We start from the raw sequence: 56,578 nt of genomic DNA, 5'->3' as shown, positions 1-56,578 counted from the left end.
TCTGCATGGTGGGCAGCGGTTGCCCATCCTGCGACACCGAATCCTCAGTCCAAGTTGGCTGTGCCTTAAAGGTAGACGATGCCACGGTAGTCAAAAAAGTAGAGTTCTCCATCAACGGCCAGTCTGCAGGGGTGGATACAACCCCACCTTTTGTCTCCGAAAGTGTGGGGGTAAGCCTCAGCGATACTGTCACTGCCGTTGCTGCAGTTTACGATGTCAATGGAGGGGTATCAATAGTGACAAAGACTCAGAAGGTCAGCGAGATCTGCCAGATTCCCTCCCCATCATCTTAAGCCTCAGGGGGCTTGTAACTGGAGATACAGACTGTGCGTTGCAACATTGCTCTCCTTGGCTTCATGGGCTGTGGCAAAACCAGTGTCGGCCGGAGAGTAGCCCAAAGAATTGGCTGGGAGTTCCATGACACCGACGCTATCATCGAAAAAAGAGTGGGCCTCCCTATTCCCGAGATCTTTTCCCGTTATGGGGAAGAGTACTTCCGAGCACTCGAAACAGAGGTTCTTGCGGAGCTGGCCACAAGGCGTCACCTGGTTCTTGCCACCGGCGGAGGCCTTCCTGTGAGGGAAAAAAATAGAGAAATCCTCAGGGAACATTTCTTCACTGTGTTCCTTCGAGTTTCCTTCCCCATCCTCTTCGAGCGCCTGAGAAAGAGTACAGGTCGTCCGCTTCTCAAGAAATACCCGAGCTTCTCTGAACTCCAGGCCCTTTATGAGTCAAGGGTTCCCTACTACTCGAGAGCCCATGTTATAATTGATGCGGACTTTCTCACCGAAGAAGAAGTTGCCGAGGAGATTGTGCGCCGTGCGCGAGATTGTGGTGTCCTTGTCTGAGGGAAGGTCGTACCGGGTATTCATCGGTCCATCCCTCTTCCTTCGAGATGACTGGTTGCAAGAGATTCCTTTCCCCTCCCGGCGTGGGGTGATTCTCACTAATGACCTATTGAAGGTACTCCACGCTGAGCGGGTGCAGAGGTTTTTCGTGCAGCGAGGGTACGCCGTTGACGTTGTTGCCGTCCCTGACGGGGAAGAGCACAAAAACCTGGCCACAGTTGAAAAAGTGTACCACAGGCTCCTCGCCCTTGACCTTGACCGGAAGTCCTTTATCCTTGCGCTGGGAGGAGGGGTAATCACCGACCTTGCCGGTTTTGTGGCCTCGACCTTTCTTCGGGGCATTGCTTACTACCAGATTCCCACAAGTCTCCTTGCTCAGGTTGACAGTTCTGTTGGAGGAAAAACCGGGGTGAACCTCGAAGAAGGGAAGAACCTCGTTGGCACCTTCTACCAGCCCTCTGGGGTCTTTATCGACCTTTCTTTCCTTGAGACGCTCCCGGAACGAGAATACCGGGAGGGTCTTGCGGAGGTGGCTAAGACTGCCTTCCTCGAGGGGAAGGATTTTACCACCTTCCTCCTCGAGCATGCTGAAGACATCCTTGGGCGAAAAGGGACCGTTCTTGAGGAGGTCGTCGCAAGGTCCATCGCCTTCAAGAAGGCGGTAGTTGAAAAAGACGAAAGGGAAGGGGGTCTCAGGAGTATCCTGAACTACGGGCATACCATTGGGCATGCTCTGGAAAAGGCAATGGGCTACGGTGTGCTTCGCCACGGAGAAGCAGTGAGCGTGGGGATGAGAGGAGAAGCGTTCCTTGCATGCGCTCTGGGGATAGGTACCGAAGAGGTCTACGCCATCCAGAAGACGGTCCTGGAGAAACTCGGACTGCCTCTTCGGGTTCCCCAGAAAATCAACCTGAACGCTTTCTTCTCTGCTCTGTGGAGGGATAAAAAGAGAGAGGGTCAGAAGGTACGGTGCACACTCCTTGCGGACCTGGGGAAACCGGTCACAGGGGTCGAGGTTGAGAAAGCGGCAATCCTTAAGGTACTTCCTGAAATTTGCGAGGTGGAAGGATGAAACTGCTCTGCCTTCTTGGGCCAAATCTCAATCTCCTTGGAGAACGGGAAAAGGATGTTTACGGTCAAGTTTCCTTTGAAGAGCTGGTGCAGCTTCTCCAGAAGGAGGCAACACAGCGGGGTATAGAGCTTGAAATCTTCCAGTCCAACCACGAGGGAGCGCTTATCGACAAAATTCATGAAGCCCCGGGAAAGTGGGATGGTATTATCCTGAATCCGGGAGCGTATACGCACTATAGCATTGCTCTTCGAGACGCCATCAAGGCGGTGAATGTTCCCACCATTGAGGTTCACATGTCGAACATCTATGCCCGGGAAGAGTTCCGTCGCCATTCGGTCATTGCTCCGGTCTGCTGGGGGCAGATCACTGGTTTTGCCCATCTTGGGTACATTCTGGCTATGGAAGCCTTTCTCCTGAGGGAGAGAAGCCGTGAACTTCCAGAGTCGTCTTGAAAGGTTAGAGAAAGCTCTTGAAGGTCCGCTTCTCGTTCTTGCCCCGGGGAATGTTTTCTATCTTTCGGGGTTTCGGGGGTCCCTAGGCTTCCTCCTCCTATTCCCTGGGGAAAAAACCTTCTTTTTCTGCGATGGTCGGTATGCTACCCAGAGCAGGGAAGAGCTGGCCATTGAGGCAGAAATTGTGGAATTTGAGCAGGATGCTGTGGCCTCTATCTGTGACGTCTTCTTCTCTTCCTGTGCAAGCCGTCTTTTTGTCGAAGACGTGGCCAGTGTGGGGTTCATTCGCCGCTTTGAGGAGAAGAAATGCCCGGTCGTCCCCTGTCCTTCTCCGGTGAATGCCTTACGGGCAGTGAAGGACGAGGCAGAGATTCAAGTCATTCAGAAAGCTGTCACCATTGCTGAGGAGGCCTTCAAAGATGTTCTTCCCCTCATCCAGGAGGGAATCAGCGAACACGAGATTGCTGTAGAACTCGAATACCGGATGCGCAGGCGAGGTGGCGAGGCTGTAGCTTTTCCGACCATCGTGGCCTCAGGGGAAAGGGCTGCCCTTCCTCACGCCCGCCCAACGTCCAGGAAGGTAAAAAGGGGAGAATGGGTTCTCGTTGACTGGGGCGTGAGAGTTGACGGGTACTGTGCAGACCTCACCCGGGTTGTTCCGGTGGGTGAAGTTCGGGAGACATCCTTTCAGAAGGCGTTCTCTGCTCTCCTTGAGGCCCAAACTGCCGCGCTGGAACTTATCCGGGAGGGAGTAGAGGCGAAAGCTGTGGATCAGAAGGTGAGGGAAGTTCTCCAAAAGAGCGGCTTCGAACGGTACTTCACCCATAGTCTTGGTCATGGTGTGGGAATCGATGTTCATGAGGAACCTAAGCTCAGCGCTCAGAGTACCGCTATTCTCCGCCGTGGTATGGTGGTAACCGTTGAACCCGGGGTGTATTCCCCCGAATGGGGAGGTGTGCGCCTGGAACACATGGTGCTTGTGGAGGAAGAAGGTTGCAGGGTTTTAGACACACTTCCAGAAACCTTCGATGGGAAAGGAGGCGAAAACCGTGCCTGAGTACATCTCAAGCAACGACCTACGGGTGGGAACCTGTATTGAGGTGGACGGAACACTGTACGTCGTCACCGCCTTCCAGCACACAAAAGTTGGCAAGTGGGGAGCCATTATCAAGGCAAAGCTGAAAGACCTTAACACTGGCCTTGTGGTGGAGAAGAGCTTTCGGGCTGGGGAGAAGGTTGCCCGGGCAGTCCTTGAGGGGAAACGGGCTCAGTTCATGTATCGTTCCGGATCGGATTTCCACTTCCTGAACCTCGAAACCTATGAGGAGGTTGTGCTTCCCGAGGAAATTGTGGGAGATAACCAGGACTTCCTAGTAGAGAATCTCGAAGTCGAGCTTCTCGTCTACGAGGGGAGATACATTGCGGTGAATGTTCCGCCCTTTGTCGACCTTGAAGTTGTGGATACCCCTCCAGGGGTTCGGGGTGATACGGCCTCTGGAGGGTCAAAACCGGCCACCCTCGAGACGGGCCTGACCATTCAGGTGCCTCTTTTCGTGAACCGGGGTGACCGGGTTCGCATTGATACCCGGACGCGGGAGTATCTGGAGCGGGTATAGGGAGTGGAATATTGAAGGGTTGCGAAGTTCTCCTTGAAGAAGGAAAAGTTACGTACTCTTTCCGGGTGTTGCAGAAGCTCATAGAGTGCCTTCTCCAGAGCATCCCGGGGGTGGAATCTCTGGAGAAAAACCGAGAGGAGAGTATTCGTCTTGACGCCCGGGGAGACCTCCTCTCGGTGAATCTCTTTCTCATTCTGACCCTTGAGCGGAGAGTTCCTGAGACTGCATGGGAAATTCAGAAAAGGGTCAAGGAGAAAATCGAGAAAGAGACTGCCCTAAGGGTTGACCACATCAATATCTATGTTCAGGGGTTTGCTACCGGTCATCTCTCGTCCTTTTCCCTCCAGGGAGTCTTAAAGACATGAGGAGGAAAGCCCGGGAACTTGCCTTGCAGGTCCTTTTCCAGAGGGACTTACGCCGGAAAGGAGTTGACGATATCCTTCCCTATACTCCTTTGCCTGCTTCCTGGGACGAGGATACGAGGGACTTTTTCCTCACCCTGGTCAGAGGGGTGGAGGAAAAAGAGAGGGAAATCGACCGCCTGATTACGGAAATTGCCGAAGGGTGGCCACTGTACCGCATGGCAACCATTGACCGCAACATTCTCCGCCTTGCCACCTACGAAATTGTTTTCCTCCCGGGGATACCGGCGAGTGTCTCTATCAACGAGGCGGTAGAGCTGGGGAAGAAGTACGGTACCGAGGAATCCGGGCGGTTCATTAACGGTGTCCTGGGGCGTCTTGTGCGGTATCTTGGGAAAAGCAAGGAACTCGAGGAGGTCAAGGGGAATGGAAGTTGAGGAACTCCTGGTACGGAATGCCGAGCTTGTTGAGGAATTCACGAAGAGACATCTCTCCCGAGAGGGTGTACCGCCGCTTCTCTGGGAGTCGGTCGTATACGGCGCCACAGGGGGGAAAAAACTTCGAGCCTCTCTCCTTTTTGCCACGGCAAAAGCCTACCACGTCGGCGAGGAAAAGGTGCTTCCTCTTGCTGCCGGGATCGAGATGATTCACTCGTTCTCCCTAGTGCACGATGATCTCCCTTGCATGGACAACGATGACTTTCGCCGGGGAAAGCCGAGTCTCCACAGGGCTTTCGGAGAGGCAATGGGGGTACTTGCAGGGGATGCACTCCTTGTTGAGGGATTGCGAATGTTCACGGAGAACCGGGAGTTCCGGCGTACTTTCGGTACCCGAAAAATCCTGGCAGTACTCCAGGTGTTGCTTCGTGCCCTGGGGAACCAGGGGATGGTTGGTGGGCAGGTTTTGGATCTCCTTTACCAGGGGAAGGAGGTCAGCGAGGGGGAAATCCTTGACATGTACCGTCGCAAAACCGCCCTTTTCATCCAGGCTGCGGTGCTCTGTGGGGGCATACTTGGCGGCGCTTCCCGGAGGGAAAAAACTCTCCTTTCTCGTTTTGGTCTGCTTCTTGGAGAGTGCTTTCAGATGAAGGATGACCTTCTCGATGTGACTCAGGAGAGCGCTCGCTTGGGCAAAACGGCGGGGAAGGACCTTGTCCAGGAGAAGGCAACGCTTGTTCGCATGAAGGGTGTCCTGGAAACGGAGAGGATGATGGAAGAGCAATTCCAAAAAGCCTGCCAACTGCTTGAGGCTCTTCCCAGGGATTTCTCCGAACTCCTTACTCTGTCTCGTTTTGTTATCACTCGTGACCATTGAGGATGAAAAAGGTTCGTTTGGATATTCTCCTCGTTGAGCGTGGTCTCTGCGAAAGCAGGGAACAGGCACAGCGTCTCATCCTTGGGGGAAAGGTTCGGATCAAGGGGTTTCCTCATCCTCTCAAACCCTCAACCCTCGTTCTCCCGGATGTCCCGGTGGTGCTACTTGAACCCCCAAAGTACGTGAGCCGGGGTGGGGAAAAGCTTGAATGGGCTCTGAAGGCCTTCCAGATTACCCCCTCGGGACTCGTTTTCGCCGATATCGGAGCCTCCACCGGCGGCTTCACCGACTGTCTTCTCCAGCATGGGGCCCTGAAGGTCTACGCCATCGATGTGGGAAGTGGGCAGCTCCACGAACGGCTTCGTGCCTCGCCCCGGGTGGTAGTTATGGAAAAAACCAATGCCCGGTACCTTACACCTCTTCACCTTGGAACATACGTTGACGGAGTTACGGTAGACGTCTCTTTCATTTCCCTGCGGCTCCTCTGGGACGCTATCGCTAAAATCCTGAAGGATGAGGGTATGGTCATTGCACTCGTTAAACCTCAGTTCGAGGCGGGTCGGGAAAAGGTGAAAAAGGGTGTTGTCAGAGATCCTGAAGTTCATCGGGAAGTGCTCAGCGAAGTTCTTGAGGCTGCACAGGCGAAGGGGTTGGGTTTGCAGGATCTCACTTTTTCTCCGCTTCTCGGGCCCCGGGGAAACATTGAATTCTTCGCGTACTGCCGCAAGGGGAAATCACCCTTAACGGAGTTTGAGAAAAGGGATATAATACTGAGAGTGGTGCGGGATGCCCATGAACTTTTTCGGGTTTAAAGAAACAACCTGGACGTTTCTCCTTGTCCTTATCGTGCTTCTTCTGGGGATAGTGGTCTGGTTGACGCTCTGGGTGAAAGGACTCCTTGAGCGGAGAGCCTTTCGGCGTCTCATGCGGCGTGCGAAAAACCTGGAACGCCAGGCACTGCAGTTCCTTGAACGACAAGGCTTCCGATGCCTCCAGGAACAGGCCGAGAGGGAATCTTTTTTCCTGCTTAATGGAAGACGGATCCCATTTCGGGTTCGGGTCGACTACCTCCTGAAGCGGAAGGGGAGACGGTACATCGCAGAGGTCAAAACGGGAAAGCAGGTGGAAAGTCCTGAAAATCCCTCGATACGAAGGCAACTCCTTGAGTACGCCCTCCTTTTTGCTCCCTGTGCGGTGCTCTTCGTTGACGGAGAGCACGAAAAAGTGTACGAGGTTTCCTTTCCCTGGCTTGGGTCCCTGCCAAGAACGACAAGATGGATGTGGATAGTGTGCTTTTCGGTTGGCTTCCTTGTGGGGCGATGGAGCAGAGGCTGGTGAAAAACGTCCACGTCTTCGTGCGAAGGAAAAACGGTCTGGTTTCCGAGAAGACTCGGGAACTCATTCTCCTTCTCGAGAAGAAAGGGGTGCAGGCGACGCTCGTTGTGGAAGGAGAAGGGGGAGTTGGGGATTCTGCCCCCGATCTGGCTTTCGTGGTTGGCGGAGATGGAACATTCCTTGCCGCCTGCCACCTATATGCTCCGTTTCGTGTCCCACTCCTTGGTATCGACATGGGGGGACTGGGGTTCCTTGCCGAGGTCAGCGTGGAGGAGATGGGGCGGGCCATAGACCAGATTGTCTCCGGGGCGTTTACCCTCGAGGAACGGATGATGGCCCACTGTCGGGTTGTCCACGAGGACGGCAAGGAAGAGGAAGATTTTGCCCTAAACGATGTTGTTATCTACCGTGGCCCTTTCGCGCAGATGATTCGCCTTTCAACGTACATCGATGGGGAGTTTCTGGCCTCCTTCCCTGCTGATGGTCTCATTGTGGCCACTCCCACAGGGTCAAGCGCGTACTCGCTCTCTGCCGGCGGACCGGTGGTGTTCCCGGGGCTTGAGCTCTTCATTGTCACACCAATCTGTGCCCATACTCTCTACGCGAGATCCATCGTGCTCCCCTCTTCATCCTGTATCCAAGTTGTCTTGGAATCCTTGAAAGAGGGAACCATGGTGACGCTTGACGGGCAGAGGGGATATGCTCTGAGGAAGGGAGAGCGCATCATGGTGTACCGGTCGCCTTTCTCCGCTGTTCTTGCCCGGCTTCTGCCCGAACGTCCCTTCTATGCCCTTCTGCGGAACAAACTCTCTTGGGGAATGGATATCCGGAAGCGGGTGGAGCGGGAGTGCTAAAGACACTGGTCATCCGTGACTTTATCCTGGTAGAGTATCAGGAGATTACCTTTGCTCCAGGGATGAACGTCATTACAGGAGAAACGGGTACGGGAAAGTCTCTTCTTGTGAATGCCCTTTCGTTGCTCCTTGGAGCTCGGGGGAAAGAGGAGTGGATTCGCCCGGGAAGTTCAAGGGCAGTTGTCGAGGGGTGTTTCACTCTTCAAGGGGTTCCCGAACTCCGGCAACATCTTGCCGTCTGTGGTATTCCCCTCGAAGGGGGAGATTTTGTCGTTCTCTCTCGGGAGCTCGCCTCGGGAGGAAAAAGCAAGGCCCGAATCAACGGAAGAGTTGTACCTCTCAACGTTCTCCGGGACGTGGCCGTCCTGCTCCTTGACATCTGCGGGCAGAGGGAACACTCGCTATTTTTCACCTCCTCAAGTATCCTCCGCCTCCTTGATACCTTTCTCCCGGAGAGGGGAAAAGCCATCAAGCAGCAGTACGTGACTCGTTTTGAGGAGAAGCAGGCCCTTGAAGAACGGCTTTCTTCTCTTGAGCAGGGACAGGAAAAGGAACTCGCAGACCTCGAGGAAATCCTTGAGGAAGTGCAGCAGTCGGAGCTCACCCCCGAGCTTATCCTTGAGTGCGAGGAGGAGTTCGGAAGGATTTCCCAGGCTCAGCAATACCTTGAGGCTGTACGGGAATTCCGCGAAAGCGTCCTGGGGGACGAGGGGATGCTTCGGAGGATTTCCCGTCTCCGGGCGCTCTTTCGGGAACTGTCTGGGGCTTCGGCAACTCTCCAGGAGGCAGAAATTCAGGAAATCCTTGAGCGCGTGGAGCTTGAACTTGAGGAGGCCTTGCGCCTTGTACAAGGTCTTGAGGGGTTTTTCTCCTTCTCTCCGGAACGAATAGAGAGTGTGGAAAGGGCTGTGGCGGAAATCGAGCGACTGAAAAGGAAATACCGATTCCTTACCACTTCAGAGTTCGTGACGTTTCTGAAAGGCCTCAAAGAGCGGAAGAGCATTCTTGAGAGAGAAATTGCCCAAAAGGACGTTCTTCGGGAACGTATCGCGGAGCTATCACGGGAACTGCTCTTTCTTGGAGGGGAGCTCTCTGCCGAACGCTGGAGGGCCTTTGAAGTCCTCAGGGAGAGGGTGAAAGAGGAACTGGCCACTCTTGCCCTCCAGGGGGCAAATCTCGATCTTGCCCTGGGGAAAAGACGGGAGCCTGGTCCTGAGGGAATTGACGAAGCCCGTCTCCTTATCTCCCTGAATCCCGGAATGCCTCTCCTCCCTGTTGAGGAAACTGCCTCCGGGGGAGAAATCTCCCGGATCGTTCTTGCCTTGAAGAGCGTGGCCTCTGCCCTTTCTGGTACACCGGTTCTTGTCTTTGATGAGATCGACCAGGGGGTAGGAGGTGTGACCGCTTTTGGAGTAGGAGATAAACTCAAGAAGCTCGCCCGGCAACACCAGGTCATCTGCATTACCCACTTGCCTCAGATTGCCAGCTTTGCTGACCACCACCTGAAGGTGGAGAAATTCTCCACCGGAGAGAAGGCCTGGGTTGAGGTAGTTCCTCTTTCCTCCTGGGAAGAACGTCTTCAGGAAATTGCCCGCATGATGGGAGACGAAAAGAAGCAGGCTGTAACCTTAGAGTACGCGGAAGCCCTCATAAGGAGAGCACGAAGTGGAGGTTTTGAAATCCAGTAGTTTCCTCGAAGAAGTCATGACCAGTGGGGAAATCTTTGTTTTCTCTGGACCGGGAGGAACCGGCAAAAGCGAAGTGGCCGCCAATTTTGCCACTCTGCTTGTCATTCGGGGGTTCTCCTGCGCACTAGTGGACCTTGACTTCTCGAAGGGAGATTTTACCCTCCGGAGCGGGCGTTTCGCCCTTGAGAAACCCCTTATCCTGCAGAGAGGAAGAGAGCGATACACTGAAGCACCAACCTTTGGACAGGATGTGCTTGAACTTTTCAACCGTGCGGGAGGAGAGTTTCGCCTGGTGGTGGACCTCGGGAGGGATGAGAGGGGATTACGGGTGTTCAGGAGCCTGAAGCCTTTCTGGGAAAGGCGGAAAATCCACGTTGCACTTGTGGTGAATTTCGCTCGACCCTTTTTTGGGGAAGTGGAGAGCTACATGGACTTTGTCCACACTCTGAGGAAACACCATGGAGTCCCCTTTGCCTCCCTTGTGGCCAACACCCACCTCATGCACGAGACGGACCCTTTACTTCTTGAAAAGGGATGGAAGAAGACCCGGACCCTGGAAAAAGCCCTGAATCTCCCGATACTCTTTGCCAGCCTTTGGGAACGGAATAAAAGTTACTATCCCCTTGTTGACTGGGGAGAAAGTGCGGTTTTTGCCATTTCGCGATTTATGGTGCTTCCGTGGGGAGAGGAGGACGAGAGATGCCCAGAGCACGGGTCGTGATCAACCGGGAATTCTGTAAGGGTTGCGCACTCTGCACCTATGCCTGCCCACGGGGGATTCTTGTGATCTCCCGGGACTTCAATTCCCGAGGATACTATCCCGTCATGGTGACGGATGACGAGCAGTGTGCTGGTTGTGGTTTCTGTGCTCAGGTCTGTCCTGATGTGGCCATCGCAGTGTACCGGGAGTGATGCCTATGGAGAAAATCCTCATGCGGGGGAATGAGGCCGTAGCGGAAGCGGCGGTTCGGGCAGGGTGCCGCCTGTATTTCGGTTACCCCATTACCCCGCAGAACGAAATCAGCGAGTACCTTTCCTTCCGTCTTCCCCAGGTAGGGGGAGTATTCCTCCAGGCCGAGAGTGAAGTTGCCGCCATCCACATGGTGTATGGAGCAGCCGCAACGGGTGCCCGGGTCATGACTTCTTCTTCTGGCCCTGGGGTGAGCCTCATGCAGGAGGGGCTCTCCTGTCTTGCCGCGGCCGAGCTCCCCTGCGTTGTGGTGAACATGAGTCGAGGAGGACCAGGGGTTGGAAATATTCAGCCTGCACAAGGCGATTACTTCCAGGCAGTGAAGGGCGGAGGAAACGGGGATTACCGGCTCATTGTTCTTGCCCCTTCCACCGTCCAGGAGCTCGTTGACCTTACTTATCGGGCTTTCTACCTTGCCGACAAGTACCGGAATCCGGTGGAAATTCTGGGGGACGGGATGCTTGGACAGATGATGGAACCGGTGACTTTCAGGGAGCCAGAATTTCCTCCCCTTCCCCCTAAAGACTGGACGATCCGGGGAAAGGGCAGCGGTCCCCGAAAATGGATCGTCTGTTTTGACCTTGACCCAAAGGGGCTTGAGGAATTGAACCTGAAACTCCAGCGAAAATACCGTCTCCTCGAAGAGCAGGAAACCGACTACGACACCTTTGGGGATCCCGAACCAGAAATTCTCCTTGTGGGATTCGGAACTGTGGGACGAATTTTGAAGAGCGTTGTCCGGGAAGGAAAAAAAGAGGGATTGAAGCTTGCCCTTTTCCGACCGATAACGCTCTTTCCCTTCCCAAAGGCTGCACTTTTCGAAAAGGCTAAAGGAGTGAAAGCCATTCTCGTTGTGGAGATGAACCTTGGTCAGATGCTTGAGGATGTGGAGCTGGCAGTGCGGGGAAAGGTGCCGGTGTTCTTCCTCGGACACACGGGGGGTGTTATCCCCACCGTTTCCGAAATTCTGGAGCACGTCCACGGCCTCCTCAGGGAGGAGATACGGGTATGAAGGTAGTCTTTGAGCGGCCAAAGACGCTCCTTGAAAAACCGTTCACCTACTGTCCCGGGTGCCACCACGGCCTGGCACAGCGGCTCATTGCCGAGGTCATCGAGGAGCTGGGCATTGCCGATCGGACCATCGGGGTGGGACCCATCGGGTGCTCGGTGTACATCTACGAATTCATCGACGTTGACTTTGTTGTGGGAGCCCATGGAAGAGCCCCGGCCATCGCCACAGGAATCAAGAGGTCCCTTCCAGACCGGATTGTCTTCTCCTACCAGGGTGATGGGGATATCGCGGCTATCGGAACTGCTGAAATCATCCACGTTGCGAACCGAGGCGAACTCATCACTTCCTTTTTCGTCAACAATGCGGTGTTCGGCATGACTGGAGGACAGATGGCTCCCACTACCCTTTTAGGGCAGAAGACGAAAACCACCCCTCTGGGGCGAGATCCTCAGGTTCACGGTTTTCCTTTTCGCCTTGGGGAATGCCTGAGCGTCCTTGAGGGGAGTGCCTACATTGCCCGGGTGGCCCTCACCCGCCCTCAGTTCATTCGTCAGGCCAAGGAGTGTATCCGCAAGGCCTTCCTCACCCAGATGGAGGGAAGAGGATTCTCTCTGGTTGAAATCCTCTCTCCCTGCCCCACAAACTGGGGCATGAGCCCAAAGGAAGCGGTGGACTGGCTTGAGGAGAAAATGATTCCTTACTTCCCCCTCGGGGAGCTCAAAGTGAAGGAGTGCAACTCCCGTGAAGCACCATGAAATCCTCATTGCCGGTTTTGGGGGTCAGGGTATCCTCTTTCTGGGAAGGGTTCTCGCTGTTGCGGGGATGCTTGAAGGGCATGAGGTCAGCTGGTACCCATCATATGGACCAGAAATGCGAGGAGGAACGGCGAATTGCACGGTGATCATCTCTGACGAAGAAATCGGTGCCACCATTTCTGACCGACCCGGTGTCTGCATCGTTATGAACGAGCCCTCCTTTTTCCGCTTCGCCCCCGCCGTGCAATCCGGGGGACTTCTTCTTGTGAATGCCTCTCTTGTCCGGGCAAAATGCGAGCGAGAAGACCTTGAAGTCCTCCCTGTTCCGGCGAACGACCTGGCCAAGCTCTACCTTGATGGAGCAGAGGTCACGAACACCATCATCCTTGGAGCCCTCCTTGCCCGGTGCCCGATCGTCCAGAGGGAAAGCGCCGAAAGGGCACTCGCGGAGTGCCTGCGGGGAAAACGAGAGAAACTCTACACCCTGAATCTGAAGGCTCTCGAGGTGGGGTGGGAGTTCGTTGAGAAGGGGGCTGAACCATGCTGGTGAGAGATCGTATGAGCAGGGATGTCGTTACCATCCCGAGTTCGGTCACCATCCTTGAAGCGCAGAAAATCATGCGGGAAAGCCGGATACGGAGGCTTCCCGTGGTGGATCAGGGAGAACTCGTGGGCATCGTGACGTACAATGACCTCCTTGAGGCCTCCCCCTCAAAGGCGACCACGCTGAGTCGTTTTGAGTTGACGTACCTTCTGAGCAAAATGACCGTGGCCGAGATTATGACCCGTAATGTCATTACTGTTCCACCCGATGTCCCCATTGAAGAGGCAGCACTCATCATGCAGAAGCACCAGATTGGGGGTTTGCCGGTTGTGGAGGAGGGGAGCGTGGTGGGTATCATCACCGAGTCGGACATCTTTGAGGTCTTTGTGGAAACCCTGGGACTCAAGGAGGGAGGAGCACGGATCACCCTGGAACTCCCACAAAAGCCGGGAGTGTTGCATGAAGTCACTGGAGTAATTAAAGAACACGGTATTAACATTCTGAGTCTTGCTACCTTCTACGAGGAGGGCAAACCCGAATACCGGTATGTCGTGGTGAGGGTCAACACGCTAACTCCTCAGGAGATCGTGGCCGGGCTCAGAGAGAAGGGTATCACTGTCACCCACGTCTGGATTGCTCCTTTGGGGGAGAGAGGCCATGTTCTTCCCGTATGATGGAAAGGCTACTGAGTTGCCTGAACCCGAAACGGAGAAGGAAGAGATACTCCTGAGGACAAGGGTGTTCGAGGTTGTTCGCAAAACATACCGTGGTGGTATGGAACGAATTTTCGTCCGTCACCGCGGTGCCGTGACCGTCATCGCCACCACCCCCAGGGGACGGATACTCCTTGTCAGGCAATTCCGTGCCCCTATCGGGGAATGGCTCTGGGAGATCCCGGCAGGGACCCTCGAAGAGGGAGAAGATCCGCTGCTCTGCGCCCAGCGGGAACTCGAGGAAGAAACGGGTTTCTCCTCTCCGGAGTGGTCTTACCTTTTCTCTGTGTGCCTTGCCCCAGGATACAGCAGCGAAATCATCCATTTCTTCCGGGCTCAGAATGCCTGTCCCCTTGAGGGAGACATTCGTGAGGGAGACGCTGACGAGGTCATTTACTACCTTGAGGTCTCTAAAGAAGAGGCGCAAACCATGCTCGCCGAGGGTGTCATCAAGGACGCCAAGACCCTTATTGGTCTTCAGTACTGGCTCAGTGAGAAGCCATGAGAGTGTTCATCACGCTCCTTGACGGTGTTGGTGTTGGCGCCCTCCCCGATGCCCATCTCTATGGGGATGAAGGGAGTCATACTTTGAGGAATACCGCCCTGGCCGTGGGTGGACTGCATCTCCCAAACCTCGAACGCCTGGGGCTGGGCCTTTTCGAGGACATTCCGCACCTTGATCGTCCCGGCGATCCTCTTTCGTGGTACGGGAAGATGCTTGAGCAATCACCAGGAAAGGACACCACAAGCGGACACTGGGAAATCGCCGGGGTTATTCTGGAACGTCCTCTTCCCGTGTACCCTCAGGGATTTCCTCAGGACGTCGTGGAGAAAATCGAAGAGGCCATCGGTCGGCCGGTTCTCGGGAACAAGCCGGCCTCGGGAACAGCCATTATTGAAGAACTCGGGGAAGAACACCTCCGTACCGGATTCCCCATCGTGTACACCTCAGCAGACAGCGTGCTCCAGATTGCAGCCCATGAGGAGGTTGTTCCCCTTTCTGAACTCTACGCGATGTGTGAAAGGGTTCGAGCCATTATGACGGGAGAGCACGCTGTTGCCCGGGTCATTGCCCGGCCTTTTTCAGGGGAGCCGGGAGCATTCTACCGGACTCCTCATCGCCGTGACTTCTCCCTTCCTCCGCCCTGTGAAACCATTCTCGACGTGCTTTCTCAGGAAGGGAAAAAGGTTGTGGGGATAGGGAAAATCCGGGACATCTTTGCCGGACGAGGCATTACAGAGAGCTTCCCCACCAAGAACAACGAGGAAACCTTTGCCACCCTTCAGAAGATGGTGCCAAGAGGCGACATCGCCCTTGTATGGGCAAACTTTAACGACTTTGACACCCTGTACGGCCACCGTAACAACCCCCATGGGTTTGCCCAGGCCTTAGAGTCGTGGGATAGAGAGCTTGAAGGTTTTCTCTCTTCTTTGGGGAAAGACGATATCCTCATCATCACCAGCGACCATGGATGTGATCCAACCACCCCGAGTACAGACCATTCCCGGGAATACGCCCTTCTTCTTGCCTTCTCCCCACGAACACCCCGAGGAGGGTGTCTGGGAATCCGCAAGACTTTTGCCGACGTGGCAGCTACCGTTGCCGAGCTCTTCGAGGTGAGGTGGTATGGACCAGGAGAGAGCTTTGCTCCGTACCTTGTATCGCGATGACGTTCTTGAGCACCTCCGGAGTGTGGCAAGTGTTTCTCCCCTGCGCCCCCTGTGTGCCCTCGTGGCGGGATCGGGATGGGGCGGATGCGTTGAGGGAGAAACCGTTGAGGAATTCACCCTCGCAAGGCTCCACCCTTCGCTTTGCCCAGGAGTTCCGGGACACCAAGGAATTCTTCGCCTTGTGCGCCTTCCCCAGGGCCACCTTCTTGTGGTTGAGGGACGCCTTCACCTCTACGAAGGATACGGACTTCCTGAAGTGCTTCTCCCCGTCACTTTTGCGCATTTTCTCGGTGTGCAGATTGTTATTCTCACCAATGCCTCAGGGAGCCTCTCTCCCTTTCTTCGTCCGGGGAGCATCCTGGTTTTGTCCGACCAGATAGACTGGACCTTCGTCCCCGATTGTTTCCCCCGGGCCGTCTTCGACGAAAAGCTCCGGTATCTGGCCCTGCGGGGAGCCTGGGCCTGCGGACTTTCTGCCCTTGAGGGCGTGTATGTTGGGGTTCTTGGGCCTTCTTTTGAGACGAAGGCAGAAATCCAGATGCTTGGATTCCTGGGAGGACATGCCGTGGGGATGTCAACGGTGAAAGAATCGAAGTGGGCGAGGGGCCTTGGTATGAAGGTTTTGGCTCTTTCCCTTGTAACCAACTGGGGAACGGGACTCTCGCCGTTTCCCCTCTCCCATGAGGAAGTTCTATCTCTTGCAGAAACCCAGAAGCCTCTCCTCAGAACATTCCTCCATCACATTGTGACGGAGATTCTCCATGAAAATCGTTGTGAGTCATGAAGGAACGGATTTCGATGCCTTTGCCTCCATGTTTGCCGTGACCAAGGTTTTCCCCGGAACCCATATTGTCCTCTGGGGGACGGTTAACCCCAACGTCCGGCACTTCCTCTCCCTCCACGGCACGTTCTTCCCTTTCCTCACTGAAAGAGATGTGGACTGGAACGCCGTGGAGACCATCTACGTCGTCGATACGGTATATCTTGAACGGCTGAGCAAAGCAGGCCACCTCATTCGGGAAAACCGGGTTGACTACTTCATCTTTGACCACCACCCGGTGGAGGAAAAGGATATCCCCCCACGTACACTCCTCAGAAACTGCGGTGCCTGCACCACTATCCTGGTAGAAAAAATCAGGGAAGCATCCTTACCCCTTTCTCCCCTTGAGGCCACCTTGCTCCTTCTTGGCATCTACGAGGATACCGGATCCTTCACCTTTCCCACCACGACCGCTTTTGACCTCCAGGCTGCGTCCTTCCTGCTCTCCCAGGGGGGCATGGTGAGCTACATCCCCCGATTCACACGGGTGGTGCTCACGAAGGAACAGGAAGAGGTCCTCAGGGCCATGGTCCGTGCCCTTACTGTAGAGGACATCAATGGTGTTCCCGTGCATTTCTGCGTTCTCTCTTTTCCACAGTATCTTGAGGGCATATCGCTTCTTGTGCACCGGCTCATGGAAATGGAGGACATAGAGGTCTTCTTTGGTATCTTTGCCATGGAGAACAAAGTCCATGTCATTGCGCGAAGCCGTCTTGAGGGAGTCAACCTCCATGAGATTCTCGGGAAAATCGGTGGAGGAGGGCATCAGAGTGCGGCCTCTGCTACCTTCCGCAACCGGAGCCCTGAAGAAGTCCAGGAGGAAATCCGTCACCTCCTGTATCGGTCGGTTTCTTTTACCAGGGCCTTTGAGGTGATGTCGCATCCAGTGAAAACCGTTTCTCCAGAGACGACCATTGAGGAGGCCTTCGCCCTCCTTTTGCGCTTTGGTTTTTCTGGCCTTCCGGTCGTAGACAGGGAGGGGAAACTGGTTGGGCTCATTGCCCGAAGAGATGTGGAAAAGGCCTTGCACCATGGTCTGCGCTGGGCTCCCGTGAGGAGCTTCATGTCTTCCCAACTCGTCACGGTAGGTCCTGAGGAATCCCTGGTCCGGGTACGGAATCTGATGGTGGAAAAGGACGTGGGGAGAGTTCCGGTGGTGAAGGACGGAAGAATCCTGGGCATCATTACCCGAAGCGATGTCCTGCGGGCCATGCACCAGAAGGAGAATCTTGTGCTCCAGCACATGACCCGTGTGTCTTTAGCGGAAAAACTCTACCAGCACTTTGGACGGGATTATCTTCTACTCCTTGAGCAGGTGGCTGAAACTGCGAAGCGTGCCGGTGTTAAGGTTTACCTCGTGGGGGGAGTGGTCCGGGACATTATCCTTGGGGTGCCCAATGAAGACCTCGACCTTGTGGTTGAGGGAGATGCCATCGCCTTCGCCCGTCTTCTTGGCAACCGCTTCAGAGGGAAGGTCGTTCCGTATCCCCCCTTTGGAACCGCCATCCTCTTCCTCCCGGATGGAAAGAGAATTGACCTCGCTTCGGCACGTCACGAGTTCTACGCCTTTCCCGGGGCCTCTCCCCAGGTGGAATACGCCAACCTCCGGCGAGACCTTTTCCGGCGAGATTTCACCGTCAACGCTATGGCCATCAGTCTCCATCCCGACAACTGGGGGGAACTTTTTGATTTCTTCGGAGGCCTTAAGGACCTTGAGAAGGGCGTCCTCCGGGTTCTCCATCCCTTAAGCTTTGTGGAAGACCCTGCCCGGGCCATCCGGGCCGTTCGCTTTGAGGGGAAGTACGGTTTTTCCATCGAACCTTTCACCCTGAGTCTTTTGCAGCAGACTGTCCGGGAGAGCTTCCTCATGAAAATCAAGCCAGACCGCCTCAAAGAGGAACTCTCTCTTATCCTTGCACTTCCCGATTTTCCTCGCTACCTTTTCCGAATGTACCAGCTCGATATGTTTTCTACCCTCTTTCCTGGATGCATCTGGAAGAAGGAATTCGAGACCGTTTACAGGAAACTCCTGGACATTCTGCGCATCCATGACACCTCCTCCTGTGATCCTTTCCTTCTGAAGCTTTCGCCCCTTTTTGGTTCCATGGACCTGCAGTTCCTCGAGAACCTCAAAGCCAGGCTCTCTCTGTCAAAAAAGAGCGTTCAAAAAATCGCGACCTTTCACGAAAAGCGAGAGCAAACCTTAGTGGAGCTCTCCCAGGAATCTCTCAAAAATTCCCGGGTTTACCTCCTGTGCTCTGCCATACCCCTTGAATTCCTTTTCCTCCTTCTTGCCGAACACGAGGGGATGGTTCACAAGCGTATCGAACAATACCTCAGAGAATGGAGGAACGCAAGACCCATTCTCGATGGTCTTGCTCTCGAGGCCCTGGGCATCCCGAAAGGACCGATATATGGTAGAATTCTCCATGAACTTCTCCTTGCCCAGCTCGATGGAGAAGTCACAACTCCCAAAGAGGGGGAACATTTCGTACGGGCTTTTCTGGAGAGGATGAACAATGACCGGAAGAGAACGCATTTTTAGCGGTATGCGACCAACTGGACAGATGCACATCGGACACTACTTTGGGGTTCTGAGGAACTGGGTCCGCCTGCAACATGAGTACGAGTGCATTTTTGGGGTGGCCGACTGGCATGCCCTGACGACGTCTTTTGAGAACACAAAGGATCTTGAGACACACATGATCGACATGGTGACGGACTGGCTGAGCGTGGGAATTGACCCCCAGAAGTGCCTCCTCATGGTCCAGTCCCTTGTGCCAGAGCACGCTGAGCTCCACCTCCTGTTTTCCATGATCACCCCCGTGGGGTGGCTTGAGCGAAATCCGGTCCTCAAACAGCAGCTCCAGGATATGGGCCTTAAAGAGGCCGTGGGGTACGGCCACCTGGGGTACCCGGTACTCATGGCCTCTGATATCCTCATCTACAAGGCGAGCAAGGTCCCCGTGGGGGAAGACCAGGTTCCCCACATCGAAATTACCCGGGAAATCGCCCGCCGGTTTAACAGTTTGTATGCTCCGGTTTTCCCTGAACCCCAGGCTCTGCTCACTGACTCCCCTCGCATCCTGGGAATCGATGGGAGGAAGATGAGCAAAAGCCTCGGAAACCATATTGGGCTTTCCGAGCCTCCCGGGGAGGTTCGCCGAAAGGTCCTGGCAATGTTCACAGATCCTGAGAAAATCCGCAGGAACGACCCGGGGCATCCTGAGCGGTGTAACGTTTTCACCTTCCACAGAGCCACCGGCAACACGAGGGTGGAAGAAATTGAAAGAGACTGTCGGAGTGGGACCCTGGGATGTGTGACCTGCAAGCAAGAACTGGCAGAACACCTGATCCGGTTCCTCGAAACCATTGCTCCGCACCGGGGAGAATACGAGGGCAAACAAGAACTTGTACGAGAGATTCTCGTTGAGGGAAGCAGGAGAGCCCGCCTCCTTGCCCGGGAGACTCTGGAAGAGGCCCGAAGGGCCATGGGCATCCATTATGGAATCGCGCGATAGAGCGTACTGGGAGAATCGTCTTGCCCAGTGTTCTTCTTTTCTTGAGCGAGCAGGCGTTCTCGAAGAACTCCTGAACTTTCTCCAGGAGGAACTGGCGAAGGCCCTTGGGGACAGGGAAGGAGAACATGAAGAACCTCACAAAGCGCAGCATGAAAAGGACTTTTTCGAGCTCTTCGTGGAGGCTCTAGAAGCCCTCCAGAGGAGGGAGGAGAACATCATAGGCGCTCCGCCAGAGCGCCGGAAAGCTCTCGGTGCAGAGGTGGCTCATGATCCCTGCGCCCTCGGCCTCCAGGACCTTCTGGAACTCTACGGACTGTACCTTGGGGAAGGGGTAGAGGAACGTCTGCCACTTCCCGACACTGAATTTGCACACCTTCTTGAAGAAAGGCGCAGGGTGATTCTCTCCCAGTGTCGCGAAAACCTCCTCCTTCCCATGGGGCACTTCTTCAGCGACTGCAAAGACAAAAAAATGACGATTGCCACGTTTCTTGTGCTCCTTGACCTGGTCTTCCGAAACGTTCTGTTCATGCGGCAGGGAAGAAACGGAGAGATCCTCCTTGGATGGGCAGGACCGGAAAATGCTGCAGAATCTCCTTGAGGGATTGCTTTTCTCTTCCCCCCACCCCGTGAGTCTGGGGGAGATGGAACGGGTAACAGGGAGGAACGAAGAGGAAATCCTCCATGCCCTTCAGGAGCTCAAGCAATCCTATGAAGCCCGGGAGGGAGCATTGGCCATCCGAAGGGTGGGGAAGAAGTGGCAGATGATTGTTCGTCCTCAGTACGGGGCATTGCTTCGGGAACGCCTCCGCCGTAGCTTCTCAAGGACGCTTTCCCGCAGCGCCCTTGAGACTCTGGCCATTGTGTCCTTGTACCAGCCTGTGACAAAGGTTGACATTGACCTTAGAAGAGGAGTAGACTCTACCCAGGCTCTCCGAACCCTTCTCAGAACAGGCCTTGTCACCGTCTGCGGAAGGAGTTCCGCTCCTGGTCGACCGTTTCTTTACCGGGTAACAGAGAAGTTCTTTCAGACCTTTGGGCTTGAGGGAGAGGAAGAACTCGAGAAGCTGAAGCGTCTTCTTGGGGAGAAAGGCTATGGAACGGCTCAACAAATTCCTGGCCCGGGCCGGAGTGGCCTCGCGGAGAAAATGTGACCAGCTTATTGCAGAGGGAAGAGTGACGGTGAATGGAGTCGTGGTGACGAATCCGGCCACGCGAGTCTCAGAAAACGACCTTGTTCTCGTGGATAATGTTCCGGTGCGCCCGGTGGAGCACCATGTGTACATTGAGCTCCACAAACCCCGTGGGTATCTCACGACCCTCAAAGACCCTTACGGACGGAAGACCATTGCCGAGCTCCTCCAGAATATCCCGTACCGCGTGTTCCCGGTCGGTCGCCTGGACCGGGACAGCGAGGGGTTATTGCTCCTCACAAACGACGGGTTCCTCACGTACGTCTTCACCCATCCCAGGTTCGGCGTGGAGAAGAGGTACCTTGTCCATGTTCAGGGAGAGGTTCAAGCTGAAGACCTCGAAAGGCTTAAGGCGGGGATTCCTCGGGGGGAGGAATGCTACCGCATTGTGTCTGGCCAGGTGCTTGAGAAAAAAGGAGAAACCTCGCTCGTTGAGGTGGTGCTGACGGAGGGGAAAAAACACGAAGTCCGGATCCTCTTTGACGCCTTGGGTTTTCCCGTGATACGGCTCATCCGTGTGGGCATGGGACCTCTTACTCTGGACCCGGAGCTTCCTCCAGGGAAATGGCGGTATCTCCGGAAGGATGAGGAGGAGAAACTCAGGGCATATCTTGCAGAGCGGAGGCAGACGTGAAAGAAGAGAAAGGCCTTGTGCAGCTCTTCTTTGGAGATGGGAAGGGCAAAACCTCCGCGTCTTTGGGGGTGCTTTTGCGAGCTGTTGGACACGGAAAGAAAACCCTTTTTCTCGCTTTCTTCAAAGGGAGGTTTTCGGGAGAGATTGCGGCGGTTCAATTCCTCCCAGGAGTGGAATACTACCAGTTTGGAACCGGGGCATTTATCCGGAATGGGAATCCTGGACCTCTTGAAAGGCAGGAGTTCCTCTGTGGCTGGTACATGGCCCGTATGGCCCTCCTTGAAGGCACTCATAACCTTGTCATTCTCGACGAATTCCCTTATGCTTTCTTCTGGGGGCTCCTCACCTTTCAGGAGTTCTCCGAGGTTCTTGCTTCCCGAAAACCCTGGGTGGAGGTCGTCCTGACAGGGAGAAAGGTCCCCCAGGAACTCCTTGAAGTTGCCGACCTCGTTTCTGAGATACGGAACATTCGCCATCCTCTTGAGAGGGGGATTCAGGCGCGAAGGGGGTTCGAATACTGAGTGAAGGTCGTACGCGGAATCCGGGGGGCAATAACGGTTGACCGGGATGAGCGGGAAGAGATCAAGCAGGCAAGCCTTGAGCTCTTCACCCAGATCCTCGCAGAGAACGAACTTTCCCCCGACGACATCGCAGGGGTCTTCATCACTGCTACACCGGATCTCAGGTCGGTCTTCCCTGCGGAGGTCATCAGGGAACAGGAATGTTTCCGCTATATCCCCATCCTCTGCGCCCAGGAAATGGACGTGGAGGGAGCTTTACAGAAGTGCATTCGAATGCTTGTCCTCGCCCATACTCCAAAAGGCCCACAGGAGGTTCGTCACGTTTACCTCCGTGGGGCCCAGTCCTTACGGAAAGACCTTTGTCAGAGAGGAGGGAAGACGTGAGACGCGCTCTGGTATCACCCTTCCGGGGTACCCTCCAGGGGACAATCCTGTGTCCGCGGGATAAATCCCTGAGCCATCGAGCGGCGTTCATTGGGGCCCTGAGCGAGGGAGAAACTTCTATCAATGGGTTCTCCTTCTGTCGCGACTGCCTTGCAACGCTCTCCTGCATCCGTGCTCTGGGGGTTGAGGTTCACACGTTTCCCGAAGAGGGGAAGGTGGTCATCCGGAGCGGAGGGTTGTCTGCGCTCAGGGAACCAGAGGATGTCCTGAACGCAGAGAATTCGGGAACAACAATCCGTTTCATGGCAGGGATTGCTTCAGGAATCCGGGGGTTAACGGTCCTCACAGGGGATGAGAGCCTTCGCCGCCGACCGATGCGACGGGTTATCGAACCCCTCAGGAAAGCCGGGGTGGAGATTGGGGGGAGAGGGGGAGACCGTTTCCCTCCTCTCTTCATACGGGGGAAGGGCAGCGTCCTGCCTTTCCACCATGTCCTCGAAGTTCCCAGTGCTCAGGTGAAATCCGCACTCCTTTTTGCTGCCCTGTGGGGAGAGGGGAAGTCCACCATTGTTGAGCCTCTTCCATCACGGAACCATACCGAGAATATGCTCCGGTATGTGGGCGTACCGCTTCACGAAGACCATGGAGTCATCACCGTTGAGCCCCCCAGGAGAATCTCTGCCTCTTCCTTTGACCTTCCGGGGGACATTTCTTCGGCCGCCTTCCTTATGGCCCTTGCGCTCTGCATTCCCGGGAGTTCCCTCCTCATTCAGGATGTAGGGCTAAATCCAACACGGACAGGGTTCCTCCGGTGCCTTGAACGGATGGGTGGAAGGTACCGTGTACTTGAGCGACGAAAAACTTTCGGAGAGGACCGGGGGGATATTTTCGTTGAGTACTCCGAGCTCGTGGCCACATCTGTGGAGCCGGAGGAGATCCCCCTTTTGATTGACGAAATCCCCATCCTTGCCGTGATTGCGGCCAAAGCCAGGGGGACAACGGTCATCTCCGGCGCTCAGGAACTCCGGGTAAAGGAAAGTGACCGCCTTTTCGCCATTGCTCGGGGCCTGCAGTCCCTGGGGGTGAACGTCGAGGAAAAAGAGGACGGCCTCGTCATCCATGGCCCATGCGCCTTTCGGGGTGGAACCGTGCAGAGCTTTGGCGACCACCGGATTGCCATGAGCTTCATCGTCGCCGGCCTTCTGGGCGAAGAAGGCGTGGCGGTTGAGGACGTCGACTGTGTGGATGTGAGTTACCCTTCCTTTTTCACAGACCTTGGAAAGCTTGGCGTCCAGAGCGTCACCGTCGAGGAGGCTTGCTAAAGGCCGTGAAACAGCACATCGCCATTGATGGCCCTGCCGGAGCGGGGAAAAGCACGGTTGCCCGGCTTCTTGCCTGGCGGCTTGGTTACCTCTACCTCGATACCGGGGCTTTCTACCGGGCCGTGACGCTGCACTTCCTCGAACTCGGTCTGGGAAAGGAGGACCTGGAAAGGGGAGAAATTGCCCGTTTCCTCCAGTCCGTACGCATCGACATTTGCCCCGGGGACGAGACCAGGATTTTCCTGAACGGCCGAGATGTTTCCCGGGACATCCGGACTCCTGAAGTCGACGCACTCGTCTCCTATGTGGCAAAAGCACCCGAAGTGCGGAACTTTCTCAGGGAGGTGCAGCGGCGTATTGCGCTCTCCCGACCTTCGGTAGTTGAGGGAAGAGACATTGGAACGGTTATCCTTCCTGAAGCGGACCTCAAGGTTTTCCTCACCGCTCTCCCGGAGGTTCGAGCCAGGAGGCGATGGCGGGAACTCGCCTTGCGGGGGAAGAAAGTGGATTACAAGGTGGTTTTGAAAAACGTACTGGAAAGAGACAGCATCGATTCCCAGAGGTCCTGTGCTCCCCTGCAGCAGGCTCAAGACGCGGTGGTTGTTGATACCTCACACCTCACCGTAGAGGAAGTGGTGGAGAAACTCTACATCATGGCGACGGAGGAAAACCATGGAGGTTCGTGTGGCTGCCTCTTTCGGGTTCTGTAAGGGGGTACGGCAGGCTTTCGCGCTTGCGGAGCGCTCTTTTGAGCTTGGGGGCCCGGTGTACTTTCTGGGGGAGCTCGTGCACAATCACGACGCTATGGAAATGTTCCGTGCCAGAGGTGCCCGCATCGTCGAGAATCCCGAGGAGATTCCCTCCGGAGCTGTTGTGGTCACCCGGTCCCACGGGATACCGAAGGATGTACAGGAAGAACTCCTGAGGAAGAACGCGACCATCGTCGACACAACCTGCCCGAAGGTGAAACGGGTTCAGGTTCTGGCCCGGCGGCTTGAGGAGGAAGGATACCGCCTTGTAGTCTTTGGAAAGGCTTCGCACCCTGAGGTCCAGGCCCTTCTGAGCGTCCTCAAAAAGCAAGCGCAGGTCGTTGCAACCCCGGAAGAGTGGCAGAAGGCCTTTGCTGTGGACCACCAGGGCCCCTTTGCCGTGCTGGCCCAGACAACCTTTCCCAGCGTTCTTTTGCAGCAATTCGAGAACTGGGTTCGGGAGCAAGGCCTCTTGGGGGTTCGGATAGTCCATACCCTCTGCGATGAAACCGAAAAGCGCCAAAGGGAGCTTGAGCAAAACCTGGAACAAAATCCGGGGGATGTGGTTATTGTTGTTGGAGGAAAACACAGTGCCAATACCCGTTCGCTCTTCGTCCTCGCCGAAAGGCGAGGGGTGCCGGTGTTCTGGGTGGAGAACGCCGCTGAGCTCCGATCGCTTTCGCTCCCAAAGAGGGCATCGTTTTTCATCACGAGTGGCACGTCAACTCCGGACTGGGTTGTTCAGGAAGTCGTTACCTATCTTCAGTCACTGTAGCATTGGGGTTCTTTGGCCATGAGGGATAACCTTCCTCTCTGCGTCCTTGTCGGAAGGACGAATGTGGGCAAGTCGACCCTTTTCAACCTCCTTGTGGGTGAACGGGTCGCCATCGTGGACCCCACCCCGGGTGTCACCCGGGACTGGATTGAACGTGTGGTGTCAGTGAAAGGTCTTGCAATACGCCTGGTGGACACCGGAGGGATATCCCTGGGAGAGGAAGGGTTGCAAAAGGCGGTGGAGGAGCGTGTCTGGCGGCTCGTTGACGAAGCCCAGCTTGTCCTTTTTCTTGTCGACGGGCGGGTACCACTGACTAGGGTAGAGGCCGAGGTCATTGCCACACTTCGCAGGAAGCAGCGACCATTCTTTGTGGTGGTGAACAAACGCGAGGGCCTCACCCATGAGTCACCTCCTCCTGAGATTCTCGAGCTCGCGGGAGGAAAGGTTTTCCAGATTTCCGCAAAGCATGGAGATGGCATTGCCCGCCTCAAGGAGGCCATCTTCCAGGAACTCAAGGAATTCAGGAATCCCAAAGCCTCTGCGATATCCCCTTCAGGAGGCATTCCTGTGGCCATTGTGGGGAAACCCAATGTGGGCAAGTCAACACTTTTCAACAGCCTCCTTGGGGAGGAGCGGGCTATCGTGAGTCCGGTGCCTGGAACCACGAGGGATGCCGTTGAAGCCCCGTTGCGAGGATCTTACGGCTACTACCTTCTTGTGGATACCGCTGGCCTCCCCAGGAGGAAAAACATCCGGGATCGGGTTACGCTGTACGCAACGTTTCGGACCACGGAACGCCTTGCCGACGCCGAGCTCTGTCTTCTTGTTCTTGATCCCTTTCAGGGCGTGACCCGCCAGGACCGGAGGATTGCTCGCGAAATTGCCCAACTGCACAAATGCTGTATTGTGTTCGTAAACAAAGTTGACGCGCTCCTTGTCAGAAACCCCAACCTGTCCCTTATGGAGCTCTGTGAAAGGGCTCGCGTTGACCTTCCTGCCCTCTACTATGCAGCATTTCGCGCTGGCTCAGCCCTTGATGCCTCTTTGGTTCGAGAAACACTCCTCCCCCTCATGGCCGGTGTGGTCACCCGTTTCCACCAGACGGTTCGAGAAGATGTCCTCAGGGGGAGAGTTCGAGAGAAAATTCGCCGACAGTTTTCTATGCTTCCCAGAAGGAGGAAACCCAGCCTGGAGATGCTTCTTCAACAGGGTGTAGCTCCACCCCATTTCCTTGCAGTGGTGGAGGGTATCCGGGAAAAGGATGAAGAAGAACAGTGTCTGAATATTATCGAGAAGGTCCTGCGAGAGGAGATGGACTGGGAAGGTGTACCGCTTCGAATCACAGTGCAGCGAGAAGGAGAGAGAGTACCTCAGAGCGTACTGGAACTATCTCCAGAATGAGCGACGGTGTTCTCCCCACACCCTGGAGAACTATTTTCGTGTTCTTGGTCAATTCGTGGAATTCCTGCGGACCCGGGGGAAAGACCTTTGTTTTGTGGACACCCAGGATGTGAATGACTTCTTTGTGTATCTCCGTGTACACCGCAAGTTGAAACGGATTTCCCAGAGCCATCGTGCTTCAGTCCTTCGGAGCTTTTTCCGGTTCCTGCGTCGCCGTGGTTTCCTCTCGGAGAACCCCTGTGATGGGCTTGGGCAGCTCCGCGTGGAGAAAAAACTCCCCCAGTTTCTGACCCAGGAGGAGGTCACGAAGATCCTTGATACTCTGGAACGGGAAAGGGACGAACACCCCAGGGATTTCTCCCGGGTGCGGAATTGGGCGCTCCTTGAGCTCCTCTACGCAAGTGGTGTGCGGGTGAGCGAAGCTTCTCGGATACGGCTCGAAGACATAGACTTTACGAAGAACACAATCCGGGTGCGAGGAAAGGGGGGGAAAGAACGAATTGTTCCTTTCAACGAAGCCACAAGAAAGGCCCTGGAGAAGTATCTTGAACTGTGGCGCACCGCCTTCCCGAAGGCCGAATTCCTCTTTGTGAACCGCTCTGGAAAACCCCTCACGCCCCGGGGGATCAGGAACATTGTGGAGAATGCAGCGAGTAGAGCCGGCATTTGGGGGAAGAGGGTTTTCCCCCACATCTTCCGGCACAGTTTCGCTACCCACTTCCTCGCTGGTGGGGGAGAGCTGCGTGTCATCCAGGAGGCCCTGGGGCATTCGAGTTTATCCACGACTCAGGTGTACACTCACCTTGACTGGGATAAAATGAAAAAGGTATACGAGAATGCCCATCCTCATGCCCGGAGAGCGAGGGAGAAAGAGACGTGATACGTGCAACTACTGTTATTGCTGTCCTGAAAGATGGAAAAGGCGCCATGGCCTGTGATGGCCAGGTGACCATGAACGAGGCCGTCTTGAAGCGGGGAGCCAGGAAGATCCGGCGGCTCTACCAGGACAGAGTACTGGCGGGCTTTGCAGGGAGCGGGGCCGACTGTCTGACCTTGCTTGAACGCCTTGAGGAAAAGCTCAACATGTACGGTGGCAATCTTCCCCGTGCAGCGATAGAACTGGCAAAGATGTGGCGGACCGATAAGGTGTTACGCCAGCTGGACGCATTGCTTCTGGCTATGGACACCTCCCATATTTTCCTTATCTCTGGTCGGGGTGATGTAGTCGAACCCGATGAGCCGGTGGCCGCTATCGGCTCAGGAGGAAACTACGCCTTAGCAGCGGCAAAGGCGCTTCTGCGCCATACCAATCTCGAAGCCCGGGACATTGCCCGTATTGCCCTCCAGATTGCCTCGGAAATCTGCATTTACACCAATGACAATGTTTTTCTGGAAACCTTAGGGGAGGAAAGAACGTGATGGAGGAGAGTCTCACCCCAGAGGAAATCGTGCGGGAACTTGATAAATACATCGTGGGGCAAAGTGAAGCCAAAAAGTGTGTGGCTATCGCCCTCAGGAACCGGATGCGGCGGCGGATGCTCCCCCCAGAAATCGCTGAGGAAATCACCCCAAAGAACATCATCATGATTGGTCCGACAGGGGTTGGGAAAACAGAAATCGCCCGTCGTATTGCGAAACTCACCAATGCACCGTTTTTGAAAGTGGAGGCGACGAAGTTCACCGAGGTCGGGTATGTGGGCCGGGATGTGGAGTCCATCATCCGGGATCTCACTGAGCTCGCCATTCGCATGGTGAAAAACGAACGGATCAAAACTCAGGAAGAGAAAGTGCGGGAAATCGTGGAGGAAAGAATTCTTGACGCTCTCATGGCCCAGGACTCTGGAAGGGACGAGGAAGCAGACTTCGAAAGCTCGCCCCGGGTGGATGTGGTATGGCCGACGGTCTCTGCTTCACTCACCAGGACTCGAGAAAAACTCCGGGAGAAACTCCGCAGGGGAGAGCTTGAAGAACGCATCATTGAGATCGAAGTTGAAGAGAGCTCTTTCCCGGTGGAATTTGTTGCCGCAAGTGGCATGGAAAGCCTGGGCATTGACCTGCGGGACGTTTTCGGAAGCCTCTTTCCACCCCGGAGGAAGCGAAAGCGAATGAAGATCAAGGATGCCCGGGAGGTTCTCTTCAACCAGGAGGTTCAGAGAGCTATCGATATGGACGACGTCGTGCAGGAAGCCATCCGACGGGTGGAGGAAACGGGTATCGTCTTTATCGATGAAATCGACAAAATTGTTTCCCCTCCAGGAGGGGGATATGGACCGGACGTCTCCCGGGGTGGCGTACAGCGGGATCTCCTCCCCATCGTTGAGGGTTCAACAGTTCTGACAAAACACGGTCCTGTTCGGACAAACCACATCCTCTTCATTGCTGCAGGAGCCTTTTCCCAGTCCAAGCCTTCAGACCTTCTCCCTGAGCTCCAGGGACGTTTCCCTATCCGGGTAGAGCTCTCTCCACTCTCTGAAGAGGACCTCTACCGAATCCTTGTTGAGCCATACAACTCTCTGGTGAAACAGTATAAGGCTTTGCTATCCACCGAAGGGGTTTCTATTGATTTTACCGAAGATGCTCTCCGCGAGATTGCCCACATCGCCTACTCGCTGAACGAGAAGATGGAGAACATCGGAGCGCGGAGGCTGTACACCGTTGTGGAAAAGGTCCTCCAGGACATCTCGTTCAACGCACCGCGTCTTAAGGGGCAGCACATCGTGATCGACCGGGAGTACGTCAGAAAACAGCTCCAGGATATCCTTAAGGATGAAGACGTCACAAGGTACATTCTCTGATGAGGGGGACTTGTGGCGTTCCTGCCCTTCGTGCTATACTTACCCAGGTTTTGAGCACGCATGCGGGGAACCCTCCGGTGCCTTTTATGGTTCTCCCCGCAGAGGAAAAAACCGGAAGGAGGATCGGTCTATGGCTGTTGTTACCATGAAGCAGCTGCTCGAGGCAGGGGTTCATTTCGGCCACCAGACCCGGCGATGGAACCCCAAAATGAAGCCGTACATTTTCACCGAGCGGAACAACATCTACATCATCGACCTGCAGAAAACCGTTGAGCTCACTGAGAAAGCGTACAACTTCGTGAAGGAACTCGCCCGCCAGGGTGGTACGGTGCTCTTTGTGGGGACGAAAAAGCAGGCTCAGGAGGCCATCCAGCAGGAAGCTCAGCGCTGTGGCATGTTCTACGTCAACCAGCGCTGGCTGGGCGGCATGCTCACGAATTTTGCCACCATTCGGAAGAGTGTTGAGCGCCTGAAGAACATCGAAGCCATGGAGGCCAGAGGGCTTCTGGAGAAGCTCCCGAAAAAAGAGGTCATGCAGCTTCTCAAGAGGAAAGCCCGCCTGGTGAAGTACCTGAGTGGTATCCGGGATATGGAACGCTTACCCGATTGTCTGTTCATCGTCGATCCCCGCAGGGAACGAAACGCTGTTCTTGAGGCTCGTCGTCTGGGAATTCCCATTGTTGCCATCGTGGACACGAATTGCGACCCAGATGAAATCGACTACGTCATCCCGGGCAACGACGATGCTATTCGTGCCATCCGTCTTTTTGCCTCTCTCATTGCCGATGCTGTTATTGAAGGCCGGCGGTTGGCCACAGAGGGCGCTGACGTTGTGCCCACCACGGGAGTCGCCATCCCTGAGGAAACCCAGGAGGAGGCTTCAGCCATCCTTGAAGAACTTGAGGAGCTTGAGGAGGAAGAACAATGAGCGTCAACAGCAGGGACATTTTAGAACTCAGGAATCGAACCGGTGCAGGGGTCATGGACTGTAAGAAGGCCCTCCTTGAGGCCGGGGGAGACCTGGAAAAAGCCTGTGAAATTCTCCGCCGGAAAGGCATCGAGATTGCAGCAAAAAAGAAAGAACGTACCGCCCGGGAGGGGCTGATTGGTGCCTACGTCCACACGGATGGGAAAATCGGAGTGCTCGTTGAGGTGAACTGCGAGACAGACTTTGTTGCCCGCACTGAAGAATTTCGGAATCTCGTGAAGGAGCTTACCCTTCAGATTGCTGCACAGGCTCCTCGCTGGATTTCTCCTGAGGACGTTCCTGAAGAGGTCCGCAAACGAGAAGAAAGTTTCTACTGGGAAGAGCTCAAAGAGAGCAACAAGCCTGAAGAAGTGAAGCGGAAGATTGTGGAAGGGAAGATGAAGAAGTTCTACGAGGAGCACTGCCTTCTCGAACAAGAGTACATCCGTGACCCTGAGAAAAAGGTGAGGGACCTTCTCGTTGAGGCCATCGCCAAACTCGGGGAGAACATCGTAGTGCGGCGTTTTGTCCGCTTTAAGCTGGGTGAAGGAGATGACGAGTGATTCATTGCGCTTCAAGAGAATCCTTCTGAAACTCTCGGGGGAGGCACTCAAAGGGTCTCTCCCCTCGGGAATCGATACGCAGGTGCTTGCTTACCTTGCAGCAGAAATCGACGCTGTTCGGTCCCTGGGTGTTGAGGTTGCCGTGGTGGTGGGAGGAGGGAACATCTTTCGGGGAAGGAGTGCTGGAGAAAAGGGCATCAGTCGGGTTACAGCGGATTACATGGGCATGCTGGCTACGGTCATCAACGCCCTGGCTTTGCAGGATTTCCTTGAAGAGCGGGGAATCCCAACCAGGGTGCAGACGGCAATTGAGATGCGGGAGGTAGCAGAACCCTACATCCGGAGAAGGGCCATTCGGCATCTCGAAAAGGGAAGAGTGGTGATCTTTGCCGGTGGAACGGGGAATCCATACTTCACCACCGACACCGCTGCAGCCCTGCGGGCTGCAGAAATCAAAGCCGATGCCCTCCTGAAAGCCACAAAGGTCGATGGGGTGTACGAGGCGGATCCTGCCTTTCACAAAGACGCCGCGAAGTTCGAAACTCTTGATTACCTTGAGGTCCTCAATCGGGGACTGAAGGTTATGGATTCCACCGCTGTTTCCCTGTGTATGGAAAACCACATCCCCATCATCATCTTTAATATCAGCCAGGCAGGAAATCTCCAGAAGATTGTCACGGGGCATAAGGTTGGAACGCTTGTGGGGAGGGAAAAATATGAATGAACTCCTGAAACCCCTTCTGAAGGACGTTGAGAGACGCATGAAGCAGGCAGTGAATGTTGTGCGGGAGGAACTTTCCCATGTTCGCACCGGTAGAGCATCTCCTGCGCTTGTTGAGCATCTTGAGGTAGAGTACTACGGCACGACAGTGCAGCTCAAGCAAATCGCCTCCATCACTACACCTGACGCTCGGACCATTCTCATTCAGCCCTGGGATCGCAATGCCCTGCCGCTCATCGAGAAGGCCATCTGGAAATCCGACCTGGGCTTCAACCCCACGGTTGACGCCACCGTCATACGGGTGAATCTCCCCCCACTCACCGAAGAACGAAGGAAAGAAATCGCCAAAATGGCCAAAAAGATTGTGGAGGACGGGAAGGTAGCGGTACGGAATCTCCGCCGGGAAGCCAACGAAGAAGTGAAGAAAATGGAGAAAGAGGGCAAAATCTCCGAGGACGAGAGCAAGTGGGCCCAGGCCGAGATTCAGAAGCTGACCGATGAGCACGTCAATGAACTCGACGGCCTATGGGAGAAGAAGGAAAAAGAGATTATGAGCGTGTGAGCGCTCTCCTGCAGCACGTGGCCATCATTATGGATGGCAACGGGCGATGGGCTGAGCGCCGGGGGCTTCCCCGCCTTGAAGGGCATCGAAGGGGTCTTGAAATAGTACGGGTTATCGTTGAAGAAACAGGGCGCTTGGGGATTCCGTTCCTGACGCTGTACTCTTTCTCCACTGAGAACTGGAGGAGACCGCTCCAGGAAGTTCAGGGGTTGCTTGCGCTTTTTGAAGAGGCGATACTCCGCTATGGAGAAGAGCTTAAGAAGAACAATGTCCGCGTTCGTTTCCTGGGACGCCGGGAGGGGCTTCCAGAACACCTGAGGACTGTGATGCACGAGCTTGAGGAGCAAACAGCAATCAACCAGGGTCTTACCCTGAACCTTGCCCTGAACTATGGAGGAAGGGATGAAATCCTTCGGGCAGTGCAGCGTTTCCAAAAGACACAAGGAGATTGGTCCACTCTGAGCGAGGAGACGTTTCGCGTCTTCCTGGACACAGAGAACCAGCCTGACCCTGATCTCCTCATCCGTACCGGAGGCGAACAGCGCATCAGCAACTTCCTCCTCTGGCAAATCGCGTACACCGAACTCTGGTTCACCGATACCCTGTGGCCGGATTTTACCGTCTCCCATTTCCACCAGGCGCTCGAGGATTTCGCCCGCCGAAAAAGGAAGTTCGGAGGTCTCTGTTGAACAAAGCCATGGTTCTCCAGGCTGACCTTAGGACACGAACGGTGACCATCGCCGTCTTCCTCCCCCTTTTCCTGGTGCTGGTTCTTGTAAGCAGAATTACCCTTGTGGGGCTTTTTGTTGTACTTTCCTTCCTGGCCTTTCAGGAATACTGGAAAGTTGCTGTGGGTGAGAGGAAGCTTTTCGTCACTTTCTTCTCGGGTATTGTGCTTTTCTGGACGTATGCGTCGCCCTGGGTTACTCAGAGCCTAAAACTCCTCGGTTGGTACGGTATTGCCCTCTTCCTTGCCGGGTGGGCGGTGCAGGACACCAGAAAGTGCCTTGAGCGGATGGGCTTCTTCCTCTTTGGGAGCCTGTACTGTTTTGTCCTCCCCCTCTTCTGGGTGAAGACTGGCCTTGAGTTCTCTCCCTGGCTTCTCCTCTTTTTTGCCCTTCTTGTGTGGGTCAACGATACCTGCGCCTACCTTTTCGGAATCCGGTGGGGAAACCATAAGATTGCCCCCTCTCTGAGTCCTGGGAAAAGCTGGGAAGGATTTCTTGGAGGGATGGGGAGTACAGTCCTTGGAAGCGTCCTTATCGGTATTCTTGGGAGATTGCCCCTTTCGTGGTCCTGCCTCTGTGGAGCAATTATCCCTCCGGTAGCCCTTCTTGGGGATATGTTTGAATCTGCCCTGAAGCGAAGAAGTAGCGTCAAGGACTCTGGAGAATTGCTCCCCGGGCATGGAGGCGTTTTGGACCGTTTTGATGCCTTTTTCGCTGTTGGGCCCCTGGTGTACCTCCTTGCTTTGTTTGGGAGAGGATGAACATGCGCGTTGCACTCCTTGGATCTACAGGCTTTCTTGGGGAACAGATTCTTGAGGTTCTCAGTATGCACCATGACTTTGAGGTTGTGCTCCTTGGAGGTTTCCGCAATGTTCCAAAACTCCTCAACCAGGCAGCTTCTTTCCGTCCCCAGTACGTTTACAGTCCCCACCTTGAAGGACTCTCCATCCCCTTTCACGCCCTTACTCGCGGCAAGGAGCTTGAAACAGTCCTTCTTTCTGATGAAGTAGAAGGAGTTTTCTTCGCCGCAAGTGGTATCGCCTTTTTCGAGACCTTTCTTAAGCTTTTGCGAACAGGAAAAACCATCTGGGTGGGAAGTAAGGAGCTCCTGATTCTTGCAGGGGACTTGGAGGGCAGTGGGTTGCTTTTGCGGTATCCCCATCTCATTCCTCTGGATAGCGAGCACAATGCCCTCTGGCAGATGCTCCAGTTACTCCCCAGGGAAGAGATTGCCAAAGTGTACATTACTGCTTCCGGAGGACCCTTCTACGAATGGCAGGGGTCCTTTGCCGACATTACCCCCGAGATGGCCCTGGCCCACCCAAACTGGAAGATGGGAGCCAAAATCACCGTAGACTCTGCGAACCTGGTGAACAAGGGCCTTGAGGTGATGGAGGCCTTTTTCCTTTTCGATATTCCCCAGGAGAAAATCGACGTGCTCATCCAGCGCGAAAGCGTGGTCCACGCTTTGATAGAGATGAAGGATGGTTTTGTCTTTGGAGTTTTTGCCCCTCCTGACATGCGCCTTGTCATCCAAAATGCCATCTCTCCGAGAAGACTCGAACACCCTTTCCAGCGTCTTCGCTTCACGGAATTCCGTGCCCTGCATTTTGATTATCCAGTCCCCCAGAGATTCCAGGGTTTTTACCTGGCACTGTACGCCCTTTCCAGGGGTCGGGGCTACCCCACGCTTTTTTGCGGTGCTGATGAGGCGTGTGTACATCATTTCCTGACGCGGAATATTTCCTTTGAAGACATTCCCGTAATTCTAGAGCAGGTTCTTGACCAGGACGTGTCTCCTCCCCAGAGTGTCCATGAGATCCAGCGCCTCTTCCAGTTGGGATTCTCTAAAGCTGAAGCACTAATTCGTCGAAGGAGCGTCCTGCAGTGATCACTGTTTTTGCCTTTATTTTTGTCCTGAGCCTCCTTGTTCTTGCCCATGAGTGCGGCCACTTCCTCATGGCCCGCCGTTTCGGGATCAGGGTCCTGCACTTTGCCCTGGGATATGGGCCGAAAATCGTCTCCTGGATGTGGGAGGGTGTAGAGTTTTCCATCCGGATGCTCCCCCTTGGAGGATACGTCCGTATGGCGGGGATGGAAGGCAACCTCATCGAGGGTCCAGGAGAATTCTCTGTCCCCTCTTCGGAGCGCTTCGATGCGAAACCCCTCTGGCAGAGAAGCCTCGTCGTCCTTGCCGGTCCCCTGATGAACCTTATCCTTTCGGTGTTTCTCCTCTTCATCGTCTTCAGCATTTCGGGCATTCCCACAGGGCGAATTGCGGTTCTTGAGGTGATGCCCGGCGGCCCCGCCGAAAAGAGTGGCATCCAGAAAGGGGACGTCCTTATCGCGGTGAATGGAAGACCGGTGGAACGTATAGAAGAGGTCACCCAGACCATTTCCACAAGCCCGGGGAAGACCGTAGTCCTCACCCTGGAACGAAAAGGGAGCATCGTGGAGATTCCTGTGGTTCCTGAATGGAGTCCGGAGGAGCAACGAGCTCTTATCCGGGTGGTGTTCGGTGGAGAGAGCAGGAGATACCACCCTCTGGTGACAGTGGCAAAAAGCACCATAACAGTGCTTGAATGGTTTGTGCTGAGCCTTCTTGGGGTTCTGTACACTATTACAGGGAAATTCCCTCTCGAGGTCACCGGACCCCTGGGCATAGCGCAAATGGCAGGACAGGCAGCGGCTTTTGGTTTTGTGAACCTCCTGGCCTTTGCAGCGGTAATTAGCGTTTTCCTAGCCCTCTTCAACCTCTTTCCCATCCCGGTTCTTGATGGAGGCCACTTGCTCATTTTCCTCTATGAGAAAGTGAGGGGTCGACCCCTTGAGGAAGAAAAGAAAGGTATAATATATCTCATTGGTATCGTCTTTATCTTTCTTCTTTCCATCTTCGTCACTTACCAGGATGTTCTTAGAATCGTAACGAGAAAATGAAGCGGCGGAGAACTCAGGAAGTTCCTCTCGGTTCCCTGACAGTTGGAGGAGATTCCCCTGTATGGGTAGAAGCCATGGGAAGAAGGCCCCCGGGGGAGTGGGTGAGCTGTCTGCAGGAGATTGAGGAAGCCTTCTCCCAGGGTTGCGAGATTTTCCGGGTTGCTGTTTTCGATGAGCGTGGTGTTTCGGGTCTTCGAGAGATCAAAAAACGACGTAGAGACCTCCCTCTTGTGGCGGACATCCATTTCACACTCCAGCTTGCCTTCCAGGCCATTGAGGCTGGGGTTGACGCAATCCGCATCAATCCTGGCACCGCCCGTGACGTCGGTCTTTTGGAATCCTTGATCGACTTTGCCCGGGACCGGGGGGTTACACTTCGCATCGGGGCAAACACGGGTTCTCTTCCCCCGTCTCTGCGCGGGAAGAAAAGAAACGAAGCACTGGTTGAGAGTGTTGGTCTGTGCGTGGAGTTAGCAGAGAAGAAAAACATGCGCCGCCTGATCCTCTCGGCAAAGTCCCCCGATATCGAGGAAACCATAGAGGTGTACCGGAGGTTGAGCAAGACCTTTCCATATCCACTGCACATTGGACTGACCGAAGCGGGGGGTGGGCTTGAGGGTATTGTGAAATCTTCCGTGGCGCTGGGGGTGCTCCTTGCCGAGGGTATCGGAGATACCCTCCGGGTGTCCCTGACGTCACAAAACCCTGTTCTTGAAGTGAAAGTGGGATGGGAAATCCTTGAAGCCCTCAACATACGGTCGCGGGGTGTGACCGTTATCTCTTGCCCGACCTGTGCCCGGGTTAGGGGAAATGTGGTATTATGTGTCCAGAAGTTTCGAAGGGCCATTGCGCCCTTGGAGAAGGTCGCCAGAAAGACACCGCTTAAAGTGGCCATTATGGGGTGTGAAGTGAACGGTCCAGGAGAAGCCAGAGAAGCTGATTTTGGTCTTGCCTTGAGTTCAGGTGGGAAAGCAGCGCTCTTTGTCCGGGGTACGGTGACTGCTGTGGTACCACAGGAAGAGGCCTTGGAGAAGCTCATTGATCTTGTCGGGAAAGCAATTCAGAAAGGGGAGGAGAGAAGTCGGTGAGGATGTCCTTGCTCTTTGCTCCAACTATGAAAGAAGACCCCCAGGAAGCAGAGGTTGCGAGTCATCGCCTGATGCTCCGAGGGGGTTTCATCCGCCAGCTCTCAGCCGGAGTGTACACTTTTCTGCCCCTGGGGTGGCGAACACTGGAGAAAATCATCCGCATCGTCCGGGAAGAAATGAACCGGGCAGGGGGTCAGGAGCTCCTCATGCCTGCCATGCAGCCCGCAGAGCTCTGGAAAGAGACCGGTCGCTGGGATTTGTATGGGCCGGAGCTTGTTCGCTTCCAGGACCGGAGAGGAAGAGACTTTTGCCTTGGTCCCACCCACGAAGAGGTCATCACCGATCTTGCCCGGAGGGAAATCCGCTCGTACCGTCAGCTTCCCCTCATGCTGTACCAGATTCAAACGAAGTTCCGGGACGAAATCCGCCCGCGCTTTGGCATCATGCGGGCACGGGAGTTCATCATGAAAGACCTCTACAGCTTCGATCGAGATGTGGAAGGGCTACGGGTGAGCTATCAGAAAATGTACGAAGCGTACTGCCGCGTTTTCAGCCGCTGCGGGCTCCGGTATATTGCCGTTCCGGCGGAAAGCGGGGTGATTGGAGGAGACGTTTCTCACGAATTTCTCATCCTCGCAGAATCCGGGGAGGAGAAGGTCTTCGTTTGCCCAAGCTGCAACAGTGCCACTACGGTCGAGGAAGCCCTGTGCCCCCAGTGTGGAGGTTTTTTAGAGGAGAAGCGGGGTATTGAAGTCGGTCACATTTTCCAGCTGGGAACAAAGTACAGCGAACCCATGAAGGCCTATTTCGTTGACCGGGATGGGAAAGAAAAACCTCTGGTCATGGGTTGCTATGGAATAGGGATTGGGCGGACCATGGCAGCAGCCATTGAGGCCAACCACGACGAGAAAGGCATCTGCTGGCCGATCTCTCTTGCGCCCTATGAGGTCGTGGTCATTCCAGTCAACATGAAAAAGGAAGGGCATCGCCAGGCAGCCGAAGAACTCTATGGAAAGCTGCGCCAGTCTGGCTTTGAGGTTGTCATTGACGACCGGGAAGAAAGCGCGGGGTACAAGTTCACCGAGGCAGACCTCATTGGTTTTCCGCTTCACATTATTGTGGGGGAGAGGATGGAACGGAACGGAAGGGTTGAGGTCAAGCTTCGCAAAACTCATGAGCGCTTTGAGGTCCAGAAGGACGACGTGTGTGAGCTCCTTGAAAAGATTCGAAAGGAGCTTCTGGGGTAGCGATGGAGGAGAAAGAAACCTCGAAAAGCATGAAAACCACAGCCATTATCGCTGCGTACAATGAGGAGAAGACCATTGGCCCTATTCTTGACGTGCTCCGGGAAAGTCCCCTGATTGACCAGATTGTGGTGGTCAGCGATGGATCCACAGACCGAACTGTGGAGATTGCCCGCAGCAAAGGGGCGGAGGTTGTCGAACTTTTACATAATGTCGGAAAGGGTGGAGCTCTGTACCGCGGACTCGAGTACATCCGCTGTCACGTGGTGCTCCTCCTTGATGCCGACCTCATTGGACTGAACCCAAAGCACATTGAGTCCCTCGTTGAACCGGTGCTCCGGGGGGAGGCCGATGTGGCCATTGGAGTCTTTGAGGAGGGGAGACTGGCCACAGACCTTGCGCAGAAGATTGCTCCCTTCCTGTCCGGGCAGAGGGCCATTCGCACGGACATCCTGCAGAATATCCCGGATATGGAAGTCACCCGTTACGGGGTTGAGGTGGCCATCAACAGGTATGTTCGGAGGAATGGTGTCCGGGTGAAGCTGGTAAAGCTTCCGGGACTCACCCATGTGATGAAGGAGGAGAAGCTTGGGCTTGTTCGGGGCCTGCGGGAACGAATGAAAATGTACTGGGAAATCTTCAAGAACCTCTACCGGAGGGTTGACGGAGACAGAAGATGAAGGACAACCGTTCCGGAATCCTTGTGTTCGTAGAGCGTCCTCCTTTCTCAGAGTCTTCTGAGTCCCTTGTGGAGGAAACGATAGAGATTGCAAGGAGTGCGGGTCGAAGCATTGCTCTTGTTGTCCCATGCAGGGTACGAACCCCCTTTCCCCGGTATTACCTCAGCAAGGGCAAAGTGGAAGAGATTCGGGAACTCGTCGCGGCTCATGCTCCAGACTTTGTTCTCATCAACGTTGAGATTACCCCTTCCCAGCAGCGGAATCTCGAGGAGGTATGGGGGATTCCGGTATGCACCAAGCAGGCAGTAATCCATGAAATCTTCGCCCAGCGAGCCAGAACAGCTCAGGGGAAAATCAAGGTAGAACTCGCTCGCCTTCGTTATGAACTGAGCCGCCTCACGGGGAAAGGAACGGAGCTTTCCCGAACCGGGGGTGGCATCGGGACAAGGGGTCCAGGGGAACAGAAAATCGAGGTGGAGCGGAGGAAAATTAAGGATCGTATTGCCTTCCTGACCCGGGAATTGAGGAGAACTGAGCAGCAGACTTTCACACAGAAAAGCCTTCGAAGGAAGTTGGGAGCACTTCAGGTGGCCATTGTGGGATACACCAATGCCGGGAAATCCACGCTCATGAACGCCCTCACCGGTTCCAGGGTCTATGCCGAGGCACGGATGTTTGCCACCCTTGACCCCACATCGAGGAGGCTCTTTGTTCCCGGTATCGGAGACGTTATCCTTATCGATACGGTAGGGTTCATCCGGGAAATGCCGGAAACCCTTAAGGATGCCTTCCGAAGCACCCTGGAAGAGGTAAAGGAAGCGGATGTGATCCTCGAAGTTATTGATGTTGCAGACCCTGATTATGTCAATCACTTTCGGGTGGTCAGCGAGACCCTCCGGGAGATTGGCGCCGAAAATCTTCCAAAGATTCTCGTCTTGAACAAGGTCGACCTTCTTGAAGAGCTCCCGTTGCTTGAGTACGACATGCGAACCGCACATCCTTATGTGTTTGTCTCTGCAAAGAAAAAAATTGGTCTTGACCGTCTTCTCGAGGCAATTGCTCAAGCGCTCCAGCCAAAAGTTGCGGAGGTTCACCTGGAGGTTGCCCCAGAGCAACTTCCCCTTGTGCGGCAGCGACTGTCTTTCCGGGGGTACATCCGGCACTTCGAACCCCTGGAGAACGGGGGAATTGCCCTGGACTGTGTTGTTCAGCGCGAATTCCTCGCCAGGCTCCACACGCTTGTGGTTTCCCGGTAGCTCTTAACTTCCCATAATGTATATTATGTTAAATCATTACTCCTGAGCAAGCTGCCGCATTTTCTCCACAAAGTTCAGCTGAAGATTGGAAAGGTGGAATTCAAGTTCCCGAATCTCCTCTGCCTCAAGATCCCGCTTCATGGCCTCAAGGATAACAGAAAAAAGATCGATGGCTTTTCGCGCCTCCTCAAGGTCCACAAGGATCTGCCCGTTCTCGGGATGCACCATGAGCCCGAGATACTGCCAGGCCTTGGCTGAAAGGAGGTTCAGGAAGTAGTAACCGAGATCTTTGATTTTCCCAGGTTGTGCAGTCTTCTCTTCCATGGCCTATCCCCCCTCAAGATGGACCCTGACAAAATGATATACTTCTTCTGCAAGCTTCAGGAGATTTCCATCCTCAGGAGAAAACCAGGTGATGGGCATTTTCCGGAACCAGTTCATCTGCCTTTTCACAAACGTCAGAGTTCCCCGAACAATCTCTTCCTTTGCGGTGGCAAGGGAACATCGACCTTCGAGAAAATCAACAACAGGACGATAAGTGAAGTTCTCAAGCGCTGGAATCGGCGGGCGATATCCCCGCTCGAAAAGGCGCTGAACTTCCTCGACAATACCCTGGCGGAACATCTCCTCCACCCGTTCTCTGATTCGCTCCCTGAGCTTTTCTTTGCTCCAGGAAATCCCGACAAGGAGGTACTGAGAAGTCCAGGGCCTTTGGGAGGGTGTTCTCTTTTCCGAAGGCATCCTCAATGTGAGCAGGAAAATCTCAAGAGCGCGGATGAGCCGTTTTCGGTCCTTCTTTCCTATCTTTCTGGCTCGATGGGGATCAACGCTTACAAGGAGCGCGTAGAGTTTTTCCGTCGGTATTCGCTCAAGGACCCGGCGAAGGTTACGATCCTGCGGTGCTCCCCATCCTGGAATACCGTGAAAAAGCGTGTTCAGATAGAACGCCGTACCGCCCACAACCACCGGAAGACACCCTCGCAGGGAAATCTCGCGGAACAAACGAAGGGCTTCTCTGCGGAATTCGTAAGCGCTCCACCGTTCCCGGGGATCCAGAAAATCGATGAGATGATGGGGAATGCGTTGCCTGACCTCAAGAGGAGGCTTTGCCGTTCCGATGTCGAGGTACCTGTACACCGCCAGGGAATCGGCAGAAACGATCTCCACGTTCTGGAAACGCTCAGCAAGGCCTATTGAAAGCGCCGTCTTTCCGCTTGATGTGGGGCCAAGGATGCAGAGGACAGGTTTAGTTTTTTCCGTCATCCCGACACAATACAGGAATACCGATGCACTTCCCCTGGGAATTCCTGGCAAGACGAACCTCCAGGAAGCTCCCCGCCCGGAGGTTTTCTCCACCCTCCAAGAAAACCCTCAGGTTCTCCCGAGTCCGGGCTATGAGTTCTCCATCTTCTTCAAGGAGCAGAACCTCCGTCACCCTTCCCTCGTGGACACGGAGGCGGTGAAGATAAGCCTCCCGTAGCCTGTCATTCAGCACTCGCAGCCGTTCTTTTTTCACTTCCTGGGGAACATCGTCTTTGAGCTGTGCAGCTTTTGTGCGGGGGCGAGGAGAATACGCATAGGTATAGGCGATCTCAAATTGCACCTCCCGAACAACCCTGAGGGTTTCAGCAAAATCGTCCTCGCTTTCTGTGGGGAACCCCACGATGATGTCCGTGCCAATGGCTGCCTCGGGAATACGTTCACGAATGAAGGAGGCTATTCGCAGATACTCCTTCTGGGTGTATCCCCGGTTCATGAGGGCAAGGATTCTGTCTGAACCGGCCTGGAGAGGAAGGTGGAAGTACGGGCAGAGTATGCGGCTTCCCCGCACAATTTCCACGATTTCCCTTCGCATATCCCGGGGGTGAGAGGTGATGAAGCGAACCCAGATTTTCTCTCCTCCGAAACGACGTTCGATATCTTCAAGAAGGCTCTCGAAAGCCTGGGGATTCCCAAGGTCCTTGCCGTAGCTATTGACGTTCTGCCCCAGGAGAATGATTTCCCGAAAGCCCTCGCGAACGACTTCCTCAAGCTCCTCAAGAATCACATCGTGGGGCTTGCTCCGCTGAGGGCCAGTCGTATATGGCACGACACAGTAGCTACAGAAATTATTGCACCCGAAAGCAATCGGGAGGTAAGTGGAAACCCTTCCTTTCCGCCGGTATCCCCTCTCGGTGAAGTGCGGCGAGGGAGGTGAGAAGACAACCTTCCGTTCCCCCGTGTTGCAGGCCTCCCGAACAAGGGAAGGGAGTTCATCAATGTTGTGGGTTCCGGTGAGAACCCTCACATACGGGAGGCGAACAAGAAGTTCCTCCCGCAAGAGCTCGCTCATACACCCGCAGAGAACGACGCAAGGGGGCTTTCCTCTTCTCTGCAGCGCAGCGTGATAGAGATGGGCAATAACCCCAACAGCCCTTGTCACAGCATGTTCCCGGACAGCGCAGGTGTTGAAAACGAGCACGTCTGCCTCCTCCTCTTCCTGGGCTTCAGAGAAACCATCCTGAAGGAAGAGGTGGAGGAGGTGCTCAGAACGGCTTTTATTCATCTGGCAGCCAAAGGTTACCACCGCAACAGAAAGCCTATCCTCCATTGCTTTCCCCAGAAGAGAAAAACAAAAAGGAAACCCGCCTATTCCTCGGGAATAGGCAGAAAGAGAAAGCCTGCTCTTCTCGAGCAGGCTTTCTCTTTCTTAATCGTTTCGGGGCTTGACAATAAGCTTGATTGCCGTCCGTTCTTCCCCATCGATGGTCACGTCGGTAAAGGCAGGAATGCACACAAGATCAATACCACTTGGAGCAACGTATCCTCGGGCAATGGCAATAGCCTTAATCGCTTGATTCACTGCCCCTGCCCCTATGGCCTGTATTTCTGCCACACCCTTTTCCCGGATTGCACCTGCCAAGGCACCGGCAACCGCATTAGGATTGGACTTTGAGGATACCTTGAGAACGTCCATCGTCGATTCCCCCTTGTCCACAAGATGAAAGATTTCGTTTCTCCTTCCACATCAAGTACTCAAACGTGCTCCGCAAGGGGTACAGAAAGACGGAAAATCTTCTGCGCTTTTCCTGTAGTGTCATCCACCTCCACGACAATGCCATTGAGCTTCACGTTTTCCTTAGCCACTCGGTACTTCACTGGCATTTGTGTGAGGAACCTTCCAACGATGTCTGCTATCTCAATCCCGATGACCGAATCGTGAGCACCTGTCATACCAATGTCGGTGATGTACGCCGTTCCCTGGGGTAGGATACGTTCATCGGCCGTGGCCACATGGGTATGGGTTCCAAACACACACGAGACCTTTCCATCCAAAAACCACCCCATCGCTATTTTTTCCGACGAGGCTTCAGCGTGGAAGTCCACAAGGATAAGCCGCGTCTCCTCATGGAGATATTTGAGCTCCTCTTCCATCCTGCGAAAGGGGCAATCCAAAGGAGGCATGAACACACGACCACTGAGGTTCACAACTGCCCAAACCTTCCCCCCCTTTTCTAAGATAAGCGATCCCCTCCCTGGAACACCATCGGGGTAATTCAGGGGACGGAGGAGACGGGGCTGATGCTCGATATAAGAAACAATTTCCTTCTTGTCCCAGATATGGTTACCCGTGGTGATCACATCCACCCCGTACCCCAGAATTTCCTCACAGACCTCCGGTGTTATCCCCAAGCCTCCTGCAGCATTCTCGCCATTGACGATGACAGCGTCAACCTGTAGTTCCTCCCGAAGCGACGAGAGCTTCTCTCGAAGCACCCGTCGCCCTGGTTTCCCTACCACGTCCCCTACGATGAGGAATCTCAAGTACTCATCCTCCTCCACTACTTGGCGTATTCAACAGCCCGGGTTTCCCGAATAACCGTCACCTTAATCTGTCCCGGGTACTCCAGCTCTTTCTCGATTCGCTTCACCACGTCTCGAGCGAGTTTTGCCGCACCAGCGTCGTCAATCCGGTCTGGCTTCACGATAATGCGAACCTCGCGACCTGCCTGAATGGCATAGGCCTTTTCCACGCCTTCGAAGGAATCTGCGATCTTTTCCAGACGCTCCAGGCGCTTGATGTACGCCTCAAGGCTCTCTCTTCGTGCTCCAGGACGCGATGCCGAGATGGCATCTGCTGCCTGCACAAGCACAGCCTCAAGGGTCTGAGGTTCGACATCGCCGTGGTGCGCTTCAACGGCATGGATAACTTCCCACTTCTCTCCATACCTTCCGAGGAGCTCTGCTCCAATCTTTGCGTGGGGTCCTTCGACTTCGTGGTCCAGGGCTTTGCCGATATCATGCAGAAGTCCTGCTCGCTTTGCCACTTGCACGTTGGCCCCGAGTTCTGCTGCCATCATGCCGGCGAAGTACGCTACTTCCTTGGCGTGTTGCAGAACATTCTGCCCGTAACTCGTACGGAAGTAGAGCTTCCCCAGGAGCTTCACGAGCTCCGGGTTCATGTTCTTGATGCCGGTATCAAAGAGGGCCTGTTCTCCCTCCTGGAGGATCTTCTCCTCAACCTGGGCTTTGGCCTTTTCGATGAGCTCCTCGATACGAGCAGGATGAATACGACCATCCATGATGAGCTTTTCAAGGGCGATGCGAGCAACCTCCCGTCGTATGGGGTCAAAGCATGAGATAATGACGGCTTCTGGCGTATCGTCAATAATCAGGTCGACCCCGGTCATCATCTCAAAGGTCCGGATGTTCCTTCCCTCGCGGCCAATGATGCGCCCCTTCATCTCGTCGTTGGGAAGTGCTACCACGGATACCGTACTCTCTACCGTAAAGTCTGCAGCGTAGCGCTGGATAGCCTGACCCACAATATCTCGAGCAATCCTTTCTGCTTCTTTCTTCGCCCGTTCTTCAGCCTCCTTTATTTTTAAACCCACCTCATACTCTAAGGTTTTCTCCACACGTTCCAGAAGTTCTCGTTGCGCCTCTTCCACAGAGAGCCCCGCAATACGAGAAAGCTCTTGGATCTCTCTCGCCTTCAAGGCTTCGACTTCTTGTCTTTCCCGCTCAAGGGCTTCCTGAGCCTTCCGGAGAGCGTTCTCCGATCTCTCAAGTTGCTCCATCCGGCGCTCCAGCATCTCCTCCCGTCGAAGAAGACGGCCCTCGAGGTTCTGCAGTTCTTTCCGCTTCCGCTGAATCTCTTCTTCAAGCGCCTGTTTTTCCCGGAGGACTTCTTCTTTTGCCGAAAGGAGCGCTTCCTTCTTCAGGTTCTCTGCCTGACGGGCAGCCTCCTCAAGCATTCCCCGAACCTGAAGCTCCACGCTCTCCCTTCGTCTCTTAAGCTGGAAGTTCACGAGGAACATACCTGCTACGAACCCTATTGCCGCTCCTAAAAAGATGTATATCGGCCCCATAGGCTGGATTCACCCCTTATTTACTTTTCAATGTGCGGAACAAGCCTTGGAAATATTCTAATCGCCCCGGAAGGGCAAGTCAAGGACGGTGAGAACCGAAAAAGAGCGACCATCCCCACTCGATGGCCTCTTCCGCAAACCCCCTGGTCCTGAGACGACGCCAGAACCGCTCACGGTCTTCCTCCCTGGCTTGCCAAAAGGACAACAACCTCACCACGTCTTCAACCTCGGCCTCAAGAGGGTAGACGCTGCGGAGTTCGGCAAGGAGCGGCGAGGGAATACCTCTTTCCTTGAGCTCATGGCGCAGTGCAAAGAACCCTCTGGGGTTTCTCTGGCGCCGCTCCTCGACATACGTACTTACGTAGGCCTGGTCATCGAGGTACCCTTTCTCAGAAAGCAGGGCAATCGTTTCTTCTAAAACTGCATCAGGGAACCCCTCGCGTCGCAGAGCCTCCCGGACTTCCCAGGACGTGCACATCCTCCGAGCAAGTTTTCGCAGTGCCCGTTTTATGGCTTCATCAATCGTTAAGGGCAATTTTCGGATCAATTCCCATCTTCTCCAGGGAAGCCAAAAGAATCTTCTGGGCAATTTCGGGATTCTCTTTCAGGAACTGGCGCACTCCTTCCCGTCCCTGTCCCAGCCGGTACTCACCAAAGGTGTACCAGCTTCCCGAACGCTTGACCACTCCCGTTCCCTCAGCAAGGCCCAGGATTTCTCCCTCCCTCGATATACCTTCTCCATAGAAGAGCTCAAGTTCTGCTTCTTTGAAGGGAGCGGCAAGCTTGTTCTTAACCACCCGCACCCTTGTCCACGCTCCGACGATCTGGTCGCCTCCCCCGATCCGTATGTAGTCTCTTTTGCGAACATCGAGCCGGACCGAAGCGTAGAACTTGAGCGCCCTTCCTCCCGGGGTGGTTTCAGAGGGGCCGTAGTTTGTGCCAATCTTCTCGCGGAGCTGGTTGACAAAGATCGCCACGGTCTTCGTCTTGCTGATATACCCTGTGAGTCGGCGAAGGGCCTGGGACATGAGTCTTGCCTGGAGGCCAACCGTAGGTTCTCCAATACCTCCTTCAAGTTCCATCCGTGGGGCAAGTGCTGCCACAGAGTCCAGGACCACAATGTCGATGCTGCCGCTGCGCACCAAGGTATCCACGATGTCCAAAGCCTCCTCAGCCGTTGAAGGCTGCGAGATAAGGAGCCTGTCCACCTGAACCCCTATGCGGCTCGCATAAGCAGGGTCAAGGGCGTGCTCAGCGTCGATAAAAGCTGCAATGCCACCCTTCTTCTGAGCCTCAGCAATGGCATGGAGGGCGATGGTGGTTTTTCCTGAAGCCTCCGGTCCGAAGATTTCCACCACCCGGCCTCTGGGAAACCCCCCAACCCCTAGAGCAATGTTGAGGAGGATTGATCCAGTCTTGATCACCTCCACGTCAGCAGCAAGCACATTCTGGGAAAGGAACATGATAGCCCCTTTTCCGTACTTCTTCTCTATGATGCTCATGGCCTGCTTGATGATTTCTTCCCTATTGTCCCTTCCCGCCTCGTTCATAGACATCACCCCTTCAAAGGAACCTGTACGAGTTTGTGGTACACTGGACCCGAAGGCGTGAGGGTGCTCTGAAAGAGCACGATTTCTCTGAAAACCACCGGAAGCGGTGACCATCCTGTAAACGCTGTGGCGTGCAGTGCAAGAGGCGACCGAAACCGGGCAAGGGTCACGTGGGGAACAAAGTCTTTATCCTCGTCCCAGGGAATACAGGCCTCACGGAGCTTCTGGAACAGGGTCCTCGCCACCTGGATGGTCACCGTCTTTCCCTTGCCGTCAAGACCTACCCAGAGAACCCTTGCCCTCTGCCAGGAGGGAAATACCCCGATTTCCTCAAGAATTACACCGTACGAAGGGAAGGTGCAGCCAAGGTGCTCGAGAATCTCGCGAATGTCCTCGACACAGGGAGAAGGCAGTGCCGGAAAAAACGCGAGGGTGAGATGGAAATGGTCTCTGTTGACCCACTTCCCCTGGGGGTAGGTACCCTTCTGCTTTTCCACAAAGCGCCATAGGGCGTCCTTTGCCTCCTCAGGGAGAGGAAAAGCCACAAAAGCACGGATGCTCTCTCTCACCGGATATCCCTCTCTCGCAAGAAGATGAAAAGCATGGTCAGCGCTGCCTGGGAGAAGAAACGCTTGTTCATTAGCCGGTCACCCCGAAACTGGAACTTTCGGACCTCCGTTCGCGATGCATCACTCACGGCAATGTACACAAGGCCCACCGGTTTCTCTGGACTTTCTCCCCCGGGACCAGCAATGCCCGTAACGCCCAGACCAATATCCACCCCAGTCTTTTTTCGCACTCCCTCCGCAAGGTACCGTGCCGTCTCCTCGCTCACTGCCCCAAAATGGCGGAGGACTTCCCCAGGAACCCCTATGTCGGTAAGTTTTGCCTCATTGCTGTACACAATGTACCCCCGCTCAAAATAACGTGAACTTCCCGGAACATCGGTTATGCGGCTTCCCACAAGGCCGCCTGTGCAGGACTCAGCCAGGGCTACCCTCCATCCTCGCTCAAGGAGTAACTTCCCCACTGCTTCTTCAAGTGTCTCACCAAAGGGGGAAAAGAGATACGGCATAAAGGCGCTCTTCACCGCCGCAATGGTTTCCTCTGCCCTTTTTTGGTCCTCCAGTGAAACATCCTGGCCGTAGAGGAAGAACCAGACCTCTCCGTAGTTGGGGAGAAAGGCAAAACGGAGCGACTGCGGAAGCCCGGAAAGCAGAGGTAGCATCTTCTCCTCAAGCTGTGATTCTCCGATACCACAGAACTTCAGGACCTCACTGCGGTAAACCCCGCCCCGAAGCGTGGGGATCTCTTGCTCCAGAAGACCCCAGAAGAACTCCACCTCCCTTGGAACACCGGGAAGGACAAAAATTCTGGTTCCTCTCTCCTCAAGGATGAAAGCAGGAGCGGTACCCACCCCATTGGGGAGGAAGCGGGCACCCTCGGGAAAGAAAGCCTGTTTCCGGTTGTTCTCCGGTGGTTCAACACCTCGAATCCGGTAAAACGCTTGGCGAATACTTTCCCAGGCTTCTTCGCAGAAGACGAGCGACTTCCCCAGAGCTCGGGCAACCGCTTCCCGGGTGAAATCGTCAACCGTGGGTCCCAGGCCTCCCGAGACAAAGAGGAAGTCCACCCCCTGTTCCAGGAGAAAGCGAAAACCAGAAACGGTTTCTTCCATGCTGTCGGGAACAAAGAGAATCCACTTCGGGAAAATCCCCTTGCCCAGAAGCTTGTGCGAAAGAAAACTTGCGTTGACATCCCGCACCATGCCGGTGACGAGTTCCGTCCCCACACAGAGGATTGCAGCGTTCACAGAACCTCTCCCTCCAGTTCGTAGGCAGAAGTCGCCGTAATGCGCACCGGAACCCTTTGACCCCGCCGGAGGTTTCCCCCACGAGCCCATACCGTAACCCGACAGTCAACCTCAGGAGCATCCTTGGCCGTACGCCCCAGAAAGAACGGCCCCCGCTCACTCCACAGCGGCCCCTCGTCAAGGAGAACTTCAAGGGTCATCCCATGGTATGTCCTGTGCACGCTTTCCATGACGGCTCTCTGTGCTTCCATGAGCGCAGCGTACCGCCTTTCCTTCACTTCCTCAGGAACTTTGGGCTCGAGTGTAAAGGAGAACGTACCCTCCTCGTCGGAGTACATGAAGGCTCCCATTCGCTCGAAACGAAAAGCTCGAACGAAATCAAGAAGGCGGAGAAAGTGTTCCTCTTCTTCTCCCGGGAACCCCACCATGAAGGTCGTTCGAAGGGCAACCCCCGGGATGCAGTCCCGTATCTTCTCAAGTCTCTTCCGGATCTCCTCAAAAGAGGAGAAACGGTGCATACGCCGGAGAATACCGGGCACAACGTGCTGGAGAGGGACATCCAAATACTTGACGACCTGAGGAATGGAAGCAACTGCCTCGATCAGGGTATCATCGATCCCCTCAGGAGAGAGATACAGCAACCGGATCCAGGTGTCCTCTTGGAGAGCTTCACCGAGAGCCCAGAGAAGCTTTCCCAGGCTTCTCTGGCGATAGAGGTCAAGGCCATAAGAGGTCAGGTCCTGAGCAACAAGGATAATCTCCCGAACTCCTGATTTCTCCAGCAAACGAGCTTCCTCGACCACAGAGGAAATGGGCCGGCTCCGAAGGGGTCCACGAAGGGCTGGAATGAGGCAGAAGCTACACCGGTGGAGACACCCCTCAGCAATCTTCAGATAGGCATAATGGGGTGGTGTGGAAAGGATTCGGGGGTCGGTGTGGGTATATATTGAGGGAGAAGACCCCAGAAATACCCCCCGCTTCCCAGAGGAGATGATATCCGGGAGGCGAAAGATTTCGTGTACCCCAACCCAGAAATCCACGTCCCGGTACTGGGAGGCAGCCCTTTCCCGAAAACGTTCTACGTAACACCCCAGGACCACGATTTTCTTTCGGGGGTCCTTCTTCTTGAGGCGAACGAGCCTCCGAATCCACGCCTCGGTCTCTTCACAGGAGGGCCGGATGAAAGCACAGGTGTTGAGGAACACCCACTCAGCTTCCTCAGGAGGCACCACGGCATTGTATCCGCGGACGAGGAGTTTCCCCAAGACGACTTCAGAATCCACAAGGTTTTTGTCGCAACCCAGAGTGACAAAAGCAATGCGCTTCATGGAACGAAGGTCTTGTGGAAGGGCCCAGGGGTCTCAGCAAGGTACCCTTTTTCCTCCCCGTTCAACCATACCTGAACGGCGCTCCCATCGTCTCCGGAAACCTCAACAGGACCCTCACTCCGGAACACATAGGTCTTCCCGGGGACAAGAATTCCTGAAAACATCGTGACCCCCAGGGAAGTGATATCGACCCAGGTGACCTTTTCTGCCACAAGGCGTAGAACAACGGGGAAGGATGGAGGGGGGCTTTCAGGAGGAAGGGGTGAGGCAAGGTCATCGGCGAGAAGGACTTCCTCGTTCTTCCCGGGATTCTCTGTCACGAAGGGATGAAAAGGAGCAAAGAAGAACACGATGAGCACGCCGCAAAGCGCTACAAGGGAAAAGAGGATGGCAAGGAGAACGGTTTTCCGTCTCTTTCTAGGAGGCCTTAGAGAGTGTGCCTCGACAGGTCTTCTTGTCTCTCTGGGGCGATTGCGCTTTTCCCCTTCTCCATAAGCTTCCAGGAAGAGGTCAACGACTTCTTCCTGGCGAAGACCGAGGAAACGGGCGTAAATCTTCGTGTACCCCAGGGCATAGGCTTTTCCAGGAAGTTCTTCCCAGCGCCCTTCCTCAAGGGCCCGGAGGAAACGCTCAGAGATAAACGTGGCTGCTTCAACCTTCTCAATAGGGACGTCCTTTTCCTCTCGAGCACGCCGCAACAAGTCCCCAAGTTGCTTTGCTACTTCCCGGTTAAATTCCTGCACCTTTCTCCCCTCGCTTCGCAATAACTCTGCGGGGCTTGCTTCCCTCGTACGGGCCGACAATGCCTTCCCGCTCCATCCGCTCAATAAGCCGGGCTGCCCGGTTGAAGCCAATGCGGAGCCTTCTTTGGAGCAGCGATGTCGAAGCCTTTCCCGTCTCAAGGACGATCCTCACGGCTTCCTCATAGAGTTCGTCATCATCTTCATCTCCCCCCATGGCGGCCTCCTCTTCCTGGGCAACGAACTCCAGAGGATAGGGAATGTCCCCCTTCTGGCGCGCCCAGTGTTCCACGATTCTCTTTGTTTCCTCCGTACGGATAAAAGCTCCCTGACCACGGATAGGCTTACCCACCCCCATGGGGGCGAAGAGCATGTCACCATTCCCGAGGAGCTTTTCAGCCCCTGGGCCGTCGAGGATGGTTCGGGAATCTACCTGCGAGGAGACAGCGAAAGCCAGACGGGAAGGAAAATTAGCCTTGATGAGCCCGGTAATGACGTCCACAGAGGGTCTCTGGGTTGCAACAACCAGGTGGATACCCACAGCTCTTGCCATCTGGGCAAGCCGGCAGATATAGGTCTCAACATCCCCAGGCGCGGTCATCATGAGGTCAGCAAGCTCATCAATAACTACGACGATGTAGGGGAGCTTTTCTTTTCCTTCCACGATGCTATTGTACTCCTCTATGTTGCGGCAGGAAACTTCTGAGAGAAGCTCGTACCTCGCATCCATCTCCCGGCAGAGCCACTTGAGGAACCGCACGACCAGACGGACCTCAGAAATGACTGGGGCACAGAGGTGGGGCAAGCCAGCGTACACCGAAAGCTCAACCCTCTTTGGGTCGATGAGGGCAATCCGAAGCCGCATCGGATCAGCCCGGTACAGAAGGCTGGCAAGAATAGCATTGATGCAGACGCTTTTTCCTGAACCTGTAGCACCGGCGATGAGCAGATGCGGCATATCCCGAAGGTCCCAGAAGATTGGCTTCCCGCCCACGTCCTTCCCCAGAGCAAGGAGCAATGAGGAGGGATGACCAGTAAACTCCCCCCGTTCAAGGAGCTCCCGCAGGACAACGATTTCCTTGTGGCGGTTCGGAACCTCAATGCCTACAGCTGCTTTCCCTGGAATCGGGGCTTCAATGCGCACTGCTGCTACGGCAAAGGCCAGCGCAATGTCGTTCGAAAGCCCAACAATCTTATTGACTTTAATCCCCGGAGCAGGCTGGAACTCGTATCGGGTAACCGTTGGGCCAACCTGGACATGCACCACCTTGCCCGTCACCCCGAATTCCGCAAGGGTTTGCTCGAGCTTCATCACCTCCTCCTCAATGTCCCGACGGCTCTTTTCGAATCGCTTTGGAGGAGGGGGGTTGAGAAGTTCCACTGAAGGCAAAATCCAGGAAGATTCTTTTCTCTCCTCCTGGGAAAGCTTTGGTTTCGGTTTCCTCCGGGGAGAAGAACCAGGCTCTGAATGTTCAAGGAGCTTAGGGAGACTAAAGGCTTCCACTATCTCGACGTTCTCCTTCTTCACAGGTGGCGGACCTTTCAGCTCCTTCGAAGGAGCTGAAGAAGTAGCCTGCACGTTCCCCCTGCTTTTGGCAAATTGCACAAAGGTGGCAATCTTCCGCAAAAGTTTTCCGTCGCTCAAAAGATAGGTGCCAAGAAGGGCCACAAGGAAAAGGAGTAATGCCGTCCCCAGGTCTCCGAAGTACCGCCGAAAAAAGCCCAGCAAGAAGAAGCCAACTACTCCTCCTACTTCTCCCGTAGGAAGAGAGAAACCTCTCTGCAGAGCTTCCTGCTCAGAAAGGGCAAGGAACACAAAAAGCCACAGAAAGACACCGGTGATTCTCCCCACAAAACGGTATTTCCTCGCAGGATGGAGCACCGCCAGCTCATAGACGACAAAACCCAGCAAAAAGGGCAAAACATAAGCCCCAAGACCAAAGGCCCGGAGTGCTTGATGGCGGAGAAGATCCCCAACTACCCCCATTTCCGAGGAAAGGAGGGCGAGGAGGAGGTATGCTGCCGTTAGAGTCAATATCGAAAGAACGAAGAGCTTTTTCTTCGGTTCCACGATGCCCACACTCGTTCTTATTTTCTCCTCTGAGGAGGCTTCGTGTCCTTTGGGGGAGAAACCGCTGCAATGGCTTCTTTATGACTCAAGGTGATGCGTCCCAGAGAATCAATACCGATAACCTTCACCAGGAGGTCTTCCCCTGGCTTGACAAAATCTTCGACCTTTCGGATGCGTTCAAAGGAAAGCTGGGAAATGTGACACAACCCTTCTCGGCCAGGGAAAATCTCCACAAAGGCCCCAAAATCAGCGATTCTCGTCACCTTTCCGAGGTAAATTTTCCCAACCTCAACATCCTGAGTCACATTCCGGATCATTTCAATGGCCTTCTCTTTACCTTCTTCGGTACGGGAGAACACGAGGACTTTCCCATTCTCCTTGATATCTATGGTCACCCCGGCCTCTTCAACAATACGCTTGATAATCTTTCCTCCTGGACCGATAAGTGCACCAATACGGTCCGGATTGATTTCCACAATACCGATGCGGGGCGCATACGGCGAAATGGAACTCCGTGGCCGATCGAGCACAGAGTCCATGATGTCAAGAATGTACATTCTGCCTTCTTTCGCTTCCTGGAGAGCTTCAGCAAGAATCTCCCACCGTAACCCCTTGTTTTTGACATCAAGCTGAATAGCGGTAATGCCCTTGCGACTCCCCGCAACTTTAAAATCCATTTCTCCGTAGTGGTCCTCTGAGCCGATGATATCCCGAAGGAAAACCTTCCTGTCACCGGAAAGAAGAAGACCAATCGAAAGCCCAGCACAGGAGGAACGAATAGGAACTCCTGCGTCCATGAGGGAGAGACTGCCCCCGCACACCGTGGCCATGGAAGACGAACCGTTCGACTCCAGAATCTCGGAAACCACCCGGATGGTGTAGGGAAACTCTTCTTCCGGAGGAATGAAGCACTCCAGCGCCCGCTCTGCCAGAGCCCCGTGGCCGATTTCTCGCCGTCCGGGACCACGCATGGGACGGACCTCTCCGGTGCTATAGGGCGGGAAATTATAGTGGAGCATGAAACGTTTGGCCTCTTCCTCCTGGAGGCCATCCACTTTCTGCTCTTCGCTCGTTGCACCAAGCGTTGTGATAACCAGGGCCTGGGTCTGTCCCCGGACAAAAAGGCTCGAGCCGTGGGTACGTGGGAGGCACCCAACCTCACAGCGAATGGGTCGAATTTCCTGGGGAGTCCTTCCGTCCTGTCTCCGCCCCGTGGTGAAGACCAGGTTTTCAATTTCTTCTTTTACGACTCTATCCCAGACAGGGGTCAGGAAGGAAACATTCCCAAACCGCGCTTCGGCTTCTTCCTTTGCCTTCTGAAAAAGGGCATTCATCTCCTTCTCCCGGGCTTTCTTTTCCGGAATGGTGATTATCTGAGCGATGGTTTTGCGGTACTCTTCGTCAACGAAGGTCTGAAGCGCATCCCAGAAGGGAGGAAGGAGAACCTCCCGCTTAGGCTTTCCAAAGGAAGCCAGAATATCCTTTTGGGCAGCAATCATCTTCAAGATTTCCTCGTACCCAAGGCGCAGAGCCGCAACGATTTTCTCTTCGTCCACTTCCTTTGCGCCAGCTTCAATCATGGCAATGCCATATTCAGATCCAGCAACGACAAGGTCCAGGCTGCTTAGTGCAAGTTCTTCCAGGGTGGGGTTCACGATGAACTGGTCTCCAATGAGGCCTATGCGGCAGGCTCCGATAGGTCCCTCAAAGGGAATTTCCGAAAGCCCCAGAGCAAAGGAAGCCCCAACAATGGAAATGACATCGGGAGGATGGCTCTCGTCGACAGAGAGCACCGTGACGACAACCTGGATGTCGTTATAGAGGAGCTTGGGGAAGAAAGGACGAATGGAACGGTCGATGAGACGAGCGCTCAGGATCGCCGGAACGCGAGGTTTCCCCTCCCGCTTGATAAAACCACCGGGAATCTTCCCCGCAGCGTAAAAACGCTCCTCAAAATCCACAAGAAGTGGGGTAAAATCCACTTCTTCACGAACCTCATCGGACATCGTGGCCGTCACAAGGACCACGGTATCGCCGTAGCGAACAGTCACCGCGCCGTGAGCCTGCTGGGCGAGTTTTCCTGCCTCAATGAGGAGTGTTTCTCTTCCAAAGCCTACTTCCCACTTGTAGGACACAATACCACCCTACCTCCTTAACCCGAGTTTTTCAAGGATAGCATAGTACCGATCAACGTGGTACTTTCGGAGGTAGTTGAGAAGCCTCCGTCTTCTCCCAACCATGATGAACAGACCCCTTCGGGAATGGAAATCCTTGGGGTGCTGCTTCAGGTGCTCGGTGAGTTCGCGAATGCGTTCCGTAAGAAGAGCAATCTGCACTTCAGGAGAGCCAGTGTCCGTACTGTGGATCTTGAACTGGTCGATGATTTCTTTCTTCCGTTCTTTCGTCAGAGCCAACTTCGCTCCACCTCCAGCTTATCTTCTCTCAGGCATTCAAAAAGTAGTTTATCACAGAGACATAGGTACTGTAAACCCTCAGGGCACTGGGCCGTGCACCTATTATTGACAGTGTCCGTGCTTCCTGGTAGGATGATAGCAAGACCTCATTTCAAGGGGGGGTAGGCGTATGCGAAAGCTTTTGTGGTGTGTGGCGCTGGTAGTCCTCCTTGTTGCCGCCTCTGCGGTTGCCGCAGAAAAAACGTGGGAATCCCAACCAGGAGAATTCAAAGGCCAGACCATTACAGTGCTCATCACTGATCCCCACTCCGCCGTTGTGGAATCCTGGAAACCGGAGTGGGAGGCCCTCACCGGAGCGAAAGTAGAAATGGTCGTTGTTCCTTACGCTTCCCTTTACGACAAAATGATGACGGACTTCATCACCGGAACTGGCGCTTACGACCTCATCTGCTGGCCCTCCACCTGGGCGGGAGACGTTATGGGTGGTGGATGGGTACTGCCGCTTGAAGACCTTATGAAAGAGTACGGCTACCCGGACTGGGACGACGTTGTCCCGGCCATCAAACTCATCGTCTCCTGGGGTGGAAAGGTCTACGCATTCCCTTACGACGGTGACTGCCACATGCTCTACTACCGGAAAGACGCTCTTGAGAACCCCGACTACAGGGCAAAGTTCAAGGAGAAATACGGCTACGAGTACAACATCCCGCCGAAGTCCTGGGAAGAAATTATGGATATTGCCGAGTTCTTTACCGGATGGGACTGGGATAACGACGGAGAAACGGAGTACGGCATTGCTTTCATTGCTCAACGAAAGACTCAGGCCATGTGGTCGTACCTTGATATTGCTATGCAGTATGCAGCACAGCCTGGTGTTGCTCCCTTCTTCGATCCCGACACCATGGAGCCTCAGGTCAACAACCCTGGATGGGTTGAGGCCATGGATGTTATCCAGAAGCTGACGAAATTTGCCCCTCCAGGCCTTCTGAGCTACGGGTACAGCGAGCTCCGTCAGGCCTTTGTGTCGGGGAATTCGGCGATTGCCCTTGACTGGGGAGATATTGGCATTCTCGAGCAATCTCCGGAGAAGTACGGCAGCAAAGTCAAGGGGCTTTTGGGGTATGGTCCACTCCCTGGCTCCATGAAGACCTATGACTTCAGGGCAAAACAGTGGATTGAGGGATACAACCAGGTGAACTTTCTGAACTTTGGCGGGTGGGTCTTTTCAATCTCCAAATTCTCAAAGA

64 protein-coding genes (2 of these 64 only partly in view) are annotated in these 56,578 nt (G+C 54.7%); 49 read left to right on the top strand and 15 right to left on the bottom strand.

The genetic code is table 11. The annotated features are described in order from the left end of the window. From ACPT9Q_RS11270 to hflX, 48 genes are all read left to right on the top strand, one after another. Positions 1-293: the final stretch of a hypothetical protein gene (locus tag ACPT9Q_RS11270; protein WP_017873107.1), read on the top strand. 541 nt of this gene lie to the left of the window's left edge; only the last 293 of its 834 coding nucleotides appear in the window; its start codon lies beyond the left edge, outside the window; it ends in the stop codon at positions 291-293. A 33-nt stretch (positions 294-326) separates the two neighbouring features. After that, on the top strand, positions 327-848 hold the full coding sequence (locus ACPT9Q_RS11265; protein WP_017873106.1) for a shikimate kinase: 522 nt from the start codon (positions 327-329) through the stop codon (positions 846-848). Then, positions 820-1,920, top strand: a complete 1,101-nt coding sequence (gene aroB, locus ACPT9Q_RS11260; protein ID WP_427365887.1) for a 3-dehydroquinate synthase — start codon at positions 820-822, stop codon at positions 1,918-1,920. The genes ACPT9Q_RS11265 and aroB overlap by 29 nt, the downstream gene beginning before the upstream one ends. Next, entirely contained in the window at positions 1,917-2,372 is a 456-nt protein-coding gene (gene aroQ / locus ACPT9Q_RS11255) for a type II 3-dehydroquinate dehydratase (RefSeq protein WP_427365886.1), read from the top strand. The genes aroB and aroQ overlap by 4 nt, the downstream gene beginning before the upstream one ends. After that, the gene (locus ACPT9Q_RS11250; protein ID WP_427365885.1) at positions 2,350-3,429 is read left to right on the top strand and encodes a M24 family metallopeptidase; all 1,080 of its coding nucleotides are present in this window, start codon (positions 2,350-2,352) and stop codon (positions 3,427-3,429) included. Before aroQ ends, ACPT9Q_RS11250 begins: the two co-directional genes overlap by 23 nt. Next, entirely contained in the window at positions 3,422-3,988 is a 567-nt protein-coding gene (gene efp, locus ACPT9Q_RS11245; RefSeq protein ID WP_017873103.1) for an elongation factor P, read from the top strand. The genes ACPT9Q_RS11250 and efp overlap by 8 nt, the downstream gene beginning before the upstream one ends. Positions 3,989-3,999: 11 nt before the next feature. Then, complete coding sequence (locus ACPT9Q_RS11240; RefSeq protein ID WP_017873102.1) at positions 4,000-4,353, top strand: Asp23/Gls24 family envelope stress response protein; 354 nt, start codon at positions 4,000-4,002, stop codon at positions 4,351-4,353. Further along, positions 4,350-4,787: a transcription antitermination factor NusB gene (nusB, locus tag ACPT9Q_RS11235; protein WP_017873101.1), complete on the top strand. Its 438-nt coding sequence runs from the start codon at positions 4,350-4,352 to the stop codon at positions 4,785-4,787. The genes ACPT9Q_RS11240 and nusB overlap by 4 nt, the downstream gene beginning before the upstream one ends. Then, positions 4,777-5,664, top strand: coding sequence for a polyprenyl synthetase family protein (locus ACPT9Q_RS11230; RefSeq protein ID WP_017873100.1), 888 nt, complete (start codon positions 4,777-4,779; stop codon positions 5,662-5,664). The genes nusB and ACPT9Q_RS11230 overlap by 11 nt, the downstream gene beginning before the upstream one ends. A gap of 2 nt (positions 5,665-5,666) precedes the next feature. Then, positions 5,667-6,476: a TlyA family rRNA (cytidine-2'-O)-methyltransferase gene (locus ACPT9Q_RS11225; protein ID WP_017873099.1), complete on the top strand. Its 810-nt coding sequence runs from the start codon at positions 5,667-5,669 to the stop codon at positions 6,474-6,476. After that, a complete protein-coding gene (locus tag ACPT9Q_RS11220) occupies positions 6,451-7,002 on the top strand; it encodes a hypothetical protein (protein WP_017873098.1) in 552 nt (183 codons plus the stop codon). The genes ACPT9Q_RS11225 and ACPT9Q_RS11220 overlap by 26 nt, the downstream gene beginning before the upstream one ends. Continuing rightward, positions 6,984-7,853 carry an NAD(+)/NADH kinase gene (locus tag ACPT9Q_RS11215; RefSeq protein ID WP_017873097.1) on the top strand — a complete coding sequence of 290 codons (870 nt, stop codon included), beginning with the start codon at positions 6,984-6,986 and terminating at the stop codon, positions 7,851-7,853. Before ACPT9Q_RS11220 ends, ACPT9Q_RS11215 begins: the two co-directional genes overlap by 19 nt. Continuing rightward, a complete protein-coding gene (locus ACPT9Q_RS11210; protein ID WP_427365884.1) occupies positions 7,847-9,541 on the top strand; it encodes a DNA repair protein RecN in 1,695 nt (564 codons plus the stop codon). Before ACPT9Q_RS11215 ends, ACPT9Q_RS11210 begins: the two co-directional genes overlap by 7 nt. Next, on the top strand, positions 9,519-10,262 hold the full coding sequence (locus tag ACPT9Q_RS11205) for a hypothetical protein (RefSeq protein WP_017872942.1): 744 nt from the start codon (positions 9,519-9,521) through the stop codon (positions 10,260-10,262). Before ACPT9Q_RS11210 ends, ACPT9Q_RS11205 begins: the two co-directional genes overlap by 23 nt. Next, the gene (locus ACPT9Q_RS11200) at positions 10,241-10,453 is read left to right on the top strand and encodes a 4Fe-4S binding protein (RefSeq protein WP_017872941.1); all 213 of its coding nucleotides are present in this window, start codon (positions 10,241-10,243) and stop codon (positions 10,451-10,453) included. The genes ACPT9Q_RS11205 and ACPT9Q_RS11200 overlap by 22 nt, the downstream gene beginning before the upstream one ends. Before the next feature lie 5 nt (positions 10,454-10,458). After that, the gene (locus tag ACPT9Q_RS11195; RefSeq protein WP_427365883.1) at positions 10,459-11,523 is read left to right on the top strand and encodes a 3-methyl-2-oxobutanoate dehydrogenase subunit VorB; all 1,065 of its coding nucleotides are present in this window, start codon (positions 10,459-10,461) and stop codon (positions 11,521-11,523) included. Next, the gene (locus ACPT9Q_RS11190; protein ID WP_017872939.1) at positions 11,520-12,278 is read left to right on the top strand and encodes a thiamine pyrophosphate-dependent enzyme; all 759 of its coding nucleotides are present in this window, start codon (positions 11,520-11,522) and stop codon (positions 12,276-12,278) included. The genes ACPT9Q_RS11195 and ACPT9Q_RS11190 overlap by 4 nt, the downstream gene beginning before the upstream one ends. Continuing rightward, positions 12,265-12,828, top strand: a complete 564-nt coding sequence (locus tag ACPT9Q_RS11185) for a 2-oxoacid:acceptor oxidoreductase family protein (RefSeq protein WP_017872938.1) — start codon at positions 12,265-12,267, stop codon at positions 12,826-12,828. The genes ACPT9Q_RS11190 and ACPT9Q_RS11185 overlap by 14 nt, the downstream gene beginning before the upstream one ends. Continuing rightward, positions 12,819-13,496, top strand: a complete 678-nt coding sequence (locus ACPT9Q_RS11180; protein WP_017872937.1) for a CBS domain-containing protein — start codon at positions 12,819-12,821, stop codon at positions 13,494-13,496. Before ACPT9Q_RS11185 ends, ACPT9Q_RS11180 begins: the two co-directional genes overlap by 10 nt. Continuing rightward, complete coding sequence (locus ACPT9Q_RS11175) at positions 13,480-14,040, top strand: NUDIX domain-containing protein (RefSeq protein ID WP_017872936.1); 561 nt, start codon at positions 13,480-13,482, stop codon at positions 14,038-14,040. The genes ACPT9Q_RS11180 and ACPT9Q_RS11175 overlap by 17 nt, the downstream gene beginning before the upstream one ends. 2 nt (positions 14,041-14,042) lie before the next feature. Beyond that, positions 14,043-15,206: a phosphopentomutase gene (locus ACPT9Q_RS11170; protein ID WP_427366770.1), complete on the top strand. Its 1,164-nt coding sequence runs from the start codon at positions 14,043-14,045 to the stop codon at positions 15,204-15,206. Continuing rightward, the gene (locus ACPT9Q_RS11165; protein WP_017872934.1) at positions 15,181-15,990 is read left to right on the top strand and encodes a hypothetical protein; all 810 of its coding nucleotides are present in this window, start codon (positions 15,181-15,183) and stop codon (positions 15,988-15,990) included. Before ACPT9Q_RS11170 ends, ACPT9Q_RS11165 begins: the two co-directional genes overlap by 26 nt. Next, positions 15,968-18,571, top strand: a complete 2,604-nt coding sequence (locus tag ACPT9Q_RS11160) for a CBS domain-containing protein (RefSeq protein WP_427365882.1) — start codon at positions 15,968-15,970, stop codon at positions 18,569-18,571. Before ACPT9Q_RS11165 ends, ACPT9Q_RS11160 begins: the two co-directional genes overlap by 23 nt. Then, entirely contained in the window at positions 18,546-19,547 is a 1,002-nt protein-coding gene (gene trpS, locus ACPT9Q_RS11155; RefSeq protein ID WP_038304586.1) for a tryptophan--tRNA ligase, read from the top strand. The genes ACPT9Q_RS11160 and trpS overlap by 26 nt, the downstream gene beginning before the upstream one ends. Beyond that, a complete protein-coding gene (locus ACPT9Q_RS11150) occupies positions 19,531-20,145 on the top strand; it encodes a hypothetical protein (protein WP_427365881.1) in 615 nt (204 codons plus the stop codon). The genes trpS and ACPT9Q_RS11150 overlap by 17 nt, the downstream gene beginning before the upstream one ends. Beyond that, a complete protein-coding gene (gene scpB, locus ACPT9Q_RS11145) occupies positions 20,105-20,698 on the top strand; it encodes an SMC-Scp complex subunit ScpB (RefSeq protein WP_427365880.1) in 594 nt (197 codons plus the stop codon). The genes ACPT9Q_RS11150 and scpB overlap by 41 nt, the downstream gene beginning before the upstream one ends. Then, positions 20,640-21,371, top strand: a complete 732-nt coding sequence (locus ACPT9Q_RS11140) for a pseudouridine synthase (protein WP_017872929.1) — start codon at positions 20,640-20,642, stop codon at positions 21,369-21,371. Before scpB ends, ACPT9Q_RS11140 begins: the two co-directional genes overlap by 59 nt. Beyond that, entirely contained in the window at positions 21,368-21,892 is a 525-nt protein-coding gene (locus ACPT9Q_RS11135; RefSeq protein ID WP_017872928.1) for a cob(I)yrinic acid a,c-diamide adenosyltransferase, read from the top strand. The genes ACPT9Q_RS11140 and ACPT9Q_RS11135 overlap by 4 nt, the downstream gene beginning before the upstream one ends. Then, complete coding sequence (gene aroH / locus ACPT9Q_RS11130; RefSeq protein WP_017872927.1) at positions 21,893-22,276, top strand: chorismate mutase; 384 nt, start codon at positions 21,893-21,895, stop codon at positions 22,274-22,276. After that, positions 22,273-23,598 (top strand): 3-phosphoshikimate 1-carboxyvinyltransferase, encoded by a 1,326-nt coding sequence (gene aroA / locus ACPT9Q_RS11125; RefSeq protein ID WP_017872926.1) that lies wholly within the window; start codon positions 22,273-22,275, stop codon positions 23,596-23,598. The genes aroH and aroA overlap by 4 nt, the downstream gene beginning before the upstream one ends. A 5-nt stretch (positions 23,599-23,603) precedes the next feature. Then, positions 23,604-24,308 (top strand): (d)CMP kinase, encoded by a 705-nt coding sequence (gene cmk, locus ACPT9Q_RS11120; RefSeq protein WP_017872925.1) that lies wholly within the window; start codon positions 23,604-23,606, stop codon positions 24,306-24,308. Next, positions 24,271-25,122, top strand: coding sequence for a 4-hydroxy-3-methylbut-2-enyl diphosphate reductase (gene ispH / locus ACPT9Q_RS11115; protein WP_017872924.1), 852 nt, complete (start codon positions 24,271-24,273; stop codon positions 25,120-25,122). Before cmk ends, ispH begins: the two co-directional genes overlap by 38 nt. Positions 25,123-25,185: 63 nt before the next feature. Beyond that, positions 25,186-26,523 (top strand): ribosome biogenesis GTPase Der, encoded by a 1,338-nt coding sequence (gene der, locus ACPT9Q_RS11110; RefSeq protein ID WP_427365879.1) that lies wholly within the window; start codon positions 25,186-25,188, stop codon positions 26,521-26,523. Continuing rightward, complete coding sequence (xerA, locus tag ACPT9Q_RS11105) at positions 26,447-27,403, top strand: site-specific tyrosine recombinase/integron integrase (protein ID WP_017872922.1); 957 nt, start codon at positions 26,447-26,449, stop codon at positions 27,401-27,403. Before der ends, xerA begins: the two co-directional genes overlap by 77 nt. Further along, positions 27,400-27,942, top strand: coding sequence for an ATP-dependent protease subunit HslV (gene hslV / locus ACPT9Q_RS11100; RefSeq protein WP_017872921.1), 543 nt, complete (start codon positions 27,400-27,402; stop codon positions 27,940-27,942). The genes xerA and hslV overlap by 4 nt, the downstream gene beginning before the upstream one ends. Continuing rightward, entirely contained in the window at positions 27,942-29,318 is a 1,377-nt protein-coding gene (gene hslU, locus ACPT9Q_RS11095; RefSeq protein WP_427366768.1) for an ATP-dependent protease ATPase subunit HslU, read from the top strand. The genes hslV and hslU overlap by 1 nt, the downstream gene beginning before the upstream one ends. A 130-nt stretch (positions 29,319-29,448) precedes the next feature. Next, complete coding sequence (gene rpsB, locus ACPT9Q_RS11090; protein ID WP_427365878.1) at positions 29,449-30,246, top strand: 30S ribosomal protein S2; 798 nt, start codon at positions 29,449-29,451, stop codon at positions 30,244-30,246. Beyond that, complete coding sequence (gene tsf / locus ACPT9Q_RS11085) at positions 30,243-30,848, top strand: translation elongation factor Ts (RefSeq protein WP_017873254.1); 606 nt, start codon at positions 30,243-30,245, stop codon at positions 30,846-30,848. The genes rpsB and tsf overlap by 4 nt, the downstream gene beginning before the upstream one ends. Continuing rightward, the gene (gene pyrH, locus ACPT9Q_RS11080) at positions 30,838-31,572 is read left to right on the top strand and encodes a UMP kinase (RefSeq protein WP_427365877.1); all 735 of its coding nucleotides are present in this window, start codon (positions 30,838-30,840) and stop codon (positions 31,570-31,572) included. Before tsf ends, pyrH begins: the two co-directional genes overlap by 11 nt. Next, positions 31,565-32,131 carry a ribosome recycling factor gene (frr, locus tag ACPT9Q_RS11075; protein WP_017873252.1) on the top strand — a complete coding sequence of 189 codons (567 nt, stop codon included), beginning with the start codon at positions 31,565-31,567 and terminating at the stop codon, positions 32,129-32,131. Before pyrH ends, frr begins: the two co-directional genes overlap by 8 nt. Beyond that, positions 32,128-32,820 (top strand): polyprenyl diphosphate synthase, encoded by a 693-nt coding sequence (gene uppS / locus ACPT9Q_RS11070; RefSeq protein ID WP_017873251.1) that lies wholly within the window; start codon positions 32,128-32,130, stop codon positions 32,818-32,820. The genes frr and uppS overlap by 4 nt, the downstream gene beginning before the upstream one ends. Then, the gene (locus ACPT9Q_RS11065) at positions 32,817-33,620 is read left to right on the top strand and encodes a phosphatidate cytidylyltransferase (RefSeq protein ID WP_427365876.1); all 804 of its coding nucleotides are present in this window, start codon (positions 32,817-32,819) and stop codon (positions 33,618-33,620) included. The genes uppS and ACPT9Q_RS11065 overlap by 4 nt, the downstream gene beginning before the upstream one ends. A gap of 2 nt (positions 33,621-33,622) precedes the next feature. Beyond that, positions 33,623-34,750, top strand: coding sequence for a hypothetical protein (locus ACPT9Q_RS11060; RefSeq protein ID WP_017873249.1), 1,128 nt, complete (start codon positions 33,623-33,625; stop codon positions 34,748-34,750). Beyond that, complete coding sequence (gene rseP, locus ACPT9Q_RS11055) at positions 34,747-35,796, top strand: RIP metalloprotease RseP (RefSeq protein ID WP_017873248.1); 1,050 nt, start codon at positions 34,747-34,749, stop codon at positions 35,794-35,796. The genes ACPT9Q_RS11060 and rseP overlap by 4 nt, the downstream gene beginning before the upstream one ends. Then, entirely contained in the window at positions 35,793-36,884 is a 1,092-nt protein-coding gene (gene ispG, locus ACPT9Q_RS11050) for a flavodoxin-dependent (E)-4-hydroxy-3-methylbut-2-enyl-diphosphate synthase (RefSeq protein WP_427365875.1), read from the top strand. Before rseP ends, ispG begins: the two co-directional genes overlap by 4 nt. Further along, entirely contained in the window at positions 36,881-38,131 is a 1,251-nt protein-coding gene (gene proS, locus ACPT9Q_RS11045; RefSeq protein WP_017873246.1) for a proline--tRNA ligase, read from the top strand. Before ispG ends, proS begins: the two co-directional genes overlap by 4 nt. Positions 38,132-38,133: 2 nt before the next feature. Beyond that, positions 38,134-38,808 carry a glycosyltransferase gene (locus ACPT9Q_RS11040; RefSeq protein WP_017873245.1) on the top strand — a complete coding sequence of 225 codons (675 nt, stop codon included), beginning with the start codon at positions 38,134-38,136 and terminating at the stop codon, positions 38,806-38,808. Next, positions 38,805-40,064: a GTPase HflX gene (hflX, locus tag ACPT9Q_RS11035; RefSeq protein WP_427365874.1), complete on the top strand. Its 1,260-nt coding sequence runs from the start codon at positions 38,805-38,807 to the stop codon at positions 40,062-40,064. The genes ACPT9Q_RS11040 and hflX overlap by 4 nt, the downstream gene beginning before the upstream one ends. Positions 40,065-40,100: 36 nt before the next feature. On the opposite strand, the gene ACPT9Q_RS11030 is transcribed toward hflX, so the two are convergent. The 15 genes from ACPT9Q_RS11030 to rpsO all read right to left on the bottom strand — a co-directional run bounded on the left by ACPT9Q_RS11030 (position 40,101) and on the right by rpsO (position 55,331). Further along, a complete protein-coding gene (locus ACPT9Q_RS11030; protein WP_017873243.1) occupies positions 40,101-40,388 on the bottom strand; it encodes a DUF1844 domain-containing protein in 288 nt (95 codons plus the stop codon). A gap of 3 nt (positions 40,389-40,391) precedes the next feature. After that, complete coding sequence (gene miaA / locus ACPT9Q_RS11025) at positions 40,392-41,327, bottom strand: tRNA (adenosine(37)-N6)-dimethylallyltransferase MiaA (RefSeq protein WP_427365873.1); 936 nt, start codon at positions 41,325-41,327, stop codon at positions 40,392-40,394. Then, complete coding sequence (miaB, locus tag ACPT9Q_RS11020) at positions 41,311-42,654, bottom strand: tRNA (N6-isopentenyl adenosine(37)-C2)-methylthiotransferase MiaB (protein ID WP_427365872.1); 1,344 nt, start codon at positions 42,652-42,654, stop codon at positions 41,311-41,313. The genes miaA and miaB overlap by 17 nt, the downstream gene beginning before the upstream one ends. A gap of 99 nt (positions 42,655-42,753) precedes the next feature. Further along, entirely contained in the window at positions 42,754-43,020 is a 267-nt protein-coding gene (locus ACPT9Q_RS11015) for a stage V sporulation protein S (RefSeq protein WP_017872579.1), read from the bottom strand. A 59-nt stretch (positions 43,021-43,079) separates the two neighbouring features. Further along, a complete protein-coding gene (locus tag ACPT9Q_RS11010; RefSeq protein WP_427365871.1) occupies positions 43,080-43,868 on the bottom strand; it encodes a TIGR00282 family metallophosphoesterase in 789 nt (262 codons plus the stop codon). Positions 43,869-43,885: 17 nt separating this feature from the next. After that, positions 43,886-45,415, bottom strand: coding sequence for a ribonuclease Y (rny, locus tag ACPT9Q_RS11005; RefSeq protein WP_038304453.1), 1,530 nt, complete (start codon positions 45,413-45,415; stop codon positions 43,886-43,888). A gap of 79 nt (positions 45,416-45,494) precedes the next feature. Next, positions 45,495-45,962: a regulatory protein RecX gene (locus ACPT9Q_RS11000; protein ID WP_427365870.1), complete on the bottom strand. Its 468-nt coding sequence runs from the start codon at positions 45,960-45,962 to the stop codon at positions 45,495-45,497. After that, positions 45,934-46,965 (bottom strand): recombinase RecA, encoded by a 1,032-nt coding sequence (gene recA, locus ACPT9Q_RS10995; RefSeq protein WP_017872583.1) that lies wholly within the window; start codon positions 46,963-46,965, stop codon positions 45,934-45,936. The genes ACPT9Q_RS11000 and recA overlap by 29 nt, the downstream gene beginning before the upstream one ends. 5 nt (positions 46,966-46,970) lie before the next feature. Further along, entirely contained in the window at positions 46,971-47,534 is a 564-nt protein-coding gene (thpR, locus tag ACPT9Q_RS10990) for an RNA 2',3'-cyclic phosphodiesterase (protein ID WP_017872584.1), read from the bottom strand. Then, a complete protein-coding gene (locus ACPT9Q_RS10985) occupies positions 47,531-48,778 on the bottom strand; it encodes a CinA family nicotinamide mononucleotide deamidase-related protein (protein WP_017872585.1) in 1,248 nt (415 codons plus the stop codon). Before ACPT9Q_RS10985 ends, thpR begins: the two co-directional genes overlap by 4 nt. Beyond that, a complete protein-coding gene (gene rimO / locus ACPT9Q_RS10980; RefSeq protein WP_017872586.1) occupies positions 48,775-50,106 on the bottom strand; it encodes a 30S ribosomal protein S12 methylthiotransferase RimO in 1,332 nt (443 codons plus the stop codon). The genes ACPT9Q_RS10985 and rimO overlap by 4 nt, the downstream gene beginning before the upstream one ends. Beyond that, positions 50,103-50,849, bottom strand: a complete 747-nt coding sequence (locus ACPT9Q_RS10975) for a RodZ domain-containing protein (RefSeq protein ID WP_427365869.1) — start codon at positions 50,847-50,849, stop codon at positions 50,103-50,105. Before ACPT9Q_RS10975 ends, rimO begins: the two co-directional genes overlap by 4 nt. Beyond that, complete coding sequence (locus ACPT9Q_RS10970) at positions 50,836-52,926, bottom strand: DNA translocase FtsK (protein ID WP_017872588.1); 2,091 nt, start codon at positions 52,924-52,926, stop codon at positions 50,836-50,838. Before ACPT9Q_RS10970 ends, ACPT9Q_RS10975 begins: the two co-directional genes overlap by 14 nt. An 8-nt stretch (positions 52,927-52,934) precedes the next feature. Beyond that, positions 52,935-55,052, bottom strand: coding sequence for a polyribonucleotide nucleotidyltransferase (locus tag ACPT9Q_RS10965; RefSeq protein WP_017872589.1), 2,118 nt, complete (start codon positions 55,050-55,052; stop codon positions 52,935-52,937). Between the two features lie 9 nt (positions 55,053-55,061). Beyond that, positions 55,062-55,331 (bottom strand): 30S ribosomal protein S15, encoded by a 270-nt coding sequence (gene rpsO, locus ACPT9Q_RS10960; RefSeq protein ID WP_017872590.1) that lies wholly within the window; start codon positions 55,329-55,331, stop codon positions 55,062-55,064. A gap of 169 nt (positions 55,332-55,500) precedes the next feature. On the opposite strand from rpsO, the gene ACPT9Q_RS10955 reads away from it, so the two are divergent. Further along, positions 55,501-56,578, top strand: the 5' portion of a protein-coding gene (locus ACPT9Q_RS10955) for an ABC transporter substrate-binding protein (RefSeq protein WP_427365868.1). The gene runs 413 nt beyond the window's last position; the window shows 1,078 of its 1,491 coding nt (coding positions 1-1,078); it begins with the start codon at positions 55,501-55,503; its stop codon lies off the right edge, out of view.

The organism is Candidatus Caldatribacterium saccharofermentans (genome assembly GCF_050267035.1).
GTDB classification, from domain to species: domain Bacteria; phylum Atribacterota; class Atribacteria; order Atribacterales; family Caldatribacteriaceae; genus Caldatribacterium; species Caldatribacterium saccharofermentans.
The sequence above is the reverse complement of the archived record's forward strand: the minus strand, read 5'-3'. Positions and strand labels throughout refer to the sequence as shown.

Coding starts and splice junctions, on each gene's coding strand:
- rpsB (WP_427365878.1), top strand. CDS start 29,449: ATGGCTGTTGTTACCATGAAGCAGCTGCTCGAGGCAGGGGTTCATTTC.
- ACPT9Q_RS11175 (WP_017872936.1), top strand. CDS start 13,480: ATGTTCTTCCCGTATGATGGAAAGGCTACTGAGTTGCCTGAACCCGAA.
- ACPT9Q_RS11195 (WP_427365883.1), top strand. CDS start 10,459: ATGGAGAAAATCCTCATGCGGGGGAATGAGGCCGTAGCGGAAGCGGCG.
- ACPT9Q_RS11150 (WP_427365881.1), top strand. CDS start 19,531: ATGGAATCGCGCGATAGAGCGTACTGGGAGAATCGTCTTGCCCAGTGT.
- ACPT9Q_RS11140 (WP_017872929.1), top strand. CDS start 20,640: ATGGAACGGCTCAACAAATTCCTGGCCCGGGCCGGAGTGGCCTCGCGG.
- ACPT9Q_RS11200 (WP_017872941.1), top strand. CDS start 10,241: ATGCCCAGAGCACGGGTCGTGATCAACCGGGAATTCTGTAAGGGTTGC.
- ACPT9Q_RS11040 (WP_017873245.1), top strand. CDS start 38,134: ATGGAGGAGAAAGAAACCTCGAAAAGCATGAAAACCACAGCCATTATC.
- frr (WP_017873252.1), top strand. CDS start 31,565: ATGAATGAACTCCTGAAACCCCTTCTGAAGGACGTTGAGAGACGCATG.
- trpS (WP_038304586.1), top strand. CDS start 18,546: ATGACCGGAAGAGAACGCATTTTTAGCGGTATGCGACCAACTGGACAG.
- ACPT9Q_RS11220 (WP_017873098.1), top strand. CDS start 6,451: ATGCCCATGAACTTTTTCGGGTTTAAAGAAACAACCTGGACGTTTCTC.
- hslU (WP_427366768.1), top strand. CDS start 27,942: ATGGAGGAGAGTCTCACCCCAGAGGAAATCGTGCGGGAACTTGATAAA.
- aroQ (WP_427365886.1), top strand. CDS start 1,917: ATGAAACTGCTCTGCCTTCTTGGGCCAAATCTCAATCTCCTTGGAGAA.
- tsf (WP_017873254.1), top strand. CDS start 30,243: ATGAGCGTCAACAGCAGGGACATTTTAGAACTCAGGAATCGAACCGGT.
- ACPT9Q_RS11230 (WP_017873100.1), top strand. CDS start 4,777: ATGGAAGTTGAGGAACTCCTGGTACGGAATGCCGAGCTTGTTGAGGAA.
- ACPT9Q_RS11225 (WP_017873099.1), top strand. CDS start 5,667: ATGAAAAAGGTTCGTTTGGATATTCTCCTCGTTGAGCGTGGTCTCTGC.
- ACPT9Q_RS11190 (WP_017872939.1), top strand. CDS start 11,520: ATGAAGGTAGTCTTTGAGCGGCCAAAGACGCTCCTTGAAAAACCGTTC.
- ACPT9Q_RS11060 (WP_017873249.1), top strand. CDS start 33,623: ATGCGCGTTGCACTCCTTGGATCTACAGGCTTTCTTGGGGAACAGATT.
- rimO (WP_017872586.1), bottom strand. CDS start 50,106: ATGAAGCGCATTGCTTTTGTCACTCTGGGTTGCGACAAAAACCTTGTG.
- miaA (WP_427365873.1), bottom strand. CDS start 41,327: ATGACGGAAAAAACTAAACCTGTCCTCTGCATCCTTGGCCCCACATCA.
- pyrH (WP_427365877.1), top strand. CDS start 30,838: ATGACGAGTGATTCATTGCGCTTCAAGAGAATCCTTCTGAAACTCTCG.
- ACPT9Q_RS11160 (WP_427365882.1), top strand. CDS start 15,968: ATGAAAATCGTTGTGAGTCATGAAGGAACGGATTTCGATGCCTTTGCC.
- nusB (WP_017873101.1), top strand. CDS start 4,350: ATGAGGAGGAAAGCCCGGGAACTTGCCTTGCAGGTCCTTTTCCAGAGG.
- ispG (WP_427365875.1), top strand. CDS start 35,793: ATGAAGCGGCGGAGAACTCAGGAAGTTCCTCTCGGTTCCCTGACAGTT.
- ACPT9Q_RS11015 (WP_017872579.1), bottom strand. CDS start 43,020: ATGGACGTTCTCAAGGTATCCTCAAAGTCCAATCCTAATGCGGTTGCC.
- recA (WP_017872583.1), bottom strand. CDS start 46,965: ATGAACGAGGCGGGAAGGGACAATAGGGAAGAAATCATCAAGCAGGCC.
- ACPT9Q_RS11180 (WP_017872937.1), top strand. CDS start 12,819: ATGCTGGTGAGAGATCGTATGAGCAGGGATGTCGTTACCATCCCGAGT.
- ACPT9Q_RS11030 (WP_017873243.1), bottom strand. CDS start 40,388: ATGGAAGAGAAGACTGCACAACCTGGGAAAATCAAAGATCTCGGTTAC.
- hflX (WP_427365874.1), top strand. CDS start 38,805: ATGAAGGACAACCGTTCCGGAATCCTTGTGTTCGTAGAGCGTCCTCCT.
- miaB (WP_427365872.1), bottom strand. CDS start 42,654: ATGGAGGATAGGCTTTCTGTTGCGGTGGTAACCTTTGGCTGCCAGATG.
- ispH (WP_017872924.1), top strand. CDS start 24,271: ATGGAGGTTCGTGTGGCTGCCTCTTTCGGGTTCTGTAAGGGGGTACGG.
- rny (WP_038304453.1), bottom strand. CDS start 45,415: ATGGGGCCGATATACATCTTTTTAGGAGCGGCAATAGGGTTCGTAGCA.
- ACPT9Q_RS11215 (WP_017873097.1), top strand. CDS start 6,984: ATGGAGCAGAGGCTGGTGAAAAACGTCCACGTCTTCGTGCGAAGGAAA.